This window comes from Algoriphagus marinus, assembly GCF_001936475.1.
Classification (GTDB): domain Bacteria; phylum Bacteroidota; class Bacteroidia; order Cytophagales; family Cyclobacteriaceae; genus Algoriphagus; species Algoriphagus marinus.
This window is the reverse complement of record NZ_MSPQ01000002.1, coordinates 288357-346027: the sequence shown is the minus strand read 5'-3', so window position 1 is coordinate 346027 and position 57671 is coordinate 288357. Positions and strand designations below refer to the sequence as shown.

The 57671-nt window shown below is 39.4% G+C and carries 41 protein-coding genes (2 of these 41 cut by a window edge); 21 read left to right on the top strand and 20 right to left on the bottom strand.

Annotated elements, in window-relative coordinates; all coding sequences use genetic code 11:
* On the bottom strand, positions 1–425 hold the 5' end (the start) of the coding sequence (locus BVC88_RS05865; RefSeq protein WP_075349713.1) for a WD40/YVTN/BNR-like repeat-containing protein. The gene continues 2713 nt to the left of window position 1, outside the view; only the first 425 of its 3138 coding nucleotides appear in the window; the start codon lies at positions 423–425; its stop codon lies off the left edge, out of view.
* A 135-nt stretch (positions 426–560) separates the two neighbouring features.
* Positions 561–1970, bottom strand: a complete 1410-nt coding sequence (locus BVC88_RS05860) for a DUF6600 domain-containing protein (RefSeq protein ID WP_075349902.1) — start codon at positions 1968–1970, stop codon at positions 561–563.
* A gap of 382 nt (positions 1971–2352) precedes the next feature.
* Here BVC88_RS05860 and BVC88_RS05855 point away from each other — a divergent pair, with 382 nt between their 5' ends.
* Positions 2353–3489, top strand: coding sequence for an endo-1,4-beta-xylanase (locus BVC88_RS05855; protein ID WP_075349712.1), 1137 nt, complete (start codon positions 2353–2355; stop codon positions 3487–3489).
* A gap of 6 nt (positions 3490–3495) precedes the next feature.
* Here the strand turns inward: BVC88_RS05855 and BVC88_RS05850 are convergent, their stop codons facing one another.
* Positions 3496–3990, bottom strand: coding sequence for a heme-binding domain-containing protein (locus BVC88_RS05850; protein ID WP_075349711.1), 495 nt, complete (start codon positions 3988–3990; stop codon positions 3496–3498).
* 157 nt (positions 3991–4147) lie between these two features.
* Between BVC88_RS05850 and BVC88_RS05845 the strand changes: the two genes are divergently transcribed.
* Positions 4148–4537 (top strand): hypothetical protein, encoded by a 390-nt coding sequence (locus tag BVC88_RS05845; RefSeq protein WP_075349710.1) that lies wholly within the window; start codon positions 4148–4150, stop codon positions 4535–4537.
* 6 nt (positions 4538–4543) lie between these two features.
* Here the strand turns inward: BVC88_RS05845 and BVC88_RS05840 are convergent, their stop codons facing one another.
* The 5 genes from BVC88_RS05840 to BVC88_RS05820 all read right to left on the bottom strand — a co-directional run bounded on the left by BVC88_RS05840 (position 4544) and on the right by BVC88_RS05820 (position 15666).
* The gene (locus tag BVC88_RS05840; RefSeq protein ID WP_075349709.1) at positions 4544–5548 is read right to left on the bottom strand and encodes a Gfo/Idh/MocA family protein; all 1005 of its coding nucleotides are present in this window, start codon (positions 5546–5548) and stop codon (positions 4544–4546) included.
* The gene (locus BVC88_RS05835; RefSeq protein ID WP_075349708.1) at positions 5545–7443 is read right to left on the bottom strand and encodes a DUF4153 domain-containing protein; all 1899 of its coding nucleotides are present in this window, start codon (positions 7441–7443) and stop codon (positions 5545–5547) included. Before BVC88_RS05835 ends, BVC88_RS05840 begins: the two co-directional genes overlap by 4 nt.
* A 133-nt stretch (positions 7444–7576) precedes the next feature.
* Positions 7577–9868 carry a translocation and assembly module lipoprotein TamL gene (tamL, locus tag BVC88_RS05830; RefSeq protein WP_075349707.1) on the bottom strand — a complete coding sequence of 764 codons (2292 nt, stop codon included), beginning with the start codon at positions 9866–9868 and terminating at the stop codon, positions 7577–7579.
* Positions 9855–14858, bottom strand: a complete 5004-nt coding sequence (locus BVC88_RS05825) for a translocation/assembly module TamB domain-containing protein (protein ID WP_245803600.1) — start codon at positions 14856–14858, stop codon at positions 9855–9857. Before BVC88_RS05825 ends, tamL begins: the two co-directional genes overlap by 14 nt.
* Positions 14859–15069: 211 nt before the next feature.
* Entirely contained in the window at positions 15070–15666 is a 597-nt protein-coding gene (locus BVC88_RS05820) for a hypothetical protein (protein WP_075349706.1), read from the bottom strand.
* 317 nt (positions 15667–15983) lie between these two features.
* Here BVC88_RS05820 and BVC88_RS05815 point away from each other — a divergent pair, with 317 nt between their 5' ends.
* The 8 genes from BVC88_RS05815 to BVC88_RS21735 all read left to right on the top strand — a co-directional run bounded on the left by BVC88_RS05815 (position 15984) and on the right by BVC88_RS21735 (position 28497).
* Positions 15984–16700, top strand: a complete 717-nt coding sequence (locus BVC88_RS05815; RefSeq protein ID WP_075349705.1) for a hypothetical protein — start codon at positions 15984–15986, stop codon at positions 16698–16700.
* Between the two features lie 364 nt (positions 16701–17064).
* The gene (gene corA / locus BVC88_RS05810) at positions 17065–18129 is read left to right on the top strand and encodes a magnesium/cobalt transporter CorA (RefSeq protein ID WP_075349900.1); all 1065 of its coding nucleotides are present in this window, start codon (positions 17065–17067) and stop codon (positions 18127–18129) included.
* Positions 18130–18925: 796 nt separating this feature from the next.
* Positions 18926–19696: a hypothetical protein gene (locus tag BVC88_RS05805; RefSeq protein WP_075349704.1), complete on the top strand. Its 771-nt coding sequence runs from the start codon at positions 18926–18928 to the stop codon at positions 19694–19696.
* Between the two features lie 47 nt (positions 19697–19743).
* On the top strand, positions 19744–20289 hold the full coding sequence (locus BVC88_RS05800; RefSeq protein ID WP_217694743.1) for a phage tail protein: 546 nt from the start codon (positions 19744–19746) through the stop codon (positions 20287–20289).
* A 59-nt stretch (positions 20290–20348) separates the two neighbouring features.
* The gene (locus tag BVC88_RS05795) at positions 20349–20891 is read left to right on the top strand and encodes a phage tail protein (protein WP_075349702.1); all 543 of its coding nucleotides are present in this window, start codon (positions 20349–20351) and stop codon (positions 20889–20891) included.
* Between the two features lie 54 nt (positions 20892–20945).
* Positions 20946–27917 (top strand): T9SS type A sorting domain-containing protein, encoded by a 6972-nt coding sequence (locus BVC88_RS05790; protein WP_083639024.1) that lies wholly within the window; start codon positions 20946–20948, stop codon positions 27915–27917.
* 130 nt (positions 27918–28047) lie between these two features.
* The gene (locus BVC88_RS21295; RefSeq protein WP_175574382.1) at positions 28048–28200 is read left to right on the top strand and encodes a hypothetical protein; all 153 of its coding nucleotides are present in this window, start codon (positions 28048–28050) and stop codon (positions 28198–28200) included.
* Between the two features lie 12 nt (positions 28201–28212).
* The gene (locus tag BVC88_RS21735) at positions 28213–28497 is read left to right on the top strand and encodes a CorA family divalent cation transporter (RefSeq protein WP_083639023.1); all 285 of its coding nucleotides are present in this window, start codon (positions 28213–28215) and stop codon (positions 28495–28497) included.
* Between the two features lie 423 nt (positions 28498–28920).
* Here BVC88_RS21735 and BVC88_RS21290 read toward each other — a convergent pair whose 3' ends face one another.
* Entirely contained in the window at positions 28921–29076 is a 156-nt protein-coding gene (locus BVC88_RS21290) for a hypothetical protein (RefSeq protein ID WP_175574381.1), read from the bottom strand.
* A 643-nt stretch (positions 29077–29719) separates the two neighbouring features.
* Between BVC88_RS21290 and BVC88_RS21525 the strand changes: the two genes are divergently transcribed.
* The 4 genes from BVC88_RS21525 (at position 29720) to BVC88_RS05750 (ending at position 36287) form a co-directional block, all read left to right on the top strand.
* A complete protein-coding gene (locus BVC88_RS21525; RefSeq protein WP_083639022.1) occupies positions 29720–33862 on the top strand; it encodes an HYR domain-containing protein in 4143 nt (1380 codons plus the stop codon).
* A gap of 130 nt (positions 33863–33992) precedes the next feature.
* On the top strand, positions 33993–34442 hold the full coding sequence (locus BVC88_RS05760; RefSeq protein ID WP_083639021.1) for a CorA family divalent cation transporter: 450 nt from the start codon (positions 33993–33995) through the stop codon (positions 34440–34442).
* Positions 34443–34568: 126 nt separating this feature from the next.
* On the top strand, positions 34569–35459 hold the full coding sequence (locus BVC88_RS05755; RefSeq protein ID WP_083639020.1) for an alpha/beta hydrolase: 891 nt from the start codon (positions 34569–34571) through the stop codon (positions 35457–35459).
* A 90-nt stretch (positions 35460–35549) separates the two neighbouring features.
* A complete protein-coding gene (locus BVC88_RS05750) occupies positions 35550–36287 on the top strand; it encodes a DUF6090 family protein (RefSeq protein WP_075349695.1) in 738 nt (245 codons plus the stop codon).
* A 78-nt stretch (positions 36288–36365) separates the two neighbouring features.
* On the opposite strand, the gene BVC88_RS05745 is transcribed toward BVC88_RS05750, so the two are convergent.
* The 8 genes from BVC88_RS05745 to BVC88_RS05710 form a co-directional block, all read right to left on the bottom strand.
* Positions 36366–36992, bottom strand: a complete 627-nt coding sequence (locus tag BVC88_RS05745; protein WP_075349694.1) for a phosphoribosyltransferase — start codon at positions 36990–36992, stop codon at positions 36366–36368.
* 5 nt (positions 36993–36997) lie between these two features.
* Positions 36998–37639, bottom strand: coding sequence for a dienelactone hydrolase family protein (locus tag BVC88_RS05740; RefSeq protein WP_075349693.1), 642 nt, complete (start codon positions 37637–37639; stop codon positions 36998–37000).
* Positions 37640–37931: 292 nt separating this feature from the next.
* A complete protein-coding gene (locus BVC88_RS05735; RefSeq protein WP_075349692.1) occupies positions 37932–38303 on the bottom strand; it encodes a VOC family protein in 372 nt (123 codons plus the stop codon).
* Positions 38304–38418: 115 nt separating this feature from the next.
* On the bottom strand, positions 38419–39549 hold the full coding sequence (locus BVC88_RS05730; protein WP_075349691.1) for an amidohydrolase family protein: 1131 nt from the start codon (positions 39547–39549) through the stop codon (positions 38419–38421).
* A gap of 11 nt (positions 39550–39560) precedes the next feature.
* Complete coding sequence (locus tag BVC88_RS05725; protein WP_083639019.1) at positions 39561–40106, bottom strand: DUF2911 domain-containing protein; 546 nt, start codon at positions 40104–40106, stop codon at positions 39561–39563.
* Between the two features lie 97 nt (positions 40107–40203).
* Positions 40204–41580: a purple acid phosphatase family protein gene (locus BVC88_RS05720; protein ID WP_083639030.1), complete on the bottom strand. Its 1377-nt coding sequence runs from the start codon at positions 41578–41580 to the stop codon at positions 40204–40206.
* Between the two features lie 838 nt (positions 41581–42418).
* Positions 42419–42646: a DUF3820 family protein gene (locus BVC88_RS05715; protein WP_075349689.1), complete on the bottom strand. Its 228-nt coding sequence runs from the start codon at positions 42644–42646 to the stop codon at positions 42419–42421.
* A 251-nt stretch (positions 42647–42897) separates the two neighbouring features.
* Positions 42898–43134: a beta propeller repeat protein gene (locus tag BVC88_RS05710; RefSeq protein ID WP_075349688.1), complete on the bottom strand. Its 237-nt coding sequence runs from the start codon at positions 43132–43134 to the stop codon at positions 42898–42900.
* 259 nt (positions 43135–43393) lie between these two features.
* Between BVC88_RS05710 and BVC88_RS05705 the strand changes: the two genes are divergently transcribed.
* From BVC88_RS05705 to BVC88_RS05685, 5 genes are all read left to right on the top strand, one after another.
* Entirely contained in the window at positions 43394–46789 is a 3396-nt protein-coding gene (locus BVC88_RS05705) for a hypothetical protein (RefSeq protein ID WP_075349687.1), read from the top strand.
* Positions 46790–46985: 196 nt separating this feature from the next.
* On the top strand, positions 46986–48236 hold the full coding sequence (locus tag BVC88_RS05700; RefSeq protein ID WP_075349686.1) for a glycosyl hydrolase family 17 protein: 1251 nt from the start codon (positions 46986–46988) through the stop codon (positions 48234–48236).
* A gap of 18 nt (positions 48237–48254) precedes the next feature.
* Positions 48255–49256, top strand: a complete 1002-nt coding sequence (locus BVC88_RS05695) for a glycoside hydrolase family 2 TIM barrel-domain containing protein (RefSeq protein WP_075349685.1) — start codon at positions 48255–48257, stop codon at positions 49254–49256.
* 169 nt (positions 49257–49425) lie between these two features.
* Positions 49426–50856, top strand: coding sequence for an MFS transporter (locus BVC88_RS05690; RefSeq protein ID WP_075349684.1), 1431 nt, complete (start codon positions 49426–49428; stop codon positions 50854–50856).
* A 297-nt stretch (positions 50857–51153) separates the two neighbouring features.
* Positions 51154–51912: a DUF3575 domain-containing protein gene (locus tag BVC88_RS05685; protein ID WP_175574380.1), complete on the top strand. Its 759-nt coding sequence runs from the start codon at positions 51154–51156 to the stop codon at positions 51910–51912.
* 355 nt (positions 51913–52267) lie between these two features.
* On the opposite strand, the gene BVC88_RS05680 is transcribed toward BVC88_RS05685, so the two are convergent.
* Positions 52268–52918 (bottom strand): DUF6266 family protein, encoded by a 651-nt coding sequence (locus BVC88_RS05680; RefSeq protein ID WP_075349682.1) that lies wholly within the window; start codon positions 52916–52918, stop codon positions 52268–52270.
* An 823-nt stretch (positions 52919–53741) separates the two neighbouring features.
* On the opposite strand from BVC88_RS05680, the gene BVC88_RS05670 reads away from it, so the two are divergent.
* Complete coding sequence (locus BVC88_RS05670) at positions 53742–54044, top strand: hypothetical protein (protein ID WP_075349680.1); 303 nt, start codon at positions 53742–53744, stop codon at positions 54042–54044.
* Here the strand turns inward: BVC88_RS05670 and BVC88_RS05665 are convergent.
* Complete coding sequence (locus BVC88_RS05665) at positions 54041–55207, bottom strand: WYL domain-containing protein (protein ID WP_075349679.1); 1167 nt, start codon at positions 55205–55207, stop codon at positions 54041–54043. The genes BVC88_RS05670 and BVC88_RS05665 overlap by 4 nt on opposite strands.
* A gap of 927 nt (positions 55208–56134) precedes the next feature.
* On the opposite strand from BVC88_RS05665, the gene BVC88_RS05660 reads away from it, so the two are divergent.
* Positions 56135–57190, top strand: a complete 1056-nt coding sequence (locus BVC88_RS05660; protein WP_175574379.1) for a reverse transcriptase domain-containing protein — start codon at positions 56135–56137, stop codon at positions 57188–57190.
* A gap of 134 nt (positions 57191–57324) precedes the next feature.
* Here BVC88_RS05660 and BVC88_RS05655 read toward each other — a convergent pair whose 3' ends face one another.
* On the bottom strand, positions 57325–57671 hold the 3' portion of the coding sequence (locus tag BVC88_RS05655) for an LA2681 family HEPN domain-containing protein (RefSeq protein WP_175574386.1). The gene runs 148 nt beyond the window's last position; 347 of the gene's 495 nt are visible here — the last part of the coding sequence; its start codon lies beyond the right edge, outside the window; the stop codon is at positions 57325–57327.

Genomic DNA, 57671 nt, shown 5'->3' with positions numbered 1-57671 from the left:
CTGGAAATATGTTGAGTCTTTTCCAGACCAAGTTTTTTCCAGGTTTTTCCAGCATCTGTTGATTTGTAGACGCCATCGCCATAAGAGGTCATCACTCCACGAGGAGCATGCTCGCCCATACCTACATAGACAATATTCGAATTGCTCTCGGAGACAGCAACTGCCCCGACAGAACCGGTTTCAAAAAAGCCATCAGAGATATTTTCCCAGTGCTGGCCAGCATCGGAAGTTTTCCAGACTCCACCACCTGTGGTGCCAAAATAATAAGTCAAAGGATCATTAACCACTCCTGTAGCGGTGACGGAACGGCCACCTCGAAATGGGCCGATGTTTCTGTACTTTAAGGGTGGAGTTTCACTTGGTTTTTCTTGGGCAAAAACTGTAAAACAGCTACTCAAGAATAAAAGAATAAGAATTTTTCGCATTGGGTTGAATGGGTTTTAAGGTTTTAAGATACTTAAAAACCCTTGAAAAAGTGTTGGACCCTGCAGTAATAAAAAAAAGCATGATAAAAATTACCATGCTTTTATTGTGATTAGTTGGTTTAGTCTTTCGAAGGGTTAATTTCCTTTTGGTTTTACTGTTCTGCTAGAGGAGCTTCTCGAAGTTGAACTCGCACTTGATTCCTTTCTAGGAGCAGTGCTTACTCGGGAAGATCCACTCTTTTGATTACTCGAAGGAGTACTTACTCTGGAGTTAGCAGGAGAAGTTCGGCTACTTGATCTCACTTCAGAACTGCTTCGTTGTTGGGGAGCATTCCGAACTGTAGGTTGAGGCGCTTGACTTCGCTGAGTCTGTGCCGGTCTTGCTTCAGGTCTTGAGGAAGTAGATCGTTGGCCTTGATTTGATCGTACTGCAGGCTGAGAAGGTTGTGTTCTCGTTTGAGTTCTTTGCTGTACAGTTGGTGAAGTTCTTCCCACAGGACTTGAGCTTCTAGATCCATTGGCATCTACTTGGGGTCTAGCCTGGCTTTCTCGTGAAGGAGTCGAAGTTTTGCTTCGCGTATCTTCAAAAGGTCTAGTTTCGAATGAACGTGATTCCTGAGTGGGAGCGCTTGATCTTACTGTTCTGTCAGACCTACTAGAGGGTGCAGTTGTATTTCCCAGGCTTGAATTGGCTGATCGTGAACTGTTGGAAACCGATCGGTCTGAAGCTTGACTTCTTGCTGATCTAGCTGTATTCGCATCTAGCACTCGAGATGGTCTAGCTTCTACGTTTCGGCTTCTGCTATTCTCAAGCTCAGGTCTATAGAGACTGATGGAGTTTCTGGATACAGCAGCTCTTCCAGCTCTGTCAGAAGCCTGAACTTGATAAACCGGAACCGATCTTCGGGTAACCCGCTCGATTTCTCTTCGATTTGGTCCAGCGACATAGCGATTATTGTTGTAAATCACCGTGTTGTTGATGATGGTAGTTTGATTATAGATTCTAACTCGATTGCGGTAAGGAGCATAATATCGATGAGCATACTGATGATAGATTCTATTTCTTGGGATAAATACGAAATAGAAGCTTGGTAAATTCACTGCTACATTGATCGAAAAGCCAGGAGCCAAAGGTGCCCAACCATAATACCCACCGCCGGTTCTCCAATTTACCCAGGCAGGTCCCCACTCATAACCCGGTACCCAGGCCCAACTCTGGTAATAATTATCGAAATACCAACGTCCGTAGTGAAAAGGAGCCCAGCCCCAATCATAATAGGACACCCAAGTGTTACCATAGGAAGTCATAGCCCAGTGGCCATTGGAACCATAAGGGTGAAAGCCTTGCTCGGCATAAGGCAGCCAGATGTATCCTTGATTTGGATCCATGACCCAATCTCCATAAGGAGCTAGTTCATCATAAAACACTTGGAAAGAAACACCAGGGTAAGGATTGGCTTCCGCTCGATTTAAGCTGCTGAAACCAAAACTCAAGAGTAAAACCAACAAGGCCTTAGTCCATTTTTTGAAGTCTTGCGTTTTCATAGTTTTTGTGGTTTTGGTGAGAAATAGTTGGTTGTTGGCTTTTCTTTTTCCAGCTTCCTTTTGCTTTGTAGATGCAGGTTTCACTAAAAAGGATGCATGCATACTAAAACTAAAATCGAGCCAAAAATTCAATCTTCTTTAAAATAAACACTCTATTGGTTTTCGAAACGATGATAATTTTAAGAAGGTTGCTCTGAATTCTTAATATTCACTTAAGAATATGATTTATAAACAGCGCTTAAACAAAAAAATATATTAAGATTTTTTTGCAAAAGTTTTTATTCAAAGAAGTATGTGTGGAATTGAAAAAAACTAAAAGTAAGTGAAGTGAAAAGACTGGTCTTTCAGAAAAAAAATCGAAATTCCTCTTTAAAATAAAATCATGAAAAATTCTAATCGCTATTCTGTATTTGCCATTTTTGGATTGATTTCAATTTTGATTTTTGCTTTTCAATCTCCGAGCGAACAATCGTTGAAGGAAATGTTTGCAGAAAATTTCCTGGTAGGTGCTGCCCTGAATTATAAAGAGGTAAATGGTCAAGAGGAGCGTGCATTGCCGGTCTTAAAAAAACACTTCAACAGTATCAGTCCTGAGAATGGCCTCAAATGGATCAAAGTTCATCCAGAACCTGATCGATATGATTTTGAGTTTGGAGATCAGTATGTTGCCCTAGGAGAAAAATTGAATGCTTTCGTAGTCGGTCATACGCTAGCTTGGCATCAGCAGGTTCCGGATTGGGTTTTTGAAAAAGTAGATGGGAGTCCAAAGACAAAGGCAGAATTACTTAAAACTCTTGAAGATCATATCGAAGCCGTAGTAGGTCGATACAAAGGGAAAATCCATGGTTGGGATGTCGTCAATGAAGCCATAGCCGATAATGGGGAATTTAGAAACTCAAAATGGTTTGATATCGCTGGAGTTGATTTTATCAAAACCGCCTTTCGGAAAGCTCATGAAATGGATCCAACCGCTGAATTGTATTATAATGATTACAATGTCTTCAATTCAAAAAAACGAGCTGCTATTTTAAAATTAGCGCAAGAAATGCGAGATGAGGGAATTCGAGTAGATGGGATTGGGATGCAAGGACATTACATGCTTCGAAGCCCATCGATCAATGAAATCGAAAAAGGAATACTTGATATTCACGAAGCAGGATTCAAAGTGATGATCACAGAGTTGGATGTAGACGTGCTAAAGCGTCCAAAAGAAGCGATAGGAGCAGATTTGGCCAAGACTTATGAGTTTCAAGCTGAGTATAATCCCTATGAAAATGGTCTTCCTTTAGAAATAGAAAAGGAGCTGAGCCAGCGATACGCAGCTATTTTCCAACTTTATACTAAGCATAGTGATAAAATCAGTCGGGTGACCTTCTGGGGAACGCACGATAAAGCCAGCTGGCTAAATAACTGGCCAGTAAGAGGTAGGACAAACTACCCCTTACTGTTTGACAAGAATTTTAATCCAAAGGCTCAGATTTTAGAAGCTATCCGTGAAAAGATAGCAACCACATCCTAAAAATTTTTATTCTCTTTTTTTCATGACAAGGCTATCAGCTGGATAAGTTGCTGCCAGCATTGCCATTTGAGCTTTGGCCCAGTCGATGATTTCCTGACGTTGTCCATCGCTCAAATTTGCTTCGGCATGAAGACCAAAATTGGTGTAATCTTCCAAAGGCATTTCACCTTCCTCCACCATCTCTATAGTCTCTTCCAGTTTATGGTTTTGAACAGCAAGCGGGAGTTTGGTAAATGTGGAAAAATTCAAATGACGCTTACCGTCTACAATGTGATCATTTAACCAATAACCGATGGGTTCAATTTTACTGTACCAAGGATAGACCGTACTATTAGAATGGCAATCATTACATGCATTTTTGAAGATAGTCTGAATATTATCCGGAACATCGTAGCTTTTTGAGATGTCGTATGTCAGGTCATTGCTGGTGTTTTTCTCGTAAGGAATAAACTGGATTCCAACAAATAGAATCAAAATGGCGATGGAGATTTTCTTTAGCATGGTTCTGGGGGTTTGAATAGAAGTTCAATTTAATTCAAAATCACATTATTTTTTCTTAATACTTTCTTAAGAATTCCAATTAGTCTTTTTGACTGAATTAATGGATATTAGTTTAATAGAAATTCGAAAATATTGATAAAAACAAAATTTTTAAACCATGCTTTTGGTATTTACTTCAGATGAACTTGAACGATTGGCGGGGAATTTTTCTGCTAAAAAGCCGAGCATTGAATTTCTAGGAGATAATCAGCTAAAAGTAAAGGTCTCCAAAGTAAGCATCAAACTTTCATTGGAGGAGGTACAACCAAGAAGACTGACTTTTAGCTATAAGATGAATGCTGTTGTTAATTTTTTTGCGGATCGATTTGTCAAAATGAACAAGCCTGGTCTGTTCTGGGATAAAGAATCAGATCGGATTCATATCGATTTTGATCAAATGCCACAGGAAGAAACACTAAAGAATTTCTTTCTTCGCCAATTGATCATCGATAATCAGAAGATAATTATAGACTTTGATCTTTACCAGAAAGTGGAGGATAAAGCCTGAGTTCTATTAGCCAATTCTTCTTTTTGTTAATTCATCCATCACCCAATTGGTCCGTGCTCCAGAAACTCCTGTGCTTGGACACTCATCCGTTCCAAGTAAATCACCGACGATGGTTTCAATCAAAGGCTGTTGAATATGCTTTGGCAGCTCAAAGCTGAAATGCTCAGTCTTTTTACCATCGATTTCCATAAGGAATTCGCCCTTTCCAAAAGTCTCGAAACTTATTTTTCCCTTGTTTCCATAAATGATAATTTGATCAATAGTCGATTCTTCTGCACTCGTAAAGCACCAATTTCCACTTCCCAAGACTCCGTTTTCAAAAACGAAATTCCCAACTACAATATCCTCGGCTCGGTAAGCTTTTCCCTGATTACTGCAGTATCCGGAAGCTTGCGTAATGGGACCAAAAAAGAAATCCAGTAAGTCGAGCTGATGCGAAGCCAAATCAAAAAAGTAACCTCCTCCGGCGATTTCCGGATCGATTCGCCAATTCTCGTCCGATCCAGCTACAAGCCCGGGTATTAAAGCTTGCTTGAGATCAATGTGAACCGTTCGAACCGAACCAATTGCACCTGAATCGATCAGTTCCTTGATTTTCATGAAATGGGGAAGACGTCTTCGATAATAAGCTACATAGAGCGGAACATTGTTCTGTTCACAGATTTCAATCATTTTCTGACATTCCGAGAACGTTCTAGCCATCGGCTTTTCCACGTAAACTGGCTTCCCGGCTTCCGCAACCAAACGACAAAGTTCTAGATGGGCATTTGGCGGAGTAGCGATGTAGATGGCGTTGACTTCCGGATCATGGATGAGCTCTTGGGCATCAGAATACCATTTGGAGATCTGGTGTCGAGAGGCGTAATCTTTCGCCTTTTCTTTATTTCTACGCATCACGGCGACGATTTTGCTATTGGGAATCAGTTGCATAGCAGGAGCAGATTTCACTTCACAAACATTTCCTACACCTAGGATTCCCCACCGGATCTCTTGATCAGCTAATTTCTTCATGGTTTTTCTTGATTTAAATCTTGTTTTCCTATCAGGGCAAAGCCATTCAATGATTCGATAATCAATTCTCCTTCTTGGATACGCGCATCGATATTTTCAAAAAACAGAACAAGCTTGAGTTCTTCGGAATTATATTCAAACCTCAAGTCTTCCCATTCTACAGTACTGTAAGAATTCGTGTAGAGTAGTTGTAACTCTTGGATAAACTGTTTCAATTCGATCCGACTTTCTTGACCATTTGAAATTATTACCAATATTGATTCACCTTCTTTATCAAGATAAAGTGCAAAGTCGTTTTCCTCTGATTTATCAGTGGAATATCTGCTAGCTTCGAACTTAATCAACTCTTCAAAGTCTTTAATTGAATACCTGAATTCTCCTATGGCTATAAAATTTAGTGGCTTTGTTTCTGCCTGATCATTTCCTAATTCATAGGAAGGAATGTAGTCCAGTCCCATGGATTTGATAAAAAGCTCATCCAGTTCCAAAGTGGGTTTTTTTGACTTTGAATTTTCGGCAGAAGTTTCAAGTATTGATTTCAAATCCTGATCAAACCAAGGTTCCAAATCTCCCAAACCATGATAATCCCCCAGGTATTGGATGATTGAATTCACTTCTTTCAAGCTTTCCTGATCTAGTTTTATTTCCTCACGGGTTCCGATGGGTTTAATTGCACCTTTTTCGCTGATTTCCCATTGGGTCTCATTTTGAATTTTTCCATCAACAAGCAACTCATTTTTCTCCAAAACACGAATGAGTCGGTTGGTTTGATTCAATGCACTCAGGCTAAACATGCCCCAAGGACCAAATGAGGCAAAAATCATAAAAGATGCTAGGGAGATCGGGATGACTTTTATGTCTTTTTTTCCAAATGAGAAATAAATAGCGATAAAGCTTAGCCAAATACCAAGAAGGGCAATAATGTAACGATTTACGGTCAGACCATATTCCTCGATTCGGATCCCAATGGCGAAAAACAGTAAAATGATCAATGGAAATAGCAGGAAGTAAAAGGTCTTGTAGAAGAGTTTGATCCAGCCACTTTCTTTAAATTCCTGAGAAGGAAAAAGTAATAGATTGGTGAAAATGCCGAGAACCGAAATGGCTATGATCATGTAGCTTACTATTCCTCGCGGCCAATCCCAAGTCAGGATAATTTTTCCTCCGTAAACATAGAGTATCAGCAAGTAGCAAAGCAAAAGCGGGATCAGTACAAATTGAGTAAAAACACGAAGTCCTTTTGGATATTCTTCTTTGGAAATTTCCTTTTTGAATTCCCTTGGAATCCCAGCAAGAAAGAACCACGTGTTGAATACGCCTACGGTGAAGAAAAAGAGTTGAGCAAAAGTTTTGGGGTCAATCTTAGCATCAAAAAGAGCCATGATTGCAAGTAAGGCGAAGAGGATTCCCAGGAAGATAACAGCGGAATATAAAGCTCCTAAAACAAGTCGCAGAAAAAGCACCTTGTTGTAATTCCAGAAACCGAGCTGACTTTTATTTTTAGAGAAAGGTAAAATCGCTACTAAAAGATGAATCGTCAGATTGTAGATCAGGTACCTGATATAAGGAGCGCGGTTGGTGTCAAAGCTGAGTTCCTGCGGAAAACTCCAATAGATTAATCCAAGAAATGCTAGTCCTCCGATTTGAATCAGCGTTTGATTTTTTTTGGATAGCTGCAGCTGCTCGCCTAGAATTCGAAGGCAGAAGAACAAGGGGATGCCAAGTGCTGCAGTAAGAAGCAGATTTACAAGCCCCAATTCTTCTTCAAAGAGCTCCAGTTCCACCAGATAGATTGCTATTCCTGTCCCAATTAGTGCAGCAATCAGACTGAGTGGAAATCGTTTGGCAGCTAGGAAGGAGTCCTCTTGAAGTTGATTTATGGAAGGAAATTTCATTTGCCGGATTATTTGAAAAGTAAATTAGAGATTTTAAATCCAAGCGAAAAGTTCTGTAGACTCTTGAAGTTTTAAATTATCTTAATTACTCCGGTTACCAGATTGAAACTGCTGTTGTTTTTGGAAGCGTCAATTAAAATGGATATCCAATCGCAAAATTAAAGATCAGATTTTCTTTTCTCCAGGTTTTGCTCCCAATATCGAATGAGTTTCCCCAGCGTTCGCCTTCTGGTAAAAACGGTTTCCTCAAAGGGGTGGCGATGTCAAACCGAATCACAAAAAACTCTATATCAACTCTCAACCCGAAACCTGTTCCCATCGCAATTTCTTTCCACCAACTTGAGCTGAATTTACCTCCGGGCAATGCTTCATTTTCATTCATCAGCCAGATGTTTCCTGCATCCAAGAACAGTGCTCCTTTCAGATAAGATACCATTGGGAATCGGTATTCAATATTTCCTTCCAGCCGAATATCACCTGACTGGTCAAAATAAGAATTGTCATCAATTACCTCTGGTTTATAGCTCCCCGGGCCAATGGATCTAATTCTAAAAGCTCGGATACTGTTTGGTCCACCGGAGAAATATTGTTTGGAAAAAGGAAGCGAAGAGGAGTTATTGAAAGGGAATCCTACACCGGCAAACAGCCTGGTGGCTATGGTTTGGGTATTTGTGAAATTGAAGTGATATCGAAAGTCTAAATCTATTTTGGCGTACTGGGCATACTCAAGACCTAAGACCTTTCCATCACCTTTTCCTAAAAGTTTATCAATTCCATGAAGTGTATTGCCGGAGAAGTCAAGACCGAGTCCAAAGAAATACCCATGAGTTCTGAATCGGTCATTGATCTTATTGTAATTGAAGGTATAATTGATTCCGGCAATAAAACTCTGTTCAAAACTTTTCTTCAGGAAGGGATTATTCTCCAGTATTTCATCAAACTCAGGTGAAGACTGGGAAAGATTTACAATGTTTACGCTGATTGGATTGATTTCATGATAGGCAAATTGATTTGCATTCCAGAAGTAGCCATAAGATGTGAGAAATGAATTGAGCCTGTATAACCCTCCTCTGCTTAAATATTCTGTACCTAGACTTATTTTAGTTTTTGGCACAGAATAGCTAAACTTCTCTTTGATGGGGACGAAGAAGATTACTCTTGGGAAAATTAAATCAGCCTTTAGACCAAGTTGAAGCGATTGTAATTTTGATCTATTTTCTCCACCAGCGATTTGGATTTCATATCCAATATTACCGGTCACATTGAAGGTTTCTCCACCATGGAATATATTTCTGTTTCTATAGACTAGATTTAGCGCTGGGCCTGCAAAATTGTTGGATTTAGAGACTCCCAAAAGTTCCGCTCGAACAGATCTCTTCGTCATGGGCGAGAGGTAAAAACTAGCGGCTAGATGCCCAAGCGAATCTTTTTTATTCAATTCTTCATATCGAAGGTTTACAAATTTGTAATTCCCAATGGAGCTTAATCGGTTGCTAGAGAGTCGAGATTTAGTCGGATCATATCTCTTCCCTTGCTCGATAAGAATGTAATCATTTAGCAGCTTTGGTTTAAAGACAAAATTGCCTTGGATAAATTCTTTTCCCTCAAGACTTACAGTGTCTAGTTTTTCCCCACTTTCATCTAAAGAGTAATTAGGAAATACCTGAATTTGATCCACTTGATAAGGCAAAAGGCCATTTTCAGGGGCGTTTGTTTTAAGTCTTAAATAGAGTTTGAACAATCTGGCAGAATCAGAAATATTCGTGTCAGCTTCAAAGATTAAATAATCATTGTTAAAGTTGTAATACCCCCTTTGCTTTAGCACTGCATCAATTCTATCTCTTTCTTGATTCAAAGTGTTTATATCAAAGCGGCTTCCTGCTTTTAATTCGGTATGCTGTATAATTTCTTGTATTTCATGCTCAATTTGAAGAGAGTCTCTATCAAGTTGCAGTTCTGTTAAGACGTAGGGATGAGATACTTTTGCCGCATATTTTACATCAGCAAACTTTTCTTTCCGGTTTACTTCAGAACTGGCAGAGCCATAGAAAAAGCCTCTGCTTTCCAGCCGATTGAGAATGAGCTCCTCGGTTCTAGATGGGTTCACTTGACTGAAATAGACAGGCTCTTGTCCAAATGTTTTGTTCAAAAAGCGATTGATAAAGCCGGGTTTTTCTTTTTCTGATTTGTAATGAGCCCAAAGTCCAAAGTACATTCCTAAAAATTTCGAGTTAGGTTCCGGACTTAGCAAGGCGTTCAGTTCTTCCTCAACAAGTTTGAAATCCTCCAAATCTTCTGGCTTTTCAATTTCAAGTGTAGCGCCGGTATATAATAGTTCTCCTTCAGGGATATGCTTTTTTATTTGGCATCCTGAGACTGAGATAACAGCCAAAAAACAGAAGAGTATGTTTTTATTTATTTTCATCTTCCTCCCTATTTTGCTGCTTTTCTTTTAACTCATCGATCGGGTTAGTTTTATTTTCTTTTTGCACAGGAGTCTTCCAAAGTTCACGGAATCCATTGAACTCTCTGTTGAAAATCAAACCAGCCCCAGTAACTACAAGCTGACCATCAATAATACTTTCAAATTGATTTTTCCGAAACGCTTTTATTCTCCACCTACCATCATCAGTTAGCATATATTCAATACTGATATTCGCCAGGAGGGAATTTGCTTGATCGGTGTTTTGTGAGCTTCCTTCCAAATCCACCTGACTGCCAACTTCGACCACGAGACGATCATTGAATAAGCTTTGTTGAGCATTTATATTTAAATCAGTTCGGTTCTGTCCACTTCCTGATTGATAATCTTGGTAGGAGTCAAAATCGAACCCAACTTGAAATCCACTATCCCCAAACAATTTGCTCGAAAGGGCATTCATTTGACTTGAAAGTATCTGACTAGCGCTATTTCTGGCAATCGCTTCGGCACCACCACTTGATCCATCACTTCCTTGGGAAGGGAAGAATCTATTCAAAACCAGAAGGGAGAAAACCTGCTTGTTTAACTCATCATCTTGTTCATTGAGTTGCAAAACTTGGGAATATACACTTCCTCCCAATGCTCCACGATCATTTTCCGGCATATCTAAAGCAAAGGAAATTTCAGGTTTCAGCAACTCCCCAGCTACATTTAAGTATACCAAAAATGGAAGTCGGGTTTTGTACTGAGACTTAGTGTCTTGATTACTTCCGGTAATTTGAGAAGACATTAATTCTGTGGCAGGAGTTTTCACCTCATAAATAGCTCGGATGTCCAGATTTGCATCCATCGGATCACCATTCCAGGTAATTCTACTTCCAGGATTGATCAAGAATTTTTTACTGATCAAATTATAAAGTGACATTTCATAATGTCCTTCTGTTATTTCATAGGCTCCACTTAGCGTGATTCTGCCATTGGGATTAATATCCATTTGCAGATCGGCACTTCCGGATAGTAAAAGGTTGTCACCGGTTTTTGGATCGATGACCACCTTGAATTTTGCCTTTGGATCAGCGGTTAATAGCGCTTGAATATCAAAACCGGAAAATGCTGTGGTATTTTCTTCTGTTTGGCTTGTTAAAAAGTCGTCTGGATTTTCTTTGTTTACAAATATTACGACGCCGTCTCGCTCTACCAGATCAAGTTGTGAATCAGGGATTATAAATGTCAAATCCGTATTTTCTTTGATATTCAAATTGGCCTTGACAATTGGGAGATTTAGATTCCCTTTGATGGATACGTCTGCATCAATGGTTCCACGTCCATATAATAATTCATTCTCTATATTGGTGGAATTCACCACCATAAAGTTTTTGGCAACCAGGTTTAGGTCAAAACGAGGATTGGTCAAATCACTTGTCGAGATCTCTCCATCAACTGTGAATTTATTGTCGTCAGCATCTCGGACTGTCAATTGATTGAAGTAGACTCCATCATTGTCTAGCGTGATTTTTTCATCCGACAAAAGATACTTAGTACTTAGTTGTGCTGGTACAAATGAGGTCTCATGAAATTGAAATTCTCCTTGGTATTTTGGTTCGCTAGTTTTCCCGCTTGCACTTACTTTACCTTCCAAATACCCCGAAGCTTCTAAAATTTGATCCTGGGAAAGGGCCGCAATTTTTGTCATTTCTGCTTTGAGAAGATCAAGCGTCAGATTGAATTCCCCTCCGGATTCATCTGCCACGAATTCTCCATCCATGTCCAGGTCAATCCCCCCATCTCTTAATTTTAAAGCCAAAATGTAGTCTCCCGAGTTTTTCGCTGTAGCATCAAGACTTAGATTGCCAAGTGGCACTCCCACGGCTTGAAGACTATCGATTTTTAGATTTCCCATTAGGCCGATTGCTCCAAAAGGGTTCTCTACGACCAACTGCCCATTTAATTTTCCTCCGGCTATAATTTCCTCCGGATTCAATAGGCTGGTAAATGTGGAAAGCCTGAAATTTTGAAAAAGGATAGCAATATTTTCGTCAGTAAAGCCTTCAATATTCTTCCTGAGAGAAAGTTCCTGTCCATTTTGAGAAAAGCTGAAATCTCTAAAACTTAAACTGTTTTCAGAATAAAGCACTTGATTGGAAGCAGGGATGGTCCAGCTATTCTTGTTAAGAATTAGATCTTCAGGATCGATGTGAATACTTAGTGTGTCCCCATCTAATCCGATATCATAGGCCACATTGTAAAGTTGCGTTTCCTCTTCAAAAGAGTTGAACTCGAAATTAATTCTTGAATCTTCCAATTCACCAGTCAGGGAAGTGTTTCCGATTTTTAAAGGACCGGAAGCCAATCCTTGAAAACCAAAATCAAAATTGAGATTACTCGAATTTGATGTGATATCAAGCCCTAAATTATCAATCAAGGTTCCTGAATAATCGATATATGGAAAATCAACCGACGCTGTAAGAGAGTTTAAATCTTGTAAATAAGACAATTTTATTTTTCCGGAATCTAGCTGCTCCAGCCCTTGAAATAAAACCTCACCTAAAATCGGATCATCAAAAATTGATATATCCATATTCATCACGATGTTACGATCGAGGGCTACTTGGGCCGAATCTTTTTGTCCTAAATATTGGAGGAAATGATTCTCAATAGCTTGAGCCAATGCTGATGGATTAGTGTTAGTCTCGATAAAACCTTTTGCCAGTTTACTGTCAATGGTTACGCTTGTGGAATCTGGCTTTACAAGTGCCTGAAGATTAAGTTGGCCAGTTGGATAATTTTTTTTGTCATGCAACACCAAACCGTCATGTAAAAAAACAGAGGCATTGAAATCATCTAAATTCCCCTCGAAGTTTGCATCAAGTTTTAGTCTAGCTCTGGATTCTTTTGAGGAAATTCCTAGCTCATAAAAATCCGCACCTTTGAGGTCCAGCGCAAGACTAACTTTTGAATTAACAGAATCCAGCGCGACGGAACTTAGTAAATCAAAATTCAAATAATCTGAATCCAGAAAAAGGCTGATATCGCCAGATCCGTTAATGATATCCCCATTTAATTGAAGCCCGGAATAATCAGATCCATATAGATTTAATTGTTCAAAATCGGACTCAAGACTTGCATTCAGATCATAAATGCTAGTACCATTTCCTTTCGCTTTAAGATCAAGGGATAAAGTATCCAAGTCTGGGTTTTTAAGTAATACTCCCAGTTGAAGTTCTGTTAATTGAAGTGCTACGTCAAAAGCGATTTCATCCAGATTTTGGTAGCGGGCTGCCAATTTTATCTCTCCTAAATCAGTGAGCAAATCCAAGTCGGCTAATAAATCTTCCAATGTTCCTCTTGCATTTGCCTGAAGATCCAATTGCTCCGGCAATTGAATTCCATAATCTGATTCGGATACAAATCGATTGATTGTACCTCTATTGGTTTTAAAATTGATTTCAGGAAAGTCAAAAAACAAAGAATCAATGATCAAGGCATTTGTAACACTTCCCTTCGCTTGAAATTCTGTTTCATCCCAGGAGATATTTAATTGTGGGATTTCTAATTCAGACAAATTTCCCTTAACCGATAAATCGCCCAAAAAAGGAAATTTTGCTAGTTCTTGGATTAGTGTATCATTTACCAATTCTGGAGCAAAGAAGTAACTATCTCTTACATCCAAGGCAAGGTCAGAAATTTCTAAATCTAATTTTGCCAGCTCCGGATTTCTTATCAATTGCTGGATAGATTCGTAGGTTAAATTAGCTTTTGAATCAACAAGACTCTTGTTGGTTTGTATAAAGAACCTTGAAATATCGGTCTCATTACCGGTAGTTTTTAATGCTAAAATCAAGTCTTTCAACTCAAACCCGCTTGCTTCTAAAAAATGGAAATTTTCAAGGTTGAAGCTTGCTGATTCATCTGCCAAATAGATATCACTAGCTTCTAAAGTTAAATTTTCGAGAAGGATTACTTCTGGATTAAAAACTCCAACCTGAGCTTCTTGGTCTTTGGTTTTGTATTCAATCTGGTTGTTATTCAATGCAAGCGCTTTTAAATCCACATTCCAGTTTGGCCATGTGAATGAAGAAGAATCAGCTTCTATAGAATTGGGAGAGAGACTGTCTGGTGTCGAAAAATCATGGTATAAAATATTGGACTCCGAAAGGCTGATTTGGTTAATCTCTACGTTTTGATTTGATAAATCTATTTCAGGAATCTGAAGTGTCAATTCTCCGATTTTTACCCTTGCTAATTGCCGGTCAACAGGATTATCATAATCTAAAGTGATGTCGCTAAGGGATAGATTTTCGATTCGAATAATCGGCAAAATGGATTCCTCCTCAGTTTCTTCAGATGCAGGAAAAGGTTTGGTTTGTTTGTATTGAATGCTGCTTTTTTCAAGAGAGATTGACTTAATCCCAAAAACATAACTTTCCAAATCCAAGGTTGGAATAGCCAATTCAAAATCTCCAAGCTTTAATTGGGCTTCAATCCCAGAGACTTCATCTAGGTAAGTGATGTCAAAATCTTTGAGCGTAACTGGCGAAAGTGAAATATTTAAAGAAGCACTATCGGTTGCTGTACTATCAGCAGCAATTGTTGCTTCATCAGTAGACGAAAATGCTTCAATCAGGTATTCAAAATTGAATTTCCCAGTACTTTCGGGACGTTTAATTCTGGCTGTTAAACCTTCCCAATTGAATTTGCTTACATGGATAGAACCATCTTGAATCAGTGGAAGAAATGAAATTCCGGCTTCCAGATTCTTTGAATAGACCAAGGTGTCTCCATCAATATCCGAAATATAAAACTCTTCAAGGCTGACATTTCCTGAGAATGTGATAAAAAGCTTCCCTACGCTTACTTCAGCGCCAGTTTTATTTTGAAGATAGGTAGTTGCTTTGTTCACTATTATCCCCTGCCCCCAAGGACTTCGAATAAAAAAGATCAAGGCAATGAAGAGAATCAATAGAATACCTATTGAAATGCCAAGGATCTTCAAAAATTTGAGCAGGTACTTTTTTATGATTTCAGTTAAAAGATTGATTCAAATACAAGTTGAAATATCCTTTATAAAAGACCAAGAAGTAAGCCACATTGTTAAGAAAAGAATAATTTTTGGTCTTACCCTTTTGGTTCTTCTGCAAAAAGAAGCTGGGAAAATCGAGAAGCCAGGAAGAAAAATAAGATAGATGAGGGCTTATTAATTCTGGTTATGATTTTAATCCTGTTGTATGATTTTTGTCCACTACAAAACTCATAAGAGAAATGACCAAACCCGCCAGAGAAATTCCTAAAGAAAGGGGCCAATGGTAATAGGAAACCGCGATTGCAAGAATCTGTAAACCTAAACCGGAGAGCCAAACCAAGTGTCCAGACCAAGTTTTGGGAGTTCTGCGGTTGATGTCTGCACTACTTTTTCCCTCGTCAATTAAAGGCCTAAAAAAGTCACGGTACTGCCAAAGCAAGATCGTGTTGAGAAGTAGAAAAAAGCAAATCACAAAAGGTGTACCCTTCCATTGGAGGGAAATAGTCACCATCAGAATATTGGCCAACAGCGGAAGCATCATAATACTGCCCAGCAATTTGTACCGTGTGGTAACGAGTAAGTAGCCGATTATGACTTGGAAATAGGCTATAAAAGCACCATAAAACCCAAGGTCATATTTCGCCAGTTCATCGATCAACCAGACCGGTCCCATCCAGCCAAAAAACTTATGCTCAAAGAATAGCTTTGCCATTCCCGATCCCCAAAAAGTAAAACCTAAGAAAACAGAGATGCCTTGGATGATGAGTTTTTTAAGCTTCATTAGGCGTTAAATTTATCATTTGATTGAAGAAGGGAGAAAATTAGGATTTGTTACAGAAATTCTAAACTTTCTTATTTTTCAGCTGATAAATAACTCATTTTAATATGAATACCAGCCAAATAGACCCAGTCAGCCAACTTATTTTCCCAAAATCGCCCAAGGAATATTCATAAAAGGGTAAAAATTTAAAGACATGAAATGCCCATGAGAGGTGCTTCTCACACAATTTGTCCCGAACTGGTTTCGGGAGGGGAATGTCCCGATAAATATCGGGATCAGGGCATTCCATATGACCATTAAAAAACAATTATAAACAGATGAAATTAGAAAAGCAGCTAAATCAACGGAGCCATTACTTTTTTGCGGGCTTCTTTGTCTTAATCCTGATAGGTTTCTGGTTTACTTACTTTACCAGGATTCTGGATCAGGAGAATTATCGCATGCACACACACGGCATTGCGTTGATTATTTGGTGTTTGATGCTGGTTGTACAGCCTTTTCTGATTCGGGCGAGAATGAACTCCCTACATAAGTCTATTGGTAAATTTTCTTATGTGCTCGTACCGATATTGATTTTCACGACGATTGATTTACTGCGATATAAACTCAATGGAGTACAGCTAAGTACAATGGATTACTTTTTTGTGGCTTTGGTGATCAACGCACTGATTGCTTTTGTGATTTTTTACGGCCTTTCGATCTATCATAAAAAAAGGGTTGGACTTCATGCACGATATATGATCTGCACCATTTTCCCTATGGTGACACCTGCTACAGATCGGATTATAGGGTTTTATTTCCCATCATTAATTCCACATCTCTACACCATCGAAGGGAATCCTATTTTACCAGTGGTAGGCTTCCTCATGGCGGATTTGATTTTAGTAGGGCTAAGTATTTGGGATTGGAAATCGCATAAGCGATGGAATGTTTTCCCTTTTGCCTTATTGGTGGTTTTGATGTACCATTACTCGGTTCTGTATTTTTACAAATTCGACTTCTGGAAAACCTTCAGTTCCTGGGTAGTCGGCTAAAGTTGATTCGTTTTCACTTGTAAAAGATCAATTCAGGTGTTCCGAACTTATTCTCTCTCTTTAGCGGTAGAAAATGCTTGTTCCGGAAACGCCTCCTCTTATTCTGAGTATATCTTATTCAGGTTCTTAGAAAATCCATTGTTGGTCTTTTTTTATAAATTAAGCAAAAGCTTATTGTTGGATAGTTAAGTTTGGTAAATCACCTGAAACACTGTTCAAGTAATCAAAGCTATCCAAAGCAGATAATTTCTCCTTTCAGAATGAAAATTGAAATAGAGCCTTGAATTTTGTTCTAAATGAGTTCAATGCATATGATTTCAACTCAACGAATTTTAGCTAAATGCCCTTCAAAAAATTAAAACTTATGGCAAGATATTCGAAGAAACAAAAGCAAGAAATAGGTCAATCGCCAGATGAATTAATCTTCCGTGGAGAAAAAAAGATTGATCAAGTGTTGCTCAGGATTATAAATTTCGACGCAAATAGCTTGAGCGAAGATTCAATTCAAACAGTAAAGGAAATCAGTAAATACCAAGACGAAACCACCGTTACTTGGTTGAATATTGATGGGCTTCACAATTTGGCCATCATGGATCAAATAACGGAAGCGTTTGATTTTGATAGCATGGTTATGGCAGAGGTACTCAATACCGAGGCTCGACCAAAAATCATTGATTATGATAACTGCACTTTGATCACCATCAAAATGATGCAGCAAGACCCAAAAAACGGGTCCATTATGGTAGAAAATCTGAGTTTGATTTTGACCAAATCTGTGCTGATTACTTTTCAGGAAAATAAGGGAGATGTCTTCGAGCCCGTACGGGAGCGAATCCGAAAACAGAAAAAGCGAATCCGAAATGGGGGAACGGACTATTTGACTTTTGCCTTGCTGGATATTGTGGTGGATAACTATTTATATGTGATCAGCCTGCTAGGCGAAAAAGTCGAAACACTGGAAGAAAACCTCCTGATCAATCCCAATCAGGATGTGATTAATGAAATCAATAACTATAAGCGCGAATTAAATTTCATTCGGAGAAACATAAAACCGGCCAAAGAAATGATTTTTTCCCTGGCTAAAATGGAGTCTGAATTGATCACTGAAAGCACCTATGTTCACTTCAAGGAGCTTCAGGATAATATCAGTCAGGCAAGTGATTCCTCGGATAGTTACCGGGAGATTTTATCCGATCAGTTGAATATTTACCATACTACCATTAGCAGCAAGCTAAATGATATCATGAAATTTCTGACGGTCTTTTCCGTAGTTTTTATTCCCTTGACCTTTATTGCCGGGATCTATGGAACCAATTTTGACAATGTCCCCGAGCTCCATTATCAATATAGTTATTATATCATGTGGGGAGTGATGTTATTAGTTGCATTTTCGATGCTGATTTATTTCAGAAGGAAAAAGTGGCTTTGAAGAAATAAGAAAACCTGAGTGTTCATCTGAACAGGATTGGCATATTTAGTTTATAAAGAGCCTTTGCAATTCTTTAAAATAAGACAATAGTTTTACGATTAGTATAACTTAAAAAAATCATGATCAAATTTTTTAGAAAATCAGGCAGCAATTACGCTCCAATGGCAAAACTGGAAAATACCTCAAGTATGCTATAGGTGAAATCATCCTAGTAGTGATTGGAATTTTGTTTGCTGTTCAGATTAATAATTGGAATACCGAAGTACAAACCAAAAAAATTGAAGAGAAATACCTCATTGAAATCCGAAACTAGCCTTTACTCTTTTTTTACTTACTTGATGAATTTAAGAACGCCTTGATTTCAAGTTTTTTTTAAGGGAAACCTTGCATACTTATTATCATGGTTTGCAGGAAAAAATCGAAGAAATTAATATTCAGATAGATCAAGAACTGGAACAGCAAGGCTTTTGGGATCCACATTTTTCCACACGAAGACTATCCTGAAATCATTTGAATAGTCTATCAAATCTGAATAAGTACTAATGGTAAAGCTATTCGATGCAAAATTGGTCTTAATTTTTTTGCCTGTAAAAATGCCGGACTATTTAAGAGGATTCTTGTTAAAAAAAGAAGAATAACCACTACCTAATAATGGGAAATATCTTTAGGTTATCGTTTGGAATAGAGTTGATTATATATAGAATGAGAGGATTTGACTAAATGTGTTTTTTTAATTTCAAATTGAATTATCTCAAGAAAGCACTAGGTTAATTTTTTTTAAGAAAACATTGAAATTATGACAAAAACCAGAAGAAATTTTTTGAGAAAAGTAACTGCATTTTCATTTTTAGCAAGTATTCCAGGGATTGGACTTTCTAAGAATCTATTCTCAAATCAAGAAGATTTTTCTTCAGTAACTCAAATAGGCGGACTAAACACCAGTCGGTTTGGATTGCCTCATTCCGCAGATGGATTGATTTTGTCCAGACGTTTTTCATCAGGGAAAGATGGAACCTCTTCAATAAATATTGATTCTTCCAGTGAACTAGTGAGATTAAATGTTCATTCGAAATTCTCTGATCCTAATCATGCGCTAAATGAATTTTCAACAGTTAAAAATGAATCTATTATTGAACCTATTAGTGCCCATCAATCAGATTTACAATCCTCAAATTTTTTAATTCGGAAGATTGGAGGTTTTAAAACTGGAATAATAGGTTTAGTTCTTCCACTAGACTCTGCTGATTTTGATAAAAAGGTGGATCAAATCAATGGAATGGTTTCTCAGTTAAAAAAAGAATTCAATTGTCAAAAGGTTTTTTGCTTGATAAAAACAACTCCAGATTTTCAAGAAAAGACTTTAGTCGAACGCTTTACCCGGCATACTTCTGGGGTTTCACAAGTCTTTTGCAGCCTTAGCTATGAAGATAAAAAGGCAAGTGTGTTAAAAAGCATACAAAATGCAAGTGGTAGTTCCGTGCTCTTAAGTCTAAATCAATACAAAAATTCAGATATATCAGAAATTGGACTTAGTGGAGGAGGATTGATTGGGTATTCCAATCACTAGAAAAAGAATTAGATATAATAAATATCAATAATCAAACAAGAATAATAATGGAACCATTTATTGGACAAATCATGATGTTTGGAGGCAATTTTGCCCCTAGAGGTTGGGCCTTATGTCATGGACAATTATTACCTATTCCTGAGAATGAAGCTTTATTTTCATTGCTAGGTACCATCTATGGCGGGGATGGTAGAACCACTTTTGGACTCCCTGATTTGAGAGGCAGATGTGCTGTGGGAATGGGACAGGGACCAGGACTTACTTCTAGGCAACAAGGATCGAAACTGGGGCAGGAAGAAGTGACGCTTACAGTAAGTCAAATGCCATCTCATACCCACCAACTCATGGCAAATAATACGGACGGGAATACAAATGATCCTGCGAATAATACGCTTGCTAAAGAAAGTGTAATAGTAGAAAGAAGTGCCCCTGCTTTTCCTGTCAATGGGTATAGTTCAAATGCAGCAAATGTATCTATGAATGCTTCAAGTGTTGGAAGCTCAGGTGGTAACCTTGCTCATAACAATATGCAGCCATCTCTGACAATGAATTATGTGATTGCATTAGTAGGAATATATCCTTCTAGGAGCTAAGACTTAAAAAGCTGAATCAAAATTTTTAAATAGATATTTAAACTTAAATTAATAGTACAATGGAACCTTTTTTAGGACAAATTATGATGGTGGGCTTTAATTTTGCCCCTAGAGGCTGGGCTTTTTGCAATGGCCAATTATTATCTATCGCTTCGTATTCTGCTTTATTTTCATTGCTGGGAACTCAATATGGAGGAGATGGCAGAACTACTTTTGCATTACCAAATTTGCAAGGTCGTTGTGCTGTGGGAATGGGAAATGGCCCTGGCCTAACACCAAGACAAATAGGGGAAGTAATAGGTCAAGAGACAGTTACTCTAACTCCAAATGAAATGCCAGCTCATACTCATCAACTTTTAGCAAATAATACGGACGGAAATACAAATGATCCTACGAATAGTTCACTTGCAAAAGAAAGTGTGACAATTGAAAGAAGTGCCCCGGCATTTCCTGTCAATGGGTATAATACTGGAGCGGCTAATGTTGGGATGGGAGCCAGTATTGGTAATGCAGGTGGTAATCTGGCCCACAATAATATGCAACCTTCTTTAGCAATGAATTATATCATAGCGCTTCAGGGAATTTTCCCTTCCAGAAGTTAATATCAATTTTATTCCGACCCCGATTGGGGTCGGTATTTTTATTTAAAAACTAATATGATGAAACGTTCCATCTCCAACCTGATTTTTTTTCTTCTGCTATTTGCAGGTATCACTCATTTGTCGTTTTCGCAGACAACGACAGTAACCTTTAATGAAATTACTACACCAACTCCGAATTCCTTAAATGGCACAAACACCTATGATAATACCGGCGTAAGGTTTCAGATTTTTTCCGGGGGAAATCCAGGTGCACTCGTCAGTTCAGCTACTGGAGGCTTTGGAGGGACCAGAGCATTGGATGATACCAATACAGTTGAATTCGGTGTAACAGGATGGAAAATCACCAAAGTAAATGGGACAGCCTTTCAGCTTCTGAGCATTTGGCTTCAAAATGGATGTCTAAGTCCTATAGTTTGTTCAGGTAGCGGTACAATAAAAGCCTATAGTGGCGGGTTGCAGGTTGGTTCTACGGTTGACGTCAATTTTGACAGTAACGTCACCGGCGCCAAAAATTTCGCAGCAAACCCGGATTTCTATAACGTAGATGAAATCAGGATTGAAGGAGCGGATATATATATATTTATAGATAATTTTTCATTTGGCCCAGCAGTCAATCCGGTAGACAGTGATCCTCCATTAGTAACAAGTGTCTCACTTGTGGGTTCTCCTTTGACTAATGCAACATCGGTCAATTACTCGGTGACTTTTTCCAAAGACGCTAAAAATGTCAGTTCGGATGATTTTTTACTGACTACTGCCGGAACTACAGGAACAGTAGGGGCAGTGTCGGGTTCGGGAAGTAGTTATACTGTAGCCGTTAATAATTTGGACGGGGAAGGAACCATACGACTGGATTTAAAGGGAGGAACGAATATCGCTAATGTGGATGATATCACTGGTACCCCTGCATTTACCTCGGGACAGCTCCACTATGTAGGTCCCTGCTTTGTGGAGACTTTTGAAACGGAGACCGATGCAAGTAAGACATTCAATGGAAACGGAGTGAACTTCTCACTTGGGACAGGATTTGAGATTGAGAAGCGTACCGGATTCGGCTCAGGAAAATCCAATGGATATATTAAAAACAACAATACGGTGGGCTCTTTTTCACTAAGCAGTGGATCTGAGTTTACTATGAGCACGATTGACCTGTTTCTTTCGGATCAAACCAATGGAGACAATCCAACCGGAACGGGAAGTATAGCCATTACCGGCAAGAAAGGCGGGGTTGATCAATACACCATTACAAAGAATTCAGGATTCCCTACGACGACTGTCGATGGAGGATTTTTCACCATCAATTTTTCAACAGCTGGTGCTTCGAATTATCGCAATATCAATGTGGATGAACTGGTCTTTACGATCAGTGGAGGGTTTATCGAATTGTTGGTTGACAACATGAATTTCTGTGAGGCTGCCCCTGACGTAGACAACCAGGCACCAGTAGTTCAAAGTATTTCAAAAACAGGGACTTCTCTATCTACTGCGGGTACGGTTAACTTCCAGGTTACTTTTGACGAGGATGCCAGCAATGTAACGCTGGATGATTTCACTTTGCTCAAGACAGGAACAGCAACCGGAGCATTGACGGGCATTTCAGGTTCCGGATCCATTTATACCTTAAGTGTTACTGGCATAAGCGGAGAGGGTTCGGTTCAGATCAAATTGAATGCAGGAACTAATATTCAGGATGCACTGGGCAATACCCCACCTTTTGAATATCTGAATGGGGAAATCCACCTGGTGGGTGCCTGCTACATCGAGACATTTGAGTCATTTACCAATGGGGCGACCTTCTTCTCCTCCAACGGTAAGGCAATTACCTTGGGAGGAAATTGGGCGGTCAGGGACAGAACCGGTTTTGGGATTAACTCATCCAGCAATTATCTGGAGAATTCAGGTACCGGTACTTACACTTTGTCTTTGGACATTCCTGTCAAGTTCAGTAAACTGGCATTGTTTCTTACCTCCAATACCGGAACTAATCCGCTTCCTACCAATGACGGAACGGTAACCATCCGCGGTAAAAATGGGGCGAATACCGAATATACAATATCCAAAACCACGGGTTTCCCGACCGACTTTAGCTCCAACCAGGGATTTTTCTACATTGACTTTGCCACGGAAGGCGGAGCGGATAATTCCACCACGTTTGTGGATGGCTTAGAAATAGAAATCGGAGGAAGCTTCATTTACCTTGCCTTGGACGACCTACAGTTATGTGGTGACTTTGATGCACCTACCGGTTATTCAGCAACAATTAATCAGGATCCAATCAGAGAGAAGAGTGCCAATGCGGCAAGCTTTACCTTTGCTGATGCGGAAATTGGCACTACCTATAATTACACCTTCTCAAGTGATGGTGGAGGAACCAATATTATGGGCAGCGGAATCATAGCCTCTGCAACTTATCAAATCACGGGAATTGACCTTAGTGGCTTAGGAGTGGGTACAGTGACTTTGTCAGTTACGTTAACTGATCCTTCCGGAAATATTGGTGATCCAGCCATTGACACCAAGCAGAAAATTGCAAACATAGCTCCTGTGGCTACTGCACCGACTGCACCTGCGGTAACCGAAGATGATGTTGCCGTAGCATTGGCAGACGACATTCAGGTAGCTGACGGGGATGGAGATGATCAGACGCTTACGTTCACCATTACAGGAGGAACTGTCACTCTTGGTACGACGGGCATCACCTTTGGTGGATCGGGAAACGGCTCTGCGAGCTTCACAGCAGCAGGAACCTTGGCGGCCATTAATACAGCATTAGATGCAGCGACATTCACCCCGACACCGGGTTTATTGGGAGCAGATGCAGGTATTATAGCCTTTGTGGCAAATGATGGATTGGTGAATTCCAATTCTGCTTCTGTTACTTTTGATATAGGCCCTAATGGTCCAACTGAATCCAGTTTGATAACGGTCAGCAGAAGTAGCGGCGAGTATGATGGCAATCTTTTTGAAGCTACTGGCGAAGCCACTGGTTTGGATGGAGTAGTCTTAAGTCCTGCGGTGACATTTGAATACCAGCAGTTTGAGTCAAACAATTGGTCTGGTATTGCAGGAGCACCAACGGATGTAGGAGATTACCGGGTTAGATCGAATTTTGCAGGTAATGCTGAATACATTGCAGGTTCCAGTGACTGGACAGCCTTTGCAATCAATAAGATCGCTGCAACAATAACAGTTACACGAGCGAGCGGAGACTATAACGGAAATCCGTTTGAAGCTACGGGAAGCGCTGCCGGTTTGGAAGGAGTCTTAAGTCCTGCGGTGACATTTGAATACGAGCAGTATGACGGCAGTAATTGGGCTGGTATTGCAGGAGCACCAACGGATGCAGGGGCTTACCGTGTAAGATCAAACTTTGCAGGAAATACGAACTATACCTCAGGTTCCAGTGACTGGACTGCCTTTGCCATCAATAAGATCGCTGCAACAATAACAGTTACACGAGCGAGTGGAGACTATAACGGAAATCCGTTTGAAGCTACGGGAAGCGCAACCGGTTTGGAAGGAGTCTTAAGTCCTGCGGTGACATTTGAATACGAGCAGTATGACGGCAGTAATTGGGCTGGTATTGCAGGTGCACCAACGGATGCAGGGGCTTACCGTGTAAGATCAAACTTTGCAGGAAATACGAACTATACCTCAGGTTCCAGTGACTGGACTGCCTTTGCTATTAATCAAATTGCAGCAACAATAACAGTTACACGAGCGAGTGGAGACTATAACGGAAATCCGTTTGAAGCTACGGGAAGCGCAACCGGTTTGGAAGGAGACTTGAATCCTCCGGTGACGTTTGAATACGAGCAGTATGACGGCAGTAATTGGTCTGGTATTGCAGGAGCACCAACAGATGCAGGGGCTTACCGTGTAAGATCAAACTTTGCAGGAAATACGAACTATACCTCAGGTTCCAGTGACTGGACTGCCTTTGCTATTAATCAAATTGCAGCAACAATAACAGTTACACGAGCGAGCGGAGACTATAACGGAAATCCGTTTGAAGCTACGGGAAGCGCAACCGGTTTGGAAGGAGACTTGAATCCTCCGGTGACGTTTGAATACGAGCAGTATGACGGCAGTAATTGGGCTGGTATTGCAGGAGCACCAACAGATGCAGGGGCTTACCGTGTAAGATCAAACTTTGCAGGAAATACGAACTATACCTCAGGTTCCAGTGACTGGACTGCCTTTGCTATTAATCAAATTGCAGCAACAATAACAGTTACACGAGCGAGCGGAGACTATAACGGAAATCCGTTTGAAGCTACGGGAAGCGCAACCGGTTTGGAAGGAGACTTGAATCCTCCGGTGACGTTTGAATACGAGCAGTATGACGGCAGTAATTGGTCTGGTATTGCAGGAGCACCAACAGATGCAGGGGCTTACCGTGTAAGATCAAACTTTGCAGGAAATACGAACTATACCTCAGGTTCCAGTGACTGGACTGCCTTTGCAATTAATCAAATTGCAGCAACAATAACAGTTACACGAGCGAGCGGAGACTATAACGGAAATCCGTTTGAAGCTACGGGAAGCGCAACCGGTTTGGAAGGAGACTTGAATCCTCCGGTGACGTTTGAATACGAGCAGTATGACGGCAGTAATTGGGCTGGTATTGCAGGAGCACCAACAGATGCAGGGGCTTACCGTGTAAGATCAAACTTTGCAGGAAATACGAACTATACCTCAGGTTCCAGTGACTGGACTGCCTTTGCTATTAATCAAATTGCAGCAACAATAACAGTTACACGAGCGAGCGGAGACTATAACGGAAATCCGTTTGAAGCTACGGGAAGCGCTGCCGGTTTGGAAGGAGACTTGAATCCTCCGGTGACGTTTGAATACGAGCAGTATGACGGTAGTAATTGGGCTGGCATTGCAGGAGCACCAACGGATGCAGGGGCTTACCGCGTTAGATCAAACTTTGCTGGAAATACGAACTATACCTCAGGGTCTAGTGACTGGACAGCCTTTGCTATTAATCAAATTGCAGCAACAATAACAGTTACGCGAGCGAGTGGAGACTATAATGGAAATCCGTTTGAAGCTACGGGAAGCGCTACCGGTTTGGAAGGAGACTTGAATCCTCCGGTGACGTTTGAATACGAGCAGTATGACGGCAGTAATTGGGCTGGTATTGCAGGAGCACCAACGGATGCAGGGGCTTACCGCGTTAGATCGAATTTTGCAGGTAATGCTGAATACATTGCAGGATACAGTGACTGGACTGCCTTTGCGATCAATAAGATTAATGCGACTATCGCTGTTACTGGTTACTCAGGAACATACGATGCAATACCTCATGGAGCGACTGGATCAGTAACAGGCCTAGCAGGCGAAATATTAGCAGGACTTGAAGTAGGTGCTAGCTTCACTAATGTGCCAGGTGGAACAGCCAACTGGATGTTCACCGATGTGACTGGTAACTACAATGATGACAACGGTTCAGTAGTGATAGAAATCATTAAGGCTCCAACTACAATTACTACTAGTAACTCTATAGCAAATTGTGACGGAGAGCAGGTAACGTTAACTGCGACTGTGAAAGCTGTCAATACTGGAATCCAATCAGACATTAATAGTCTTGGAGGAGTAGTTACCTTCAAAACCGGTAGTACTTCGATAGGAACTGTCAACGTAACCTCAGTTACTGATGGAGTCTTCTCTGGAGCATTCACCATTAGTTTAACACCAGGATTGTCCTATCCAATTTCAGCAGAATTCGTTCCTAACTCCGGAAATCTAAGCGATTCCCAAACTCAGGCGACTGCACAATTGACCGTGTTCAAGGCATTCGTTAGTTCAAGTATTCCTAAAAATGCAAATGGCAATGTGGTCATTTTTGATGGAGCGGAAAGTTCCCTAGGATTACCTTCTAGTACTACCTTGACAGCAACTTATCAGCCTTCTCCATATTCTGGATTATCTTACAAATGGTACGAAAGAAATGAAGGTGGATCTTTCACTCTTATTTCAGGATCCAATAGTTCAACTTACCAGATTGTTGCAAATGGTGACTTTGTGAAAGAATACAAGGTAGAGTTGATTATAGATGGAAAGTGTGTAGGAAATGAAATCTTCTCCAAGGTGATCTCAGTTGAATCCTCTTGTGGTAAGGCTGGACAAAACAAGGTTCAGATCTGTCAAATAATGCCGAATGGCAAGAGAAAAACTATATGTGTCAGTGCCAATGCAGTCGAAGCCTTGCTCGCAGGAAGTACTGGGTCCTTTATCGGAAACTGTAACGCTACTTACAGAATGGAGGAAGAACCTGAATTAATCGCTGTTACTTGGAATACTCCAATTGAAGTGATAAATGATAAAATCTTTTCTCAGAGTGAAAACTGGTTTGACAGTAAGAAAATCAAGCTAACTATCAATTTTAAATCTTACAATGCTCTTCAACCAGGATTTTATAAGTTGAAAGTTAACGTGCAAGAAAACGAATGGTTTGAGCTTGAAGAGCCGATCACTGTGAATGTGCTTGTGGCGGATAAGCCTTTGGCAACCGATATCCAGTTGAGCAATTCGATCATGCGAAGAGACATCAAAGACGGAAGCGTCATCGGTGATCTGAGAACGATAGATTCTGTAGATGATCAGCATACCTATTCCATCGCTGAGAATTCTGATTTTGACCTGGCTGGGAATTCGCTGATCTGGAAGGGTACTGCAATTCCTTTAACAGCAAGAGTCACCGTCTTTAGTACTGACAGAGCTGGCCAGACCATCGGAAGAGAAATTGAGTTAAGCAGAGAGCCTAGATTCGGAGACTTCAACATGTTCCCTAACCCAGCGGAATCTGATGTGACTCTTGAAGTTGAATTGGATCAAACAGTGAATGTGGGAATCAGAATCTTTGATGCAGTCGGTAGACTGGTTTATGAGGAAGATGGCATTCAAAGTGGAAACTCTGTATATCAGATAAATATAGGTCACTTGAGTTCAGGACTCTATACAGTTCAGGTGCAAACCGGCGAACTCGTCATGAATAAGAGATTGATCAAAAAGTAAAATTGAATTCTTAACGCGAAAGCCTCTCCTTTTAAAAGGAGAGGCTTTTTTTATGTGGTTTGGAACTTAAAGGGATTGGAATAAGTGAAACTTATTGATGAATAGGGAATATGCACGTGCCTTCTAAAACATGATGTTCGATCCAATCAATGAAATCAATAACTATAAGCGCGAATTAAATTTCATTCGGAGAAATATAAAACCTGCGAAAGAAATGATTTTTTCCCTCGCTAAAATGGAGTCTGAACTGATCACCGAAAGCACCTATGTTCACTTCAAGTAGCTTCAGGATAATATCAGTCAGGCCAGTGATTCCTCGGATAGTTACCGGGAGATTTTATCCGATCAGTTGAATATTTACCATGTTACCATTAGCAGTAAGCTCAATTATATCATAAAATTTCTGACGGTTTGTTCCGTAGTCTTTATTCCTCTGACCTTTATTGCGGGGATCTATGGAACCAATTTTAACAACGTCCCCAAGCTCCATTATCAATATAGTTATTATATCATGTGGGGAGTGTTGCTAGTAGTTGTATTTTCGATGCTGATTTATTTCAGAAGGAAAAAGTGGCTTTGAAGAAATAAGAAACCCTAAGTGTTCATCTGAACAGGATTGGCATATTTAGTTTATAAACAGATTAAAAACAGCCTTTGCAATTCTTTAAAATAAGACAATAGTTTTACGATTAGTATAACTTAAAAAAATCATGATCAAATTTTTTAGAAAATCAGGCAGCAATTACTCTACAGTGGCAAAGCTGGAAAATACCTCAAGTATGCTATAGGTGAAATCATCTTGGAGGTGATTGGAATTTTGTTTGCTGTTCAGATTAATAATTGGAATACTGAAGTACAAACCAAAAAAATTGAATAGAAATACCTCACTGAAATCCGAAATAATCTCCAGTTAGACCTACCCGATGTCCATTTCAATATTGACTTTAATGACCAAAGGTTAAAGTCTAATGAAATTTTTTAAGCTATCTCAATAAGAAATTGACTATTCAGGTTCTTTAAAATACCATTTCAGCAATCTCATATTTACCGCCAGGACGCTCCCAACTACCAGTGCATTTGAAAATCTTAAAGCGTGTGGATTAGAAATCATATCCAATGCCTCATTGAGGCAAGCCATCACTACTTTGTACTCGTTCACTTTCGCAAACTTGATGGACTTTGAAAAGTAAGATGACCACACTTTTCAAAATGAAGTATTTATACCAGAAGTTTCAAAGGCCTTAAAATTGTAGCAATTTGGGGGATGCTGAGCCTATCACTGATGAAGGCATATTTGAAAATTGTGATTTTAAAAAAGCCCCGATTACTAACATTTTTTTAAGGGAGACTATGCTGGCATCTTACTATGGTTTGCGGGAAAAACTAAAAAGACTATAAGTCAAATAGATCATGAGTTGAAGGAATAATCGAGTCCAGCTTCATGGTCGATGAAAGCCAGATCTTTTTTATCCTGTACTTAGGTTTTCTGATTACCCTTCTTTCAAGATTCTATATAGCACTTACTTCTAATTGGGTTGAAGTCTAACTTTGCGTTGAAAGGTATTCTTTGTCAGTAGCAACTAGGAGGGGGGCTTTGCCGATGGGAGTTTATTTCATTCGGAGAATAAAACGATTCGTTCGAACATTTTATACATACTTTCGTCCGTGATTAGTTTTTTGGTAAGGGACAATTGACCTTATTATCGCTTCTCAATAGATCCATTTTTTCTAACGAAAACTTTTCCGATAGGGTAGATGTGAAGGGTTGTTTAATAAAATATTTACAATAAAATTCAGAAAAAATGACAGGAAATTTACTCAGAATCGGCCTCAAAGTATGCGTGCTGTTTATTTTAATTTTATGGTTAATTCCTACTACGCAGGGGCAAATTATAAATCAAACACAAAATTTCGATTATTCAGGTGGTCCTATTCAACAATATATTATCCCTAGTGGGGTGACTAGTGTAGCAATTGAGGTCTTGGGAGCAGATGGAGGAAGCATATTGGGTAGTACGATCGTCAGCGGAGGAAAAGGAGCAACTGCGATTGGTACATTCTCCGTTAATCCTGGTGATGTTCTAGAATTGAGAATTGGTGCCGCTGGACCAAATGCAACACTGCCGAAAGTAGGGGCTAATGGAATTTCAATCTTGAGCATAGCTCCTGGAGGAGGCGATGCTTCTGCTGTATACTTTATGAGTAATCCTTTGGTTATCGCAGGTGGAGGAGGCGGTAGCGGCGGCACTGGTCCTGGCTTTGGTGGAACTAATACAACGACAGGTGGTACTTCAGGTGGCAACCCTGCGATTCCTGGCGGTTCAAATGGTAGCGGAGGACAAGGTGGAGGTTGGATAAGTGAAAGTAACGCTGATGCTTACGGAGGCGCAGGCGGAGGTGGTTATCTAAGCGGTGGAGCAAACGGAGATAATTCCCTTAATATAGTTGATTTACCAAGCGCCGGTCCTGGAGTAGGGGGAGGAATCCTGAAAGGTGGTACCGGAGGAATCGGTATCGATGCTGGTTTTGGTGGCGGTGGTGGTGGTGGTGGTGGCTATAGTGGAGGTGGAGGGGCCTTTGGAGGTGGAGGAACATTTAATACTAGTATAACAAACGGCGGCGGCGGTGGCTCCTTCGTAAGTAATATTGGAACTAACATAACTATTAGTGCAGGTTCACAGGGTGGTGGTAACGGAAGTAATGGCAAAGTCATTTTTATTTTGAATCCTAATAGTTCACCCTTAGCAGTAGCTAAACCGCTGGTTTTATCAGCCGGTGAAAACTGCCAGGCAGTTGCAGTAGCTACTGACTTTGATGGCGGTTCTACCGACCCCGATGGCGATGTGCTTGGCTTCAGTATAGCTCCTGCAGGGCCTTACCCATTAGGCGTTACACCTGTTACCTTAACCGTTACCGATAGCAAAGGAGCCTCTAGCACGGCTTCGACGACTATTACTGTAGAAGATACTACACCTCCAGTTTTAGTGGTTAAGGACGTATTTTTAACAATCGGGCCTGATGGAACAGCAGATGCCGATCCCACTACTAACGGAGTACTTGTTTCACAGTATGATAACTGTGAATTTGAACCCCCTATTGTTTCTAATGGAGAAGTTTATACTTGTGCTAATGTCGGTACTATCAGAATCAGTTTAACTTTTGAAGACTTTGCAGGGAATAAAGCCTCTGCATCCTATACGGTGACCATAACCGACCCGAACGGCGTATGTAACCAGCCACCTACAGCTCAAGCAGCAAATTTTTTCGTGACTGCCGATGCCAATTGCCAAGGTACTGCCACTGCTACTGATTTTGATAACGGCTCATTCGATCCCGATGGCGATGATATTAGCTTTAGCCTGAGTCCGCTAGGGCCTTACCCTTTGGGGAGAACTCGGGTTGAGATAACCGTTACCGATAGTAAAGGGGCCTCCGCCAGAGCCACTGCAGAGGTTGTCGTACAAGACAAAACTGCCCCGGTAATTACCGCCATTCCGGCTTCTAGAACTATAAATAATGATCCAGGCCAGTGTGGTGCCATAGTTGACTTTAGTGCGACTGCTTCTGATAATTGCTCGGGTACTACCATCAGCTATAGTCAGGATCCAAACACCTCCTTCCCGATAGGAACTACCACCGTGACTGTAGATGCCACAGATGCAGCTGGTAATGCTTCAGTGCAAAAAAGCTTCACCATAACTGTGGTTGATGCAGAAGCTCCGGTAATTACCGCCATTCCGGCTTCTAGAACTATAAATAATGATGCTGGCCAGTGTGGTGCCATAGTCGACTTTAGTGCGACTGCTTCTGATAATTGCCCGGGTACTACCATCAGCTATAGTCAGGATCCAAACACCCTCTTCCCGATAGGAACTACCACCGTGACGGTTGATGCGGTGGATGCAGCAGGTAATGCAGCAGTGCAAAAAAGCTTCACCATAACTGTGGTTGATGCAGAAGCTCCGGTAATCACCGCTATTCCGGCTATTCCTGTAACTATAAATAATGATGCTGGCCAGTGTGGTGCCATAGTTGACTTTAGTGCGACTGTTTCTGATAATTGCCCGGGTACTACTATCAGCTATAGTCAGGATCCAAATACCTCCTTCCCGATAGGAACTACTACGGTGACTGTAGATGCCGTGGATGCAGCAGGTAATTCAGCTGAGCAAAAAAGCTTCACCATAACCGTGGTAGATGCAGAAGCTCCAGTGATCACGGTGATTTCGCCGACACCAACGGCAGTACTTGGCTTGACAAATACGGTCACGCTACTAGCTACTGATATTTTTGCTGCAACGGATAACTGTAGTGGTGTGGTATTTAGCCCAGCAGCATTCACCTTTGATTGCGACAATCTAGGAGACAATGTAGTTTCGGTATCTGTGACCGATGCGGCTGGCAATATGTCCAATGCCAATGCCACGGTGAATATCAGTGATAATATACCTCTGACTATTGATGCTTCTGAGTCGGGCACTCCTGTTCCTTTAGGAAGTGATGCTGTTCTAAAAGCAACTGTATCACCGGCTGTTGAGGGAGTAGAGGTAACATTCTCCTTAAATAATGGAGCTTATGTGGATACTGATTTAACCGATGCTTCCGGTATTGCAACAATCACTGTTTTAGCTTCTGACTTAGGCAGCCTACCAGTTGTCTATAAAGTATCAGCGACTATAGTTGAATGTACAGGACTCGTTGAATCTGTGGCCTATTTGCCAATATATGATCCTAATGGGAACTTTGTATCCGGTGGCGGCTGGATTATGTCACCCGCAGGTGCTTACAAAGCGGATGAAAGCTTGACCGGAAAAGCCAACTTCGGGTTTGTTTCCAAGTACAAGAAAGGCTCTAATCAAGTAGATGGTAACACTGACTTCCAATTCAAGGCTGGTGACTTAAAATTCAAGTCTACTTTCCATGAATCTGGTACCTTGGTGATTTCCGGTAAGAAAGCTACATACAGAGGCGAAGGAACCATCAATGATGTTCCGGGCTTTAGGTTCACTTTGGTTGCACTAGATGGAGACTATAACGGTGGATCTGCTCCGGATGAATTCAGAATTAAAATCTGGGGAGACTCAGGAATCATTTATGACAACGGTCTGGGAACTGATGATAACTCGGATGCTTCGACAATCTTGGGTGGAGGATCAATTACAATCCACCAGGCAAAAGGCAGAAGCAACAAGAGAGTTGTTGCAGACTTGGTAGCGGTTCCTTGGAACACTCCAGTTGAGGTGATTGAGAAGAAGATCTCTGAAATGAGTTCTGATTGGTTTGAAGGAAAAGATGTCAAACTAAACGTTAATACCGAATCTTACAATGGGCTCCAGTCTGGATTCTATAAGCTTCAAACTGAGCTGGTAGAAAACGAATGGTTTGAGCTTGAAGAACCGATCACTGTGAATGTGCTAGTAGCGGATAAGCCTTTGCCAACAGGTATCGAGCTGAGTAATTCGATCATGCGAAGAGACATCAAAGACGGAAGCGTCATCGGTGATCTGAGAACGATTGATCCTGTAGATGATCAGCATACCTATTCCATCGCTGAGAATTCTGATTTTGACTTGGCTGGAAATTCGCTGATCTGGAAGGGTACTGCAATTCCTTTAACAGCAAGATTCACCGTCTTTAGTACTGACAGAGCTGGCCAGACCATCGAAAGAGAAATTGAGCTAAGCAGAGAGCCTAGATTTGGAGACTTCAACATGTTCCCTAACCCAGCGGAATCTGATGTGACTCTTGAAGTTGAATTGGATCAAACAGTGAATGTGGGAATCAGAATCTTTGATGCAGTCGGTAGACTGGTTTATGAAGAAGATGGCATTCAAAGTGGAAACTCTGTATATCAGATAAATATAGGTCACTTGAGTTCAGGACTCTATACAGTTCAGGTGCAAACCGGTGAACTGGTTATGAATAAGAGATTGATCAAAAAGTAAAATTGAATTCTTAACGCGAAAGCCTCTCCTTTTAAAAGGAGAGGCTTTTTTTATGTGGTTTGGAACTTAAAGGGATTGGAATAAGTGAAACTTATTGATGAATAGGGAATAGGCTTGTGCCTTCTAAAACATGATGTTCGATCCAATCAATGAAATCAATAACTATAAGCGCGAATTAAATTTCATTCGGAGAAACATCAAACCTGCGAAAGAAATGATTTTTTCCCTGGCTAAAATGGAGTCTGAACTGATCACCGAAAGCACCTATGTTCACTTCAAGGAGCTTCAGGATAATATCAGTCAGGCCAGTGATTCCTCGGATAGTTACCGGGAGATTTTATCCGATCAGTTGAATATTTACCATGTTACCATTAGCAGCAAGCTCAATGATATCATGAAATTTCTGACGGTCTTTTCCGTAGTTTTTATTCCCTTGACCTTTATTGCGGGAATCTATGGAACCAATTTTAACAACGTCCCCAAGCTCCATTATCAATATAGTTATTATATCATGTGGGGAGTGATGCTAGTAGTTGCATTTTCGATGCTGATTTATTTCAGAAGGAAAAAGTGGCTTTGAAGAAATAAGAAAACCGTACATTAAAATAAAATTTCTCTAAAATATATTATTAAAGCCCTGAAAAATTAAAAAACAGGATCAAATCGGGTCAAAATCACATGGGACTAAATCCTAAAATAAACACGCATGAAAATAGTCACAATCATCCTTTTTCTACTAGCTATTCCTTCCATGCTAATCGCTCAGGAGGCTTGGTTGTCTACACCAGAAAGTATTAACCAATTTCGGGCACAGGTAGAGGGGATAAAACCAGCTGCCTCGCAATTCGATCTTTTGATCTCTGATCAGACAATACCTTTACCTGGTCGTGAGGTGGATATACGAATCTATAGGCCAAAAAGTGAAGGCTTAAAACCTACCTTAATCTATGTGCATGGCGCATGTTGGGTTGCAGGAAGTCTGGACAGTCACGATGAGATAAGCAGATATTTAGCTTTGAAAGGTGATGTGACCGTCATTGCAATTGATTACCGATTGGGACCAGAAAATAAATATCCAACTGCTCATGATGATGTGTATGAAGTGTCGGACTGGTTATGGAATCATGCTAATGAACTTAGTTTGGATACGGCAAACTTTGCCATTTCCGGAGAAAGTGCCGGAGCGTATTTTGCAGCAGCAATCACTTTAAGGGCGAGAGATACAAAAGAAAGCCCCAAATTCTCTTTTCAACTACTTGTCTATGCCGCCATTGATGGGGGAGGGTCTTCTTGGTCAGCCTGTAAGGATTTATACTTTGATAATCAGGATCAAGTGAGAAGTGACTATGGTTCACCGCTTTGGGCTAAAAATCTGGGAGATTTACCGCCAACTTTCAATATTCGAGGAGAATTTGAGATTTCAAGAGCTGAGGAGGAGTTGTTCATGTTGAAATTAAAAAATGAAGGAATACTTACCGAAAGCTTCATGCATGAAGGAGTTGGTCATGATGTGATGACTTGGGGCTCAGTTTCACAAGAAACTTCCGCTCATCTAAAAGCGGTGGAGTATATCAAAGCTGGGTTTGGAAAAAAATAGACACTTAAATACCCTTCATGGAAACACCTTCTAATATCTATTGGAAATTGCAAATTCTACTAATTCTTAACCGTAATCACTTGAACTTGAATGATTAAATTTTTTAGAAAAATTCGTGAGAAAATGCTGGCTGAAAATAAATTTACCCGATACCTGATTTATGCAATCGGAGAAATTGTGCTGGTAGTAATCGGGATATTGATTGCTCTGAACATCAATAATTGGAATGAAGCAACGAAAAGCAGGTCTAAGGAACTTAAATATTTAAGGAATTTAGAAGCAGAACTTGTCAATGACTCTGTCAATTTGGAAAGGACTTGGTTTAGAAATAGAACCCGAAAAATTGAAAGTCTTGAATTGGCGAAGGAGTACATTCTCGGTGATTTTATTCCAGTGGATACGCTGGGTTTTATCAATGAAGTGGGATTTGGCGGAGTGAATAGTAGAGCATCTTTCGAAGGCTCTTCCAGAACTTATCAGGAAATGATAAGTACAGGTAATCTCAGCTTAATCTTAGACGACAGCATCCGGACTCACATTGTGGATTATTATAACAATAAAGACTTTATCAGAAACTATTCAGAAAACATCAGGAGTGATTATGCTACTTATTTCAACTCATTAAAAGCATATAATCCCCAATTCCCGGAAATGGTCTATGAAAGGGAAATTCCAAGAATTCTTGAAGGAATAAAATCGGATGAATTTCATGGATTGATTAATCAGGAATTGACCTATGCCTATTCGATTGAAAGAACCCTGAATCGGAATAAGAAAAATGCAAATATGCTCCATTTGGAAATCGCACAATTTTTAAAAAATCAATGAACGGGAAGTTCTAGACGCTATTAATTCTAAGCTGGAGGCTCTTTGATATGGGAAATAGTATTGAATAATTCTCATTAATCAATTCGCCAGTTCCAAAAACTGCTTAACCTGTTCATCATTTACTTCACCAAAATCCTCATAGAATTGTCCAACCGCTCTAAAATCAAAGGGTGTGAACAGGCAAATAACTTCATCAACAAAAGGGGAGGCTTGTAAATTTATAATGGCACTAGGTGGAGATACAGGAACAGCAATCACTATTTTATCTGGTTTTTGATCATGTAGCATTTCTACAGTGGACAAAATCGTATTACCTGTAGCGATACCATCATCTACCACAATTAAGATTTTGCCTTGCAGATTTAACTCTTTTTTATCACCACAAAATTCATGATGGCGCTTTCTGAGGTTTTCTCGGATTTTTTCAGTTTCTGATTCAATGTAATTTTTTGACACATCCTTGGCAGCCTCGCTGAGAATTCTACTTTTAAGTGTGACAGCCCCGATAGCATATTCTTTATGATTTGGGTGTCCGATTTTTTTAGAGAGCACAATTTCTAGTGGTAGATCAAGCTGTTTGGCGATTACATAACCAAGAGGTACGCCGCCTCTGGGAATGGCCAAGACCACAGCATTTCCGTCTTTATATCCATTTAATTTTTCGGCTAATAGTAAGGCGGCTTCATCTCTGTTCTTAAACTTCATCTCTGTTATTTTTTCAGTAAATAAGTATCAAACCAATCAATCGTTAATTGCGCAACTTCCTCAAGTTTTCCAGGTTCTCCGAATAGGTGAGTTGCCCCATCAACGATTTCTAATTTTTTAATACACTCCAATTCGTCAAAAGCTTTTTGATTTAATTCAATCACTTCATGATCATCTCCTCCAACGATTAATAGGGTGGGGACTCCTATTTTACTTAGAACAGGCATGGCCATATCCGGTCTTCCTCCTCTGGAGACTACAGCTCCTATCTTCTGACCCAAAGCCGCAGCTGCAAATAGTGCCGAAGCTGCACCGGTACTTGCCCCAAAATATCCTATTGGTAACTTTGCCAGATCTTCTGTTTTTACAATAAACTCAGTAACCCCAACCAAGCGTCGCGTCAAAAGATCAATGTTAAATCTGTTTTCATAAATCAGATCTTCTTCCTCTGTAAGTAGATCAAATAATAGTGAAGAATACCCCGCCTCAAGTAATAGGTCTGCAACGAAATTATTCCTACTGCTAAGCCTGCTGCTTCCACTTCCATGACAAAAAATAATGATCCCCTGGGGATTATCAGCTTTTCTTAAAATTCCCTTCAGGTTAAGACCTTTTAGAGGGATTTCCATTTCAGTTTTATTTCCCATGATTGTTGAATTAAAAATCATTAATCAACCTGAATCCAACCAAGCATTAACAGCCTAGAGCATTTTTAAAAATAAGACTTCAAAATGATAATAAATATGATTTTCATCAACCCAAAGGAGAGTCTTCAGGGGAAGGGTAAACACCAATAGATATGAAAATCAGATTGTCGGAAAGGCTCGAGCTGTTCTGCGACAATACAAGGAGATCAGAGAATGAAGTGCTGATCTGGTAAGCTAAAGGGAACATGAAAAAAGCCCTTCTGAAGTGCTGTGCAGAATGGCTTTTCTTTTTTTAAACATGCTGATCAATCAGCACCATATTCCCGTCTGGATCCTTCACTACAAAGGATGCAGGACCTTGGCCAGACTCATCGGCTTCGCTTTCAAGTTTGATGCCTTTGGATTTCACGGATTTTTGGATTACCCGTACGTCGTCAAAGTTTTGTACAGGTTGTGCATTTTCATCCCAGCCTGGATTGAAGGTCAAGATATTTCCTTCAAACATCCCCTGAAAAAGCCCGACGAGGGCATTTCCGTTTTTCATTATCAGGTAATTCATTTCTTCGCCTCCGGCAAACTTGCTGAAGCCTAAGTTTTCATAGAAAGTTCTGGAAACTTTCAGGTCCTTGACCGAAAGAGAGATGGAAAATGCGCCGAGATTCATGATTACAGGGAGTTTGTGTTGAATTAAATTATGTCTTTGAAAGCGAAAAACCAAAGAACCAATCTATATCGACGCCAAAAAAAATAAGTTTAACTCTTCCTATTGACTCAAAAAATCAATCCTTTTTCTGAAAAATACTTGGATCAATTCCGGGAATGACATTCAATGCATTTTCATAATACACCTTCCGAAGTACGGAATCCGGTAATCCCATTCCATACATTTTCCAGTGGGCATGCCGCTTTCTGTAGTAATCGAAATACTCATCTTCTGTCTCAAGAACTCTGAAATAGGTGTAGTATTCCTCCATTTTATAAGTGTCTTTACCAAAGAGAATCCGATCCTGATAGGCAATGAAAAAAGCTCTTGCAGCTTTTGGTTGTCTTCCCAATTCTGCCAAAACTGCCCCAATCTCGGTGTACATATTTGGAAATTCGTCCATTAGCTCGCCGAGCTTTTTCAAATCATTTCCATACCAGCCCAAATGGGCATTGATGAATTTTGTATTGGGATGCTTTCTAAACACTGCATGCTGCTCTGCCATGATGGAATCAAAGGAAGGGAGCTTCTCGGGATTTCTATAGCGACTTGGGAACTGCTTTAGCTCTAGCCAGCGCTCGTTGTACTTGTCTTTTGGTTCCCAAAATGAGCGAGGTTCGCCGGAATGAATCAGTACAGGAATCCTAAGTTCACCACATTTTGCCCAGATCGGATCGAGGCGAGGGTCATTGACGGCGATCCGATTCCCATCATTATCCTGATCATTCAGACCTAGTTCTTTGTAGACCTTTAGCCCTTTCACACCTTGTTTCACACCTTCTTCAAGCATCATCAAAGGCTCTTCCGGCCAGCCTGGATCATCGAGATTTTCGAAATTGAGATTCAAAAAAACTACAAATCGCTCTGGGTAATTTTCAGCTACATTATCTAAAGACCATTCCAGGATTTTACCTCTAAAACCACTCAGATTGACCATTACGCCCATATTCAGCGAATCCATTTCCGCTACCAGATCTTCCAAATCTTGGATAGGCATGATCCATTGGTGATTATGTACATCGATAAAAGGGAATTTGGCGCGGGTAAGTGGATGCTCCGGTACAACCAAAGTGGATATTGGATCATATTCTTCCACATCCATCACGTTGAGGCGGTATTGAATCAGTCCGATAATCCAATAAGTAATACCAAGAAAAATGAGTACCCCTATTGGCAGGAGTACCCATTTTTTTGCTGAAAAAGACATTTAATTAGGATTTATTGTACGCTGATCGGAACAGCCACTAAAGTATTGTCCCAAGCGATATTCATTAGTATTTCAGAGCCGGATTCCTCAAAACTGATTGTGAATACTTCCACTTCTGCTGACGGGGTGGAAACTGGCACATTCACTTTTACTACATCTTTGGAATAATCAGGCTCCTGAACACCCAGGAAGACGTCTAATTCTGAATTTAGGGAAATCTCAAACGATGTTGGTCCTGGTACAGCATACATTCTATAAGTTCCTGCAGCTACCGCTTGTCCAGCAAAATTTACATCCTTGCTAAATGTGATTTCTGTGGCAGCATTTGCTCCAAGTCTCCAATAAGTACCGTAAGGCTGTAAAGCGCCAGAGGATTCATCCCCGAAGATCACTCTACCTTTTTTGGAAGGTTGGGAATAGTTAACCGAAATATCTAGCCCTTGAGCTGAGAAGTTTGTGGTAGTAGGAGGACTTGTTGGAAATAAAATTCCGTAACCAAAGAATGCAACAAAAGCTAGGAACAAGACTCCAAAGCCGATTAATATTTTCTTCAACATATTAGCTGGGGTTAGGTAAAAATGAATTAATCAAAATTAACTGAAATCCTAAGCGAAAGCAAAAATCGAATTTCAGCACATATATTCCTTTTCAGTTTTATTTTTTAGTATTTACCCGTTCCGGTATTGCATTGGCACGAAGCTCAATAAATTTATTTGGTCCGTTAGGGGTTTTGATCAATTCAAACGAATCATATAGCTCCCCGATTGCCGTGTAAGACTCGAAAAGCAATCGGTCTCCCTCAATTGTGATTACTTGAAAAAGCTGAGTGTTACCACCACTTCGCTCTTTTTGTGCACCAAATTCGTCCCAATCTCCACCAACCTCATACATCTTTCCTCCGCTGACGGATACTACATAGACAGTTCCTGTTTGATCTCTCAGATTTACTCCCTCAAGTAGGTTTTCACCAGGTGATACTCGACCTCTTGCATAGCTGTGATCATGACCTTGTAGAGCCAGATCCACATGATACTTGTCAAAAATAGGTTTCCAGATTTCTCTGATTTTTGGATTATCACGACCTGAAGAAGCGGAATACATGGGATGGTGATAGGTAAGGATGATCCACTTTTTGGTGGTTTTGGAAAGGAGGCTGTCTAACCATTCTGCTTGACGTTCAAGTTCTACATTTGAGTTTAGAGAGATGATACGTGCATCTTGATAGTCTACGAAATAGGTGGTTTCTTCCAGTCCTTTTGGACCATTTTCCGGTAGATTAAACTGAGGGTTCCACTGTACCGAAAGGCTTCTGTATTTGGAGGCTTCCTCGGAAGGTGATTTTGGTTGGTATTCATGATTTCCGGGGGTAGGCATAGATGGGATCATGCTATGGATAAATCCACCTGCTGTAAACCATTCGTGCCATTGTTGTTCCCGATGAGCGTTATTGACTAAGTCGCCTGCGTGAATAAAAAATTTGGCATCCGGAGCGGTTTTAAATCCTTCTCGAATCAACCGGGACCAAAGTTCAAGAATGTAATTTTGGGCATCACCGACATAGAGGAAGGAAAATTTTTCTTCAGCTTTTTCTGAAGCGGTGGTAAACTGGAACCATTCACTCCAGCGCTCACTGTCTCCCACTCGGTAGGCATAAGTAGTGGCGGGCTTTAGATTTTTTAAGGAAATCGAATGATAAATGGATTTCACTTTGTTTTCTTCTATTTCCGGACTTTGAAATGACGTAGAGGTCGCTGCCAATCTAAATGCATTCATAATGAACCTAGGATCTGCAGAAGCTTCGGTATATTCAATTACTCCTGATTTTATTTTAGTAGATGTTCTCCAAGTGATATTGGCACTGTGCGCTGGGTCCTCGCTGATATTCAGGATGATTCGATCGGGATAAACTGTAGGATTACTCCAGTCAAAATCAAACTTAGGTTCCTTGTAGGTCTTGGTACCCTGTGCTAAAAGAGCCAGTGAAAATAATGCAGCTACCAGAAAGAAAATTAGTGAGAAGCGCGTGGTCATTTGGGTAAAATTTTGATTAAGAGTATTAAAGTAGAATATATAAACCGCTTTCTCAAGCAAAATTCCTTCAAACTATTCCAATCTCAAAAAGCTAATAATTCCGAAACGATTTGGTAAAAAAGACTTGAAATACCCATGAGAAAAGTTGTCACACGACTTGTCCCGAACTGGCTTCGGGAGGGCAATGATTATACAGGGAGGGTATTTCATATGTTCTCTAAAAAAACAAATCATAAACAGTTGAAAAACCAATACAAAAATTAGGTTTTGGAACTAAGTGAAATTAATTCTTGGCTTCTGGGATTAGAAAAAAATATTGAGAATCCAGAATGAAAAAATGACGGTTTTACCACGAATTTAATAGTATTGAAAAATTATTGTTTTATGATAACCATCAGCGGAGGATTGTGTCCGGATGGCTGAGCCTTTCTGGATTTTCGGTTTTGGGCTGGTTTGCAAGCCGTTAAGAAAATGACTTAGCTCCCGAGGTACGAGAGGACAAGTCGTGAAAAAAAATGCCCATTAGGCATTTTTAGACTTGGGCCAGGTTTTGGGAGGGTGTCATTTTTAGGTGCGCAAGGCAGCACAAAATTCCGCTGTCACCTCATTATAAATCAAGGAAAACGCTGCCAGCGGAAAGAAAAGACTGAGGCTCGGGGTTTTTTGGTTACTTTTTGGCCGTCAAAAAGTGACAAAGATAAACTTTTAGAAGTTGGCTATATGAGCTCGGAATGCAAAACTTCGCTTTAGTAAAATAGCTATTCCCTCTTTATACTTTAGAGTTTTAGTCTAAAACCCATTTGGCTTTTTCATTAAAGTCAGGGTAGAACCAAAATGACTAATAAATTTTAGAATAGGTCCTTCTCAATTCCACCAAAATCCCTTCCAGACCATTGAGTCTGATTTCATATAGGGTATGAAGCCACATCCCGAGTTTGCCTTCCGGAAAACCCTGTCCATGCATCCATACTAGGTAATGTTCAGGGATGTCACAGAGTAAACGCCCCTTATATTTTCCATAGGGCATAGTTTTAGTGACTAAATCGATAAGGATTTGTTTGTCCATAGCGCAAATTTCCTGTGATTTTTAAAGGCTATTTTAAATTTTTCAACTTGCACAGAATTACCCTCCACAGAAGTTAAAATTCTTGGAATTGCTCCAATTGACAGATTCAATTATGAAGTTAATTTAAAGAGTAAAGGATTTTATAGGGTTGAAAAATCCTTTTAGCGACTTTAAAGCTTGATCAAAATTGGTTTCTATTGAAATAAGTTTAATCGGAAGTTAGACTCTAAAGAATCAAAAAGAAGGAGATGTTATCCTCTTTTGAGCCAGGATTTACCTTTATTCTTTGAGTAGAAGGAGCCATTGTCTGTTGTGGCAAGGAGTTCTTTTCCTCCATCTTCTAAGTCTGTGAAACTGCCAGGCCCTGCAGGATTACCCATATATCTTAGGTTCCAAGTTTCGCCACCATCGGCAGAGTATTCAATTTTTAGAGTGTTGGTAGGACATATCCGAATATGTTCTTTTCCTTTTTTTATGACTTGAGGCATTTAATAATTCTTTAAAACGCATGAATATGATAAAATCTGCGAGAAAAGACACTTTTATGAGTGTTTTTTATTCGATTTTGATAAAAAAATTATCAATTATGCTATAAAATCTGTTTTAGACCGAAGCTTTTGTGGTTCTCAAATAAAAAAATAATATTGGATAGCCATTTTAGTTCTGTACTTAAATGAAGATAATTGATTTATTGAACTCTATTTTAGTGCATACAATAAATGGTATATCAGACCTAAACTCTTTTAAATGGATTATATCCTAGTAAACAACGAAGCATTTTATAGAATCACGAATAGTGATTCTTTGAGACCTTTTTTTATGAGTATCGTAAGTGATTCCAATCACTGGATGTTCATTGCGAGCAATGGAGGGTTGACTGCAGGAAGGAAAAACAACAATTTTGCACTTTTTCCATATTACTCAGATGATAAGATCACTGATTCCTATGATATCACAGGTAGCAAAAGTGTTTTCCGAATTCATCAGAACGGCGAAAAAAGAACTTGGGAGCCTTTCTCAGAAAGATATACCGGTGTCTATGCCATCAGCAGAAACCTCTACAAAAATGAATTCGGGAATAAAATCATCTTTGAAGAGATCAATCACGACCTAGGGCTAAGTTTCCAATACAGCTGGAATTCAAGCAACAAATTTGGCTTTGTGAGGAAATGTAAATTGGTGAACAACTCTCAGGGTCCGATTACTCTTGAACTCATCGATGGAATTCAAAATGTGCTTCCTTATGGAGTGAATCCTGATCTTCAACAGTCTTCCAGTAATCTCATCGATGCTTATAAAAAAACAGAGCTTATTCCGGAATCGCTTTTAGGACTTTTTACCCTCAGTGCAATTATTGTAGATAAAGCAGAGCCAAGCGAAGCCCTAAAAGCAAATATTGCATGGTCTTTAGGATTGGATCATTCAGAAGTACTGTTGTCCTCTTTACAATTGGATCGCTTCCGAAAGGGGCTTCCGATCAAAGGAGAGACTGATGTGCGAGCAGAAAGAGGAGCTTATTTTGTCAAAAGTGAATTCAGCCTACCTAGTGGAGGAGAAAAATCTTGGATGATCCTTGCCGATGTCAACAAAGGTCCGTCTGCTGTGATTGAACTATCAGAAACGATCAGAAAAAAAAAGGAATTGCGGGAAGAAATTGAGGAGGATGTTCGCTTAGGTACTCAAAATCTAAAAGCTCTGACGGCGTCTTCCGATGGTATCCAATTGACCTCAGACAGGCGAAAAAACTCACGACACTTCGCTAATGTGATGTTCAATATCATGAGAGGGGGGATTTTTGATGATAATTACACCATCGAAAAAGCAGACTTTTCAAAATTCTTTTCCAAGGCCAACAAAGAGGTGTTTAACTCTAGCAAAACAGTTTTAGACGCCTTACCGGAGAAGTTTTCACAACAAGAGCTGATAGAACTTGCCGGGGAAAGCAAGGATAAAGATTTCAGCAGAATATGCTTCGAATACCTTCCGCTCAAATTCAGTCGCAGACACGGTGATCCAAGTAGGCCTTGGAACAAATTCTCCATCAACACCCAAGATGAAACTGACGGATCAAAAATCCTGGATTATCAGGGGAATTGGAGAGATATCTTTCAAAACTGGGAAGCATTGGCTCACTCTTACCCGGAATATATTGAAAGTATGATTCATAAGTTTGTGAATGCAAGTACTTTCGATGGGTATAATCCTTATCGTGTTACCAAAGACGGCTTTGATTGGGAGACGATCGAACCTGATGACCCTTGGTCATATATCGGCTATTGGGGCGATCATCAGATTATCTATTTGCTCAAGTTTTTGGAGTTTCTTGAAAATCACAAGAAAGGGGGACTGGAAAGGTTGTTTAATGCCGATTTATTCGTCTATGCGAATGTGCCATACAAAATCAAGCCCTACAAGGATATTTTCAAGAACCCCAAAGACACCATCGAATTCGATGAAGAGTCAGATCATAAAATCCGTCTAAAGCGAGAGCAAATGGGAAGTGACGGGGCGCTTTTATTTAGTCCTGAAAATGAAATTTATAAAGTCAATTTTCTCGAAAAGATTCTTGCAACCGTACTTTCCAAAGTATCGAATTTCATCCCAGAGGGCGGAATTTGGATGAATACCCAGCGCCCTGAGTGGAATGATGCAAACAATGCTTTGGTAGGAAATGGGGTCTCGATGGTCACCTTGTACTATATGAGGAGATTTTTATCCTTTTTCCAAAATCTACTTCATGATTCCAATCTTGAGCAGGTTTCGCTTTCTGAAGAATTAGGCGATTTATTCAAGGGTATAATGGATACCCTAATCAATCATGAGCAGGTGTTGACAGGTCCGGTTTCTGACCAAGATCGTCGAAAAATCATGGATGGATTGGGTGAATCAGCAAGTGTTTTTAGAACAAAAATCTATTCCTCCGGATTCTCTGCTAGAAAATCCAACCTTGACCTAGAAGAGCTAAAGCAATTCACAGAATTGGCACTTCGGTATCTGGATCATTCCATCCGCGCAAATAAGAGGACGGACGACTTGTATCATGCCTACAATTTGATGACAGTCGAAAATGAAAATGAAGTTTCGATTTCCTACTTAAGCGAAATGCTGGAAGGGCAAGTAGCGGTCTTGAGTTCTGGTTTCCTTTCTTCTGAAGAAAGTCTTTTGGTATTGGATGCGCTAAGAGAAAGTAATCTATACCGAGCGGATCAGAATAGCTACATCCTTTACCCTAATAAAGAACTGCCGCTATTTGTCAATCGAAATCTGATTCCGGCTAAAGCAGTGGAAAAATCGAAATTACTTCAAAGCTTAATCAAGGAAGGAAATCGAGAAATAATTGAAAAAGATGTCTTGGGAGATTTTCACTTTAATGGAAATTTCAACAACGCGGAAAGCCTTAAGAAAGCACTCCATGGGCTTGATTCAAAGTATGATGAATTGGTAAAAGCCGAGCGTACTTCCCTTCTGAAGATTTTTGAGGAGGTTTTCAACCATAAAGCATTCACAGGAAGATCCGGGACTTTTTATGGCTATGAGGGACTGGGATCTATTTATTGGCACATGGTTTCCAAACTGGTAGTTGCGGCACAGGAATGCTGTATCGAGGCCATTGAAAACAATAACAATAAAAGACTTATTGGTCAGTTGGTGGAACATTATTATGAAATCAATGAGGGGATTGGGGTCCATAAGTCTCCTGAGCTTTATGGAGCATTTCCAACTGATCCATATTCCCATACTCCCGGTGGCAAAGGTGCTCAGCAGCCGGGAATGACTGGACAGGTGAAAGAGGATATTCTAACTCGTTTCGGAGAACTGGGAGTTCGTGTACTGGAGGGTTCTGTAGAATTCAAACCTGATTTATTGCAAAAAAATGAGTTTTTAAAGCAGGAAGAAGCATTTTCCTACATTGATCTTGATTTCTCACCAAAGGAGATACCCGTACCAATTGGTGCTTTGGCTTTCACCTATTGTCAGGTTCCGATTCTTTATCATTTATCCAATGAAGAGCGAATAGAACTTCGTTTCAAAAATGAATCGAGTAAAATAATTTCTTCATTGAAACTAGGTAAGGATTTTAGTCAAATGCTTTTCCAAAGGACTGGAGAGATTGAGCAGATCCATGTATTTGTAAATAAGTAGCAGAATGAAATCGAGCATGACTACAAAAGTCACACTCTGGTATGTCCCGAAAGCTTTCGGGACAACCATGCGAGATTCCATGTGACAATTGAAAACAAATTATAAACACATGAAATGCCCATGAGAAAAGTTCTCACACAGGGGAAGGATTATTTAGGGCATTCCATATGACCGCTAAAAATCAAAATATAAACATATGAAAACAGGATTTAACTTTCTGATAGGTTGTTTATTCAGTTTTGTGTTTTTGAGTTGTAGTCAAAAGGCAGAGGTAAAAAATGGTGTTACAGCAGCTGATATCTTAGGAAATCCTAAGTATCAGGCCATTTCCTATGGTGGGTACAGGGCAAAAAGCCGGGATGTTCAACCAACTATAGAAGAACTCAAAGAAGATTTGAGAATTCTGGAGGCAATGAATATTAAAGTGCTTCGAACGTATAACGTTCAATTCATGGAAGTGCCCAATCTTTTGGAAGCCATTTCTCAAATGAAATCCGAGGATCCTGATTTTGAAATGTATGTAATGATGGGTGCCTGGATAGACTGTGAAAATGCATGGACTGACCTAGCACCCAATCATGAAGCAGAAAGCCCAGCAAACGCAGGGGAAATAGAAAGAGCAGTAAAACTGGCCAATCAATATCCTGACATTGTAAAAATGATAGCCGTAGGAAATGAGGCTATGGTAAGGTGGGCAACCAGTTATTTTGTCCAATCTAAATACATTTTAAAATGGGTCAATCATCTTCAGGACCTGAAAAAAAGCGGAGGACTTCCAGCTGATATTTGGATCAGCAGTTCAGATGATTTTTCCTCATGGGGAGGAGGTGACGCCTCTTACCATACAGATGATTTGGTAGCACTTTACAAGGCAGTGGATTTTGTGTCTATGCATACTTATCCCTATCATAATACCCACTATAACCCTGATTTTTGGTTGGAAAGTGATAGCCTAGCTAGCCTTTCTGAAAAAGAGAAAATTGATGCGGCTATGATTCGGGCAAGAGATTTTGCAAAGTCACAATATGATTCCGTTCGATCTTATATGAAAAGTATAGGAGTGGAAAAATCCATTCATATCGGAGAAACTGGCTGGGCTACAGTTTCCGACGGGTTTTATGGGCCTGAAGGGTCTAGAGCAACAGATGAATACAAGCAAGCTTTATATTATCAACATATGAGAGAATGGACTAATGCCGAGGGTATTTCATGCTTTTATTTTGAAGCTTTTGACGAACAATGGAAGGATGCAAAAAATCCTGAGGGATCCGAAAATCATTTTGGGTTGATCAATTTATCAGGCCAGGCAAAATATCCGCTTTGGGATATGGTGGATGAAGGCAGGTATGAGGGCTTGACTCGTGGTGGCGAAAAAATCACCAAAACGTACAATGGAAATTTCGATTCACTGATGCAGGATGTTTTAGTACCCCCTTCCAAGGATTAATAATTGAACTCAAACAAAATGAACAACTATTCGAAACTGCTATTTCTATTTTTTCTTAGCTCTATTGCCTGCACTTCTGAAAAAGTAAAAGACCAAATAAGTCTTGAGGGCAGAAAAATACTTGTAAATGAATCACCTTATTTTATCAAGGGTATTTGTTACAACCCGGTTGCTAAAGGGGATACCGCCAGAAATTTTAAACCGCTCACTGAAGATTTAGCCCTTATGAAAGAGGCAGGAATCAATACTATCCGGGTTTATTCGCCTATAGAGGAAAAAGCTGTATTGGATGAAATGGATAGGGTGGGGATGAAAGTGATCATCGGTTTTGGGTACAATCAGGATGGTAAATTTGATATTCTCTCTGGGACTTTCATTGATTATGTCAACAGATTTAAAGATCACAATGCTATCCTAATGTGGGAGGTGGGAAATGAGTACAATTATCATCCTCAGTGGTTTGAAAATGATATTAAGAATTGGTACAAGGCCATGAATGATGCTGCGAAACTGATTCATGAAACTGATCCAAGTCATCCTGTAACCACTGCGCATGGCGATCTACCTGATTCGCTGGCGCTCAGTATGGGGACAGAAATTGATGTCTGGGGGATGAATGTCTATAGATGGGATGATCCAAGTGATTTATTCCGAGAATGGGAAGCAATTAGCACTAAGCCGATGTATTTGTCAGAAGCAGGAGGGGATAGCTACATGGCCATCTCCAAAGCGGGATATGAACAGGGGGTAAATGAGAAAGCCCAGGCGGAAGCGAATAGAAATATTTTGAAATCTGTCTTTGCGAATCAAGCAGTAGGATCCGGAGTAGCACTATTTGCATTTTCGGATGAGCTGTGGAAAGCTGGTAACCCTGCTGTACTTGACCCTGGAGGTTGGGCTCCCAATAGTAGCGGAGTTCCTTATGATGGAACTCCCAACGAAGAATACTGGGGGATTGTAGATGTTGACAGAAATAAAAAGTTATCCTTTGAAGTAGTAAAAGAGGCTTATGATCGATAAGGTTTACAGTGTTTAAAACGGAATTAAACCCAATGTGAATCATTCTAAAGGATTAATTTTTTTGAATTTTTCCTATATCTTAGAAACTTGTTGATTGTCAAAATATTGAAAAACTAAATGATTTTTGAGTACTTCATTTTCTTTAATTAAATAACCTTAAACCCAAAATATGTCCCATTACAAAACCGCTCCCGAGGACATCGTTCCTTTAATGCAGAAATTTGCCTTTGGAGCAGGAAATTTAGCAAATCAACTTTTTCCAGCAGCGCTTGGAGCGTTCATGTACTACTTGGTCGTGGCTTATAAAATGGATCCGCTGGATGCAGCTTTATTGTCCTCAATTCCTAGACTTTTGGATGCCATCACTGATCCAATCATGGGATATATCACCGATAATACCAGATCCAAATGGGGGAGGAGAAAGCCATACATTTTCCTTGGGGCTTTTATCACAGGGATCACATTTATCATCATGTGGCAATTAAACCCGGAGGATTCATCCACTTTTCATTTTTGGTACATTCTTCTTTTGTCATTTGTCTTTTATATAGGCTATACGATTTTTGCAACCCCCTTAATAGGCTTGGGTTACGAAATGACCTCGGATTACAATGAGCGGACACGTCTAATGGCATCATCTCAAATCATTGGGCAATTGGCATGGATGATAGCACCTTGGATTTGGTGGGTGATTGCACAGCCGAATATATTCCCTACCCAAACAGAAGGGGTAAGAACCGTCGCAGTTATTACTGGGGTAGCATGCCTGTTTCTGGCCTTGCTTCCTGCTTTTCTTTGCAAGGAAATAGATCAGACGAATCTCACTGGCAGATCCGATCTATCTCTGAAAGACTTCAAGAAAAATATGTTGAATCTCTTCAAAGGAATGAAAGAGATTTTAATTAATAAGCAATTTTTAAGAGTGTGCGGAGCTACCTTTTTAGTGTTTAATGGCTTTCAGATTATTGCGCAGTTCTCGCTATTTATCATCGTTTATTACATGTTTAATGGAGACTATGGAGCAGCTGGGCAGTGGCCTGCTTGGTACAATACTTTGGCAGCGGCTTCTACCATGTTTTTGGTGATTCCAATCATTACCAAAATGGCTGAGAAATGGGGGAAAAAGAATGCCTTTATTATTTCAACATTCATTTCAATAATTGGATATAGTATGAAATGGTGGGGATTTAACCCAGACATCATCTGGCTAATGTTTATTCAAGTGCCATTTATGTCTTTTGGAATTGGCGGACTCTTTACGCTGATGATGAGTATGACTGCGGATCTTTGTGACCTGGATGAACTGAATAATGGTATGCCTAGAAAAGAAGGGACCTTTGGAGCAGTGTATTGGTTGATGGTGAAAATAGGTTCTGCACTTGCGCTTGGGCTTAGTGGTTTGATCTTATCTATTGTAGGTTGGGATCAGAATATGCCTACCCAAACCATGGAGACTTTAACTAATCTCAGAATCGCGGATGTGATTGTTCCAGTAGTGACTGCTTTGTTAGCCATTCTTACCATGTGGAATTATAATATCACAGAGGACAAGGCAAATGAAATCAGAAAAGAATTGGTGAAACGAAGAGGAAGATTGTAAAATCTAAGTTTCTTGGTTTTGCTTTTAACCTGCTTGAGTATTCGGGCAGGTTATTTTTTTGGAGAAAACCTAGACTATCAAATCAAGTTGCGCTGAACTATATTCTTGCCGAATTTTTCTGAATACAATACACGGATTAAAAATGGTGTCATATAAATCTGAAAATGAGGAATATATCTCCTCAATTTGATGAAACATGACTTTTATCACTATGAAATCTGGTCTGATCTTCAAATTTTTTTAGGGAGAAAGTTCTTACTTTAAGAAGCAAACATGATCCACCAATCTTTCCTAAATATGAGACTTTTCCTTTTTCTTATTTTGGCCGTATTCTCTTCACAATTTTCCAATGCTCAAGACAGTACAATGATGAGCTTGCGACGGAATACCATTAAGATCGATTTTACAGGCAATTTGATTTATTCCAACCACTATAATGTTTCATTTGAGCGAGTTGTCAAACAAAACCAAAGCTATGTGGTGACTTTGGGCTATCAAGAATTTCCCAAAATAATTAATTTAGGTCAGTACATTGAAGGGGAGAGAGATATAAATCGGAGTGGATACAGGGTAGGTGCGGAGTACCGATTTTACCTGAAAAAAGAAAATAAATTTGCGGCTCCTAGAGGTGTTTATATCGGTCCCTATGTTACTTCTCTTGGTTTCAAGTCGGACCAAGGAATAGTCTACTCTGGTTCTGATGTGCTTGAAGAGGCAGACATGAGATCAAGAATAAATATCTTTAGTATAGGAGCGCAGTTGGGATATCAATTTGTTTTCAATGATCGCTGGTCTATAGATTTGGTTTTAGTTGGGCCTTCCGTTTCAAAATATAATTTCAAGACACAGTTAGAAGGTGATTTTAATTTTGATCCGGAAGATGTTCAAGATGAAATCCTTCAAGCTTTAATTGAAAAATTTCCACTGCTAGAAGATTTTCTTAATGAAGAGGAATTGAATTCATCCGGTCGACTGAATACTTGGTCTCTTGGTTATAAGTATCAATTCCTGATCGGATATAGGTTTGGGAAATACAAGAATTTGAAAAAGAAGTAAGGAGCTTTAATCTCCTGTTTACATGGTATTGATTTTGAGAACATCTTTTATGCCTAATGCTGCACTTAGCGGTAAATTGAAGCTGGAATTAACCTATTGAAAATCTATTTAATAAAACATTCTTTTAGATTACTCAAGCAAGGGTAGGTTACCTAAATACAAAAAAGCTCAGGGCATCGCTCTGAGCTTTACTTTTACAGGGTATCCTCCCTCAAAGGACCACAAGCCCCGCAAAAAGCGTGGTGGAGGAAACCGTTAAAATCAGAAGAGCCATCCAACTAATTGGATGGCTTTCTTATAAATTATGATTTAAAGAGATAAAAATTGAGTAATCTTTACGATAGCATTTTTTATCCTAAATTCTTCCCAAATACACTGAATCAGACAGAAGGTATTGCCTTGTTTTTGCATTTTCCTGAGCAAATGTCAGATAAATATGCCATGATCCTCTCCCCAGCTCAATATCAAATGGAACCTGCGCCTGTATCGCATTTCTTCGGGTCAAGCCCTGAAACCATTTATACCTTTTCTCTTCTACATTGTAGCAAAGCACCGAGACTTCATCATTTGCCCTGGCATTCCCTTCAAATGAATTGTCTTTCCAGGTGATTTGGATAGTACCCCCTTCTAACCTTAGCTGTGAATCTTCAGGTCTCAAAAGGTTTCCCTTGCTTATCTTTAGAAAGGAAGGATCGATTTTAGTCTCCAAAGTATGATTATAGCCTTTTGCACTGAGTTCAGAAAAGGCCCAATGCATTCCCTTTTTACTTTGGGTTAGAAATAGCTGATAGCCAAAATCCAAGACTTGCTTGATCGGCTTCAAAAAAGTATTGATTTTAGTCAGCTTTTGCCGCTGAATCAATTGAAGTGGGCTGGGATTGTATTTGTTTTTATGATTACCGGATGGTTTGCTGCGAACCACCGTTTTGCCATTGAGGGTATAGAAAACTAGATTGCCAAGTTTTCCCTTTGGTAAAATAAGGTTTTGATCAGATAAGGTGGCCATGGCTTAAAAGTTTAAGGGTCAATCAACGATAACCTTAAGTTAGAAAAAAGTAAACACCAAACAAATTGTCAGTTATTGTAACTTAATGAATGTAAGAGTAATTAGAAAAGCTTTAGATAGGGTTCAGTTATTATGGAATGGTACTTACCCTAAAGAAAACCTGACAAATCCCTCTATAAACCCTAAATAAACTTACTTTTTATCTTCTTCTTGACTTGGGATTGTTGGAGGGAGATGCAGGAGAGGATAAAATAAAAAGAAAGCCCCAAACGAGCTTAATGGGCATACATATGACGAAATTCCGGAAATAGAATTACAACAATCCTTATAATGAGAGTTCAATCAGAAAAAGGAAAGAGAATTTTGGAATATGGATTGTTTAAAACCTTGATAAATGAATATTGACCTAGAAAAAATTAAACCAACCTCAATCGTCATTGTGATTATGACTTTTTTTGTAACAGTGAGTAAAATAACCAACTGCAAATTGGTATGGATATTAGGGTGGAATTACAGATCCCTCCCAGTCATCAAGATCGATTTGATTACGCCGAGAGGATGGCGATTTGGTTTGTAGCCAAATTGAATGGTTATGATACTACCGAACTTGATATGTTTACTGATATTATTTATAGATATTTGAATAAATACTTTTCTGATAAGTATTATATAAATAAATCATTTTGTGTAGAAGTAGATGTCGTATCGGGTAGAAAGGTTACATATTCAAGTTTGGAAGACGAAAGTGTGCCCATGTTATTAGAAGAGACTATATCGGAGATAAATAGATTGTAAACTAAATAAATAATTTTACTATTGCATTATGAAAATAAATTTAAATAATCCAAAAGAATTTACCATCGAAACTGTCCGCTCCTTAGTTGCTTCAGAAGATGATACTGTTCATACACAATTTAGAGTTACAAAAGATGGTTTTCTATTTCTCTCTAAAGATGTGGGAAATAGAAACTTAGAGGGAATTATTTTCAGAATTGAAACAAATGGAGCATTTAATGGCTATGTCGGTGAAAATGCTTCAAAAGATGATGCATGGGTAACCAGAGTGTATAATGTGATAAATGAAAACTGGCCTAAACCAAAATCCCCTTATTGCGATAACTTTTAAGCAATTGAGGCGGGAATTTCAGGAAGTTTAATTACCTGTATCGATCTGATTCTTTCGAATCGAAAATTTCTTTCAGCGTTCCTGAGTTGGCAATCAGCAATCAAGTAGTTAACTGTTGATTTAACACCCTCTAACAGAACTTCATCTGTCCCGATTGATTTAGGTACAATTGTTCTTGTGGTTACCTCTCCATGGTAGTTCTCATATTTTATAATCCAATACTCTTCCTTTAAATTTGCCTTTATAAAGTCTTCTTTTTGTATGAGCTTGTTGGCAGCATCAAATTTAGGCCAATTGTCGTCAAAAGGATTTTCAACCATAATTAGGGTTTGATCATTGACTAAAAGAACTGAAGCCTGCTCATTACTTAATAAGTTGTATCCAGTAAGATAATAGTAGCCTGATTTGAAAAGGATATTTGGTTTGAATAAATATTTTTTATTAGTTTCTGGAAGATAGATAAATATTCCTTCATCTTTTATTTTTGAAATAAGATCGAATTTTTCTATTTCAATTTCTGGGATGAGATTTAGGGCTTCTAATGGAATGAATCTTTCAGAATATTTACTTCCTTTTGGATTGTACCATTTGCACTTTGCTACAAACTTAGGGAATCCCTTTTTTCGCTCACCATTTTTGGGATCAAATTGTGCCTCCTTTATTTCAAACTTCTTTATTTCGAGCAATTCCATAACTGGACTAACAAATTCGAGATAGTGGGTTACTTGGTCTCTTTTATTAGCTCCTTCCTTCCGTATAGATCTTTTTTCTTTTCCAAGTTCTTGTTTTAAAGTCTTAAGGGAAACTAGTCTAGATTTAAAGGCTTTCCAATCATTATATTCTTCTGAATTAATAGGTGAAGGATCAGATTCACACGGTAATTTTTTTAGCTCATTTTGATGTATCCAAGTTTCTTCGAATTGATGAAGACTAGAATTATACCAAAGGCATTTTGCACTGTGACTTTTCTTAGGTAATATCTCATTCCCAGATTTATCATCATAACTTCCTTTGAAATGATGCAAAGTTTCAATCACCACCATTAGGGGAGGTGTCATAAGGTGTTCACCAATTATTTCAGAAGTGATGAGTTTTCCATCAGAAGTGGAGTGGTAAGGATGAGACTTAAATGCTACTGTATCTCCAATTGAAAGTGTGATCATATATTGTTAAAATTAGGCTTATTGAGTTAAAAATTTTAAATTCCTGTCCTTGCGGGGAAAAGCAGATAATAGTCGTCTGGCTGGGATCGTACATCTCTTTAAAAAGAGTTGACTTTGCCAAAAGTGGCATCGGTTGGTAATTGCTTAATAAATAGTTCCTGAATTTACAGATTTTCTTTCTAAATCCCATTGAGGGAGTAGAGCAGATAAAGTACCATAGTGTACTTGCTGGATCTAGGTACAGAGCTAATGTCCATACAAATAGATAGCTTATTAGCTTATAGACCTTTATTGGTTTCATGAGTTTCTTAGTTTTCTTAATAACATAATTGAAATACAGCGTGGCTCAAGAATTTGGGCGCTGATCCCACTCCTTATGGAGAGTATGATTATTGGAGTTCTGGTACGCCGTCCCCGCAGGGATTTTTATACCAAAATATGATAGACAATTCCCTATGGCTTAAAAAACGTGGATATTACCACCTCACTCCCAAATTGGATGTTATAGGGAAACAGAAAGAATATTTATCAAAAATCACAAATCCTAAATTTGTGAGTAAACATGGTTTTTTTCCACTTTTGCATGCTGTTATTGAGGAAAGGCGGTATAAGAAATGTAGGCCAGCTGGGAAAAGGTCACATGTGGATCCTATTAAAGGACCAACTGCAAAGAAAAGACCATTACATTTTGCAACCCACATAGACAGTTTGATTTTTGGCTATTATGCCCAGAAACTCCAGATTCAGTATGAAAATGTCTTGCAAGAAGATCCAAATCTTTCTGAAGCCATTACTGCATATCGAAAAATCTATAATCCTGAGGATCCAGAAAGAGGAAAAAGCACGATTCATTTTGCGCATGAAGTATTTTCGGAAATTAAGAAGCAGGCTCTTTTAAAAGGATCCTGTGCGGTTTTGAAATTTGACTTGGAAAAATTCTTTAGCTCTATTGAGCATCAATACCTGAAAATTTCATGGGCAAAAATTCTAGGAAAGGAATCATTACCATTAGACCATTACAAAGTATTTCGAGCGGCAACAAACTTTTCCTATATTTTAAAGGATGACCTTCGAAAGAGCAAAAAAAGATTTGGGAGCAGAAGTGGATTTGATGAAAAAAAGTTAAGCCAAATTCGAAAACATGGGATTGAAAGCTATTTTGGATCGCATGATGAATTCAGAAAAGCGGTGAAACAAGGTGAGGTGAAAATTTTTAGAAATCCCTTCCGATCCAAGGTTAATAATAAAAAAATTGGAATACCACAAGGACTTCCAATTTCCTCCGTTTTAGCTAATCTTTATTTATTAGAATTTGACCAAAATATTATTCACGAGGTAGTTAAGGAATTAGGAGGTTTTTATCGTAGGTATTCAGATGACATAATAATAGTAACGGACTGTCAACATGAATCAAAGGTTGAAGAACTTGTAATGAGCTTAATTTCAAAATATTTCATTGCAATAAGCGAGGATAAAACAGAAGTTTTTCATTTTGCAAAGGGAAAGAATGGTTCAGTGAAAGGATCATTGAAATTTAAAGAGGGGAGCTTCTCATACAACTATCCACTAAATTACTTGGGATTTGACTATTATGGAGATAGGACCTTAATAGCAGCAAAAAACCTTTCTAAATTTTATAGAAGAATGAAGGTTTCAATAAAAAGGAAGACAAAAGTTTCTGCCAAATTGGAGCCGGATCAGATGCGCGAAAAGCCAGCAGTATTTTTTAGACAACTGTACCGCATATATTCTAATTCTGATCTAGAGAGATATAAAGTCCGGACAAGAAGAATATCTCTTACAAAAAATAGATTTGGCGAATACGTTTATAAATCCAAAGTGATTCCCAAACCAATGAAGGGCAACTATTTCTCCTACGTCAAAAGAGCATCAAGGATCATGGGTGAGCCTGCAATTGCAAATCAACTGAGAAATCATAGGAAAATTTTTAATTCTACCTTAAAAAGGAGAATGGAAAGTTGAAAGTCATGTTTTATTTTTAAATTCAATCGTGGGTAAAGAAAATGGAAAAGTTGGTTTTAGTTCCTTGTTTTGCTCTTCAAAATTAATCGCTAAGCTTGTGTAAATGATTGCTGATCTATCTAGTTTCATCTGTTTCAATGTTTTTTCTTTAAAATTGTTTGGTCAATAGAATAAACTAAATCGTCAGGATCATACAAACTGAAGGGGAACCCTTGTGTCACCTTAAAAGATTTATATTCAAGGAAATTGCGGTTTTCAGCAAATTCTTTTGCTTCAGGATCAATCACTTCGTTATGTGCTTCATCTTTATTAAATAGATCTTTATACAACCAATAAAGTCCCTTAAATGCTTCATTGCGGGTTTCAGTAAAAATTGTGCGTAAAGGCCTATCCTTATTTGGTTCGTGCCATAGAACTCTAGAGCTGGATTTGTTTTTTTCAATACCAACTCTAAAATAACTATTTAGTAAGTAGGAGATTT

What these genes read in the sequence shown, in the direction of transcription:
- BVC88_RS05740 (WP_075349693.1), bottom strand. Translation starts at nt 37,639, where the DNA reads ATGGGAAATAAAACTGAAATGGAAATCCCTCTAAAAGGTCTTAACCTG.
- BVC88_RS05840 (WP_075349709.1), bottom strand. Translation starts at nt 5,548, where the DNA reads ATGAAGAAATTAGCTGATCAAGAGATCCGGTGGGGAATCCTAGGTGTA.
- BVC88_RS05700 (WP_075349686.1), top strand. Translation starts at nt 46,986, where the DNA reads ATGAAAACAGGATTTAACTTTCTGATAGGTTGTTTATTCAGTTTTGTG.
- BVC88_RS05725 (WP_083639019.1), bottom strand. Translation starts at nt 40,106, where the DNA reads ATGTTGAAGAAAATATTAATCGGCTTTGGAGTCTTGTTCCTAGCTTTT.
- BVC88_RS05845 (WP_075349710.1), top strand. Translation starts at nt 4,148, where the DNA reads ATGCTTTTGGTATTTACTTCAGATGAACTTGAACGATTGGCGGGGAAT.
- BVC88_RS21295 (WP_175574382.1), top strand. Translation starts at nt 28,048, where the DNA reads ATGATGTTCGATCCAATCAATGAAATCAATAACTATAAGCGCGAATTA.
- BVC88_RS05680 (WP_075349682.1), bottom strand. Translation starts at nt 52,918, where the DNA reads ATGGCCACCTTATCTGATCAAAACCTTATTTTACCAAAGGGAAAACTT.
- BVC88_RS05665 (WP_075349679.1), bottom strand. Translation starts at nt 55,207, where the DNA reads ATGATCACACTTTCAATTGGAGATACAGTAGCATTTAAGTCTCATCCT.
- BVC88_RS05695 (WP_075349685.1), top strand. Translation starts at nt 48,255, where the DNA reads ATGAACAACTATTCGAAACTGCTATTTCTATTTTTTCTTAGCTCTATT.
- BVC88_RS05685 (WP_175574380.1), top strand. Translation starts at nt 51,154, where the DNA reads ATGAGACTTTTCCTTTTTCTTATTTTGGCCGTATTCTCTTCACAATTT.
- BVC88_RS05745 (WP_075349694.1), bottom strand. Translation starts at nt 36,992, where the DNA reads ATGAAGTTTAAGAACAGAGATGAAGCCGCCTTACTATTAGCCGAAAAA.
- corA (WP_075349900.1), top strand. Translation starts at nt 17,065, where the DNA reads ATGGCAAGATATTCGAAGAAACAAAAGCAAGAAATAGGTCAATCGCCA.
- BVC88_RS05805 (WP_075349704.1), top strand. Translation starts at nt 18,926, where the DNA reads ATGACAAAAACCAGAAGAAATTTTTTGAGAAAAGTAACTGCATTTTCA.
- BVC88_RS05855 (WP_075349712.1), top strand. Translation starts at nt 2,353, where the DNA reads ATGAAAAATTCTAATCGCTATTCTGTATTTGCCATTTTTGGATTGATT.
- BVC88_RS05800 (WP_217694743.1), top strand. Translation starts at nt 19,744, where the DNA reads ATGGAACCATTTATTGGACAAATCATGATGTTTGGAGGCAATTTTGCC.
- BVC88_RS05750 (WP_075349695.1), top strand. Translation starts at nt 35,550, where the DNA reads ATGATTAAATTTTTTAGAAAAATTCGTGAGAAAATGCTGGCTGAAAAT.
- BVC88_RS05815 (WP_075349705.1), top strand. Translation starts at nt 15,984, where the DNA reads ATGAAATTAGAAAAGCAGCTAAATCAACGGAGCCATTACTTTTTTGCG.
- BVC88_RS05705 (WP_075349687.1), top strand. Translation starts at nt 43,394, where the DNA reads ATGGATTATATCCTAGTAAACAACGAAGCATTTTATAGAATCACGAAT.
- BVC88_RS05850 (WP_075349711.1), bottom strand. Translation starts at nt 3,990, where the DNA reads ATGCTAAAGAAAATCTCCATCGCCATTTTGATTCTATTTGTTGGAATC.
- BVC88_RS21525 (WP_083639022.1), top strand. Translation starts at nt 29,720, where the DNA reads ATGACAGGAAATTTACTCAGAATCGGCCTCAAAGTATGCGTGCTGTTT.
- BVC88_RS05755 (WP_083639020.1), top strand. Translation starts at nt 34,569, where the DNA reads ATGAAAATAGTCACAATCATCCTTTTTCTACTAGCTATTCCTTCCATG.
- BVC88_RS05795 (WP_075349702.1), top strand. Translation starts at nt 20,349, where the DNA reads ATGGAACCTTTTTTAGGACAAATTATGATGGTGGGCTTTAATTTTGCC.
- BVC88_RS05860 (WP_075349902.1), bottom strand. Translation starts at nt 1,970, where the DNA reads ATGAAAACGCAAGACTTCAAAAAATGGACTAAGGCCTTGTTGGTTTTA.
- tamL (WP_075349707.1), bottom strand. Translation starts at nt 9,868, where the DNA reads ATGAAAATAAATAAAAACATACTCTTCTGTTTTTTGGCTGTTATCTCA.
- BVC88_RS05670 (WP_075349680.1), top strand. Translation starts at nt 53,742, where the DNA reads ATGAAAATAAATTTAAATAATCCAAAAGAATTTACCATCGAAACTGTC.
- BVC88_RS05720 (WP_083639030.1), bottom strand. Translation starts at nt 41,580, where the DNA reads ATGACCACGCGCTTCTCACTAATTTTCTTTCTGGTAGCTGCATTATTT.
- BVC88_RS05835 (WP_075349708.1), bottom strand. Translation starts at nt 7,443, where the DNA reads ATGAAATTTCCTTCCATAAATCAACTTCAAGAGGACTCCTTCCTAGCT.
- BVC88_RS05735 (WP_075349692.1), bottom strand. Translation starts at nt 38,303, where the DNA reads ATGAATCTCGGCGCATTTTCCATCTCTCTTTCGGTCAAGGACCTGAAA.
- BVC88_RS05790 (WP_083639024.1), top strand. Translation starts at nt 20,946, where the DNA reads ATGATGAAACGTTCCATCTCCAACCTGATTTTTTTTCTTCTGCTATTT.
- BVC88_RS05690 (WP_075349684.1), top strand. Translation starts at nt 49,426, where the DNA reads ATGTCCCATTACAAAACCGCTCCCGAGGACATCGTTCCTTTAATGCAG.
- BVC88_RS05715 (WP_075349689.1), bottom strand. Translation starts at nt 42,646, where the DNA reads ATGGACAAACAAATCCTTATCGATTTAGTCACTAAAACTATGCCCTAT.
- BVC88_RS05820 (WP_075349706.1), bottom strand. Translation starts at nt 15,666, where the DNA reads ATGAAGCTTAAAAAACTCATCATCCAAGGCATCTCTGTTTTCTTAGGT.
- BVC88_RS05730 (WP_075349691.1), bottom strand. Translation starts at nt 39,549, where the DNA reads ATGTCTTTTTCAGCAAAAAAATGGGTACTCCTGCCAATAGGGGTACTC.
- BVC88_RS05710 (WP_075349688.1), bottom strand. Translation starts at nt 43,134, where the DNA reads ATGCCTCAAGTCATAAAAAAAGGAAAAGAACATATTCGGATATGTCCT.
- BVC88_RS05760 (WP_083639021.1), top strand. Translation starts at nt 33,993, where the DNA reads ATGATGTTCGATCCAATCAATGAAATCAATAACTATAAGCGCGAATTA.